49 protein-coding genes, 2 tRNA genes and 1 pseudogene (1 of these 52 cut by a window edge) are annotated in these 57,314 nt (G+C 68.6%); 26 read left to right on the forward strand and 26 right to left on the reverse strand.

Annotation, left to right across the window (positions count from 1 at the left end; translation table 11 throughout):
* The first annotated feature begins 67 nt into the window (after nt 1-67).
* Nucleotides 68-1,213 (forward strand): FKBP-type peptidyl-prolyl cis-trans isomerase, encoded by a 1,146-nt coding sequence (locus tag ACGFIS_RS04060; protein WP_392900805.1) that lies wholly within the window; start codon nt 68-70, stop codon nt 1,211-1,213.
* 224 nt (nt 1,214-1,437) lie between these two features.
* On the forward strand, nt 1,438-4,170 hold the full coding sequence (locus ACGFIS_RS04065) for a transglycosylase domain-containing protein (protein WP_392969408.1): 2,733 nt from the start codon (nt 1,438-1,440) through the stop codon (nt 4,168-4,170).
* A gap of 6 nt (nt 4,171-4,176) precedes the next feature.
* On the opposite strand, the gene ACGFIS_RS04070 is transcribed toward ACGFIS_RS04065, so the two are convergent.
* Nucleotides 4,177-4,557, reverse strand: a complete 381-nt coding sequence (locus ACGFIS_RS04070) for a hypothetical protein (protein WP_392900799.1) — start codon at nt 4,555-4,557, stop codon at nt 4,177-4,179.
* A 385-nt stretch (nt 4,558-4,942) separates the two neighbouring features.
* On the opposite strand from ACGFIS_RS04070, the gene ACGFIS_RS04075 reads away from it, so the two are divergent.
* The 3 genes from ACGFIS_RS04075 to ACGFIS_RS04085 all read left to right on the forward strand — a co-directional run bounded on the left by ACGFIS_RS04075 (nt 4,943) and on the right by ACGFIS_RS04085 (nt 9,747).
* Nucleotides 4,943-8,248, forward strand: coding sequence for an SseB family protein (locus tag ACGFIS_RS04075; RefSeq protein ID WP_392969411.1), 3,306 nt, complete (start codon nt 4,943-4,945; stop codon nt 8,246-8,248).
* Complete coding sequence (locus ACGFIS_RS04080; RefSeq protein WP_392900793.1) at nt 8,245-8,613, forward strand: hypothetical protein; 369 nt, start codon at nt 8,245-8,247, stop codon at nt 8,611-8,613. The genes ACGFIS_RS04075 and ACGFIS_RS04080 overlap by 4 nt, the downstream gene beginning before the upstream one ends.
* Before the next feature lie 267 nt (nt 8,614-8,880).
* On the forward strand, nt 8,881-9,747 hold the full coding sequence (locus ACGFIS_RS04085; RefSeq protein WP_392969414.1) for a hypothetical protein: 867 nt from the start codon (nt 8,881-8,883) through the stop codon (nt 9,745-9,747).
* On the opposite strand, the pseudogene ACGFIS_RS04090 reads toward ACGFIS_RS04085, so the two are convergent.
* A pseudogene (locus ACGFIS_RS04090) lies at nt 9,748-10,179 on the reverse strand (TrmH family RNA methyltransferase); the annotation flags it as partial.
* A 40-nt stretch (nt 10,180-10,219) separates the two neighbouring features.
* Here ACGFIS_RS04090 and ACGFIS_RS04095 point away from each other — a divergent pair.
* Entirely contained in the window at nt 10,220-11,707 is a 1,488-nt protein-coding gene (locus ACGFIS_RS04095; protein ID WP_392969417.1) for a recombinase family protein, read from the forward strand.
* 323 nt (nt 11,708-12,030) lie between these two features.
* Here ACGFIS_RS04095 and ACGFIS_RS04100 read toward each other — a convergent pair whose 3' ends face one another.
* The 6 genes from ACGFIS_RS04100 to ACGFIS_RS04125 all read right to left on the reverse strand — a co-directional run bounded on the left by ACGFIS_RS04100 (nt 12,031) and on the right by ACGFIS_RS04125 (nt 15,945).
* Entirely contained in the window at nt 12,031-13,866 is a 1,836-nt protein-coding gene (locus ACGFIS_RS04100; protein ID WP_392969420.1) for an FtsK/SpoIIIE domain-containing protein, read from the reverse strand.
* Nucleotides 13,863-14,198 (reverse strand): hypothetical protein, encoded by a 336-nt coding sequence (locus ACGFIS_RS04105; protein ID WP_392969423.1) that lies wholly within the window; start codon nt 14,196-14,198, stop codon nt 13,863-13,865. Before ACGFIS_RS04105 ends, ACGFIS_RS04100 begins: the two co-directional genes overlap by 4 nt.
* Before the next feature lie 48 nt (nt 14,199-14,246).
* Nucleotides 14,247-14,441: a hypothetical protein gene (locus ACGFIS_RS04110; RefSeq protein ID WP_392969425.1), complete on the reverse strand. Its 195-nt coding sequence runs from the start codon at nt 14,439-14,441 to the stop codon at nt 14,247-14,249.
* 8 nt (nt 14,442-14,449) lie between these two features.
* The gene (locus tag ACGFIS_RS04115; protein ID WP_392969428.1) at nt 14,450-15,220 is read right to left on the reverse strand and encodes a DUF2637 domain-containing protein; all 771 of its coding nucleotides are present in this window, start codon (nt 15,218-15,220) and stop codon (nt 14,450-14,452) included.
* Between the two features lie 148 nt (nt 15,221-15,368).
* The gene (locus ACGFIS_RS04120; RefSeq protein WP_392969431.1) at nt 15,369-15,593 is read right to left on the reverse strand and encodes a hypothetical protein; all 225 of its coding nucleotides are present in this window, start codon (nt 15,591-15,593) and stop codon (nt 15,369-15,371) included.
* A gap of 4 nt (nt 15,594-15,597) precedes the next feature.
* Nucleotides 15,598-15,945, reverse strand: a complete 348-nt coding sequence (locus ACGFIS_RS04125) for a hypothetical protein (RefSeq protein WP_392969433.1) — start codon at nt 15,943-15,945, stop codon at nt 15,598-15,600.
* 211 nt (nt 15,946-16,156) lie between these two features.
* Here ACGFIS_RS04125 and ACGFIS_RS04130 point away from each other — a divergent pair, with 211 nt between their 5' ends.
* Nucleotides 16,157-16,984 carry a GntR family transcriptional regulator gene (locus tag ACGFIS_RS04130; RefSeq protein WP_392969436.1) on the forward strand — a complete coding sequence of 276 codons (828 nt, stop codon included), beginning with the start codon at nt 16,157-16,159 and terminating at the stop codon, nt 16,982-16,984.
* A 172-nt stretch (nt 16,985-17,156) separates the two neighbouring features.
* Here the strand turns inward: ACGFIS_RS04130 and ACGFIS_RS04135 are convergent, their stop codons facing one another.
* From ACGFIS_RS04135 to ACGFIS_RS04145, 3 genes are all read right to left on the reverse strand, one after another.
* A complete protein-coding gene (locus ACGFIS_RS04135) occupies nt 17,157-17,915 on the reverse strand; it encodes a GntR family transcriptional regulator (RefSeq protein ID WP_392969440.1) in 759 nt (252 codons plus the stop codon).
* Between the two features lie 84 nt (nt 17,916-17,999).
* Nucleotides 18,000-18,212, reverse strand: a complete 213-nt coding sequence (locus ACGFIS_RS04140) for a DUF397 domain-containing protein (protein WP_392969443.1) — start codon at nt 18,210-18,212, stop codon at nt 18,000-18,002.
* Nucleotides 18,209-19,111 (reverse strand): helix-turn-helix transcriptional regulator, encoded by a 903-nt coding sequence (locus ACGFIS_RS04145; RefSeq protein ID WP_392969446.1) that lies wholly within the window; start codon nt 19,109-19,111, stop codon nt 18,209-18,211. Before ACGFIS_RS04145 ends, ACGFIS_RS04140 begins: the two co-directional genes overlap by 4 nt.
* 148 nt (nt 19,112-19,259) lie before the next feature.
* Here ACGFIS_RS04145 and ACGFIS_RS04150 point away from each other — a divergent pair, with 148 nt between their 5' ends.
* Entirely contained in the window at nt 19,260-19,655 is a 396-nt protein-coding gene (locus ACGFIS_RS04150; RefSeq protein WP_392969449.1) for an ATP-binding protein, read from the forward strand.
* Nucleotides 19,656-20,405: 750 nt separating this feature from the next.
* On the opposite strand, the gene ACGFIS_RS04155 is transcribed toward ACGFIS_RS04150, so the two are convergent.
* Nucleotides 20,406-20,945 carry a hypothetical protein gene (locus ACGFIS_RS04155; protein ID WP_392969452.1) on the reverse strand — a complete coding sequence of 180 codons (540 nt, stop codon included), beginning with the start codon at nt 20,943-20,945 and terminating at the stop codon, nt 20,406-20,408.
* 570 nt (nt 20,946-21,515) lie between these two features.
* Here ACGFIS_RS04155 and ACGFIS_RS04160 point away from each other — a divergent pair.
* From ACGFIS_RS04160 to ACGFIS_RS04170, 3 genes are read left to right on the forward strand one after another with little or no spacing between them, the layout of a single operon-like run.
* Nucleotides 21,516-24,680, forward strand: coding sequence for an ATP-binding protein (locus ACGFIS_RS04160; protein ID WP_392969455.1), 3,165 nt, complete (start codon nt 21,516-21,518; stop codon nt 24,678-24,680).
* 56 nt (nt 24,681-24,736) lie between these two features.
* Nucleotides 24,737-25,228 (forward strand): hypothetical protein, encoded by a 492-nt coding sequence (locus tag ACGFIS_RS04165; protein ID WP_392969458.1) that lies wholly within the window; start codon nt 24,737-24,739, stop codon nt 25,226-25,228.
* A 34-nt stretch (nt 25,229-25,262) separates the two neighbouring features.
* The gene (locus tag ACGFIS_RS04170; RefSeq protein WP_392969461.1) at nt 25,263-25,688 is read left to right on the forward strand and encodes an NUDIX domain-containing protein; all 426 of its coding nucleotides are present in this window, start codon (nt 25,263-25,265) and stop codon (nt 25,686-25,688) included.
* Nucleotides 25,689-25,964: 276 nt separating this feature from the next.
* On the opposite strand, the gene ACGFIS_RS04175 is transcribed toward ACGFIS_RS04170, so the two are convergent.
* Complete coding sequence (locus ACGFIS_RS04175; RefSeq protein ID WP_392969464.1) at nt 25,965-26,852, reverse strand: TrmH family RNA methyltransferase; 888 nt, start codon at nt 26,850-26,852, stop codon at nt 25,965-25,967.
* A 273-nt stretch (nt 26,853-27,125) separates the two neighbouring features.
* Between ACGFIS_RS04175 and ACGFIS_RS04180 the strand changes: the two genes are divergently transcribed.
* From ACGFIS_RS04180 to ACGFIS_RS04190, 3 genes are all read left to right on the forward strand, one after another.
* A complete protein-coding gene (locus tag ACGFIS_RS04180) occupies nt 27,126-29,408 on the forward strand; it encodes a substrate-binding domain-containing protein (protein ID WP_392900784.1) in 2,283 nt (760 codons plus the stop codon).
* Nucleotides 29,409-29,724: 316 nt separating this feature from the next.
* Nucleotides 29,725-31,245 carry an RNA polymerase sigma factor gene (locus ACGFIS_RS04185; protein WP_392900781.1) on the forward strand — a complete coding sequence of 507 codons (1,521 nt, stop codon included), beginning with the start codon at nt 29,725-29,727 and terminating at the stop codon, nt 31,243-31,245.
* A 216-nt stretch (nt 31,246-31,461) separates the two neighbouring features.
* Complete coding sequence (locus ACGFIS_RS04190) at nt 31,462-32,931, forward strand: RNA polymerase sigma factor (protein WP_392969467.1); 1,470 nt, start codon at nt 31,462-31,464, stop codon at nt 32,929-32,931.
* A 21-nt stretch (nt 32,932-32,952) separates the two neighbouring features.
* On the opposite strand, the gene ACGFIS_RS04195 is transcribed toward ACGFIS_RS04190, so the two are convergent.
* Complete coding sequence (locus ACGFIS_RS04195) at nt 32,953-34,035, reverse strand: phosphotransferase family protein (protein WP_392900773.1); 1,083 nt, start codon at nt 34,033-34,035, stop codon at nt 32,953-32,955.
* A 432-nt stretch (nt 34,036-34,467) separates the two neighbouring features.
* Here ACGFIS_RS04195 and ACGFIS_RS04200 point away from each other — a divergent pair, with 432 nt between their 5' ends.
* Nucleotides 34,468-35,163 (forward strand): hypothetical protein, encoded by a 696-nt coding sequence (locus tag ACGFIS_RS04200; protein WP_392900770.1) that lies wholly within the window; start codon nt 34,468-34,470, stop codon nt 35,161-35,163.
* 27 nt (nt 35,164-35,190) lie between these two features.
* Here ACGFIS_RS04200 and ACGFIS_RS04205 read toward each other — a convergent pair whose 3' ends face one another.
* Nucleotides 35,191-36,570 carry a PLP-dependent aminotransferase family protein gene (locus tag ACGFIS_RS04205; protein ID WP_392900767.1) on the reverse strand — a complete coding sequence of 460 codons (1,380 nt, stop codon included), beginning with the start codon at nt 36,568-36,570 and terminating at the stop codon, nt 35,191-35,193.
* A gap of 86 nt (nt 36,571-36,656) precedes the next feature.
* Here ACGFIS_RS04205 and ACGFIS_RS04210 point away from each other — a divergent pair, with 86 nt between their 5' ends.
* The 5 genes from ACGFIS_RS04210 to ACGFIS_RS04230 all read left to right on the forward strand — a co-directional run bounded on the left by ACGFIS_RS04210 (nt 36,657) and on the right by ACGFIS_RS04230 (nt 39,012).
* On the forward strand, nt 36,657-37,307 hold the full coding sequence (locus ACGFIS_RS04210) for a pyridoxamine 5'-phosphate oxidase family protein (protein WP_392900764.1): 651 nt from the start codon (nt 36,657-36,659) through the stop codon (nt 37,305-37,307).
* Between the two features lie 52 nt (nt 37,308-37,359).
* Entirely contained in the window at nt 37,360-37,956 is a 597-nt protein-coding gene (orn, locus tag ACGFIS_RS04215) for an oligoribonuclease (protein ID WP_392900762.1), read from the forward strand.
* Nucleotides 37,957-38,010: 54 nt separating this feature from the next.
* Nucleotides 38,011-38,086, forward strand: a tRNA-His gene (locus ACGFIS_RS04220).
* A gap of 199 nt (nt 38,087-38,285) precedes the next feature.
* A complete protein-coding gene (locus ACGFIS_RS04225; RefSeq protein WP_392900759.1) occupies nt 38,286-38,855 on the forward strand; it encodes a response regulator transcription factor in 570 nt (189 codons plus the stop codon).
* An 81-nt stretch (nt 38,856-38,936) separates the two neighbouring features.
* Nucleotides 38,937-39,012: transfer RNA gene (locus ACGFIS_RS04230), tRNA-Lys, on the forward strand.
* 117 nt (nt 39,013-39,129) lie between these two features.
* Here ACGFIS_RS04230 and ACGFIS_RS04235 read toward each other — a convergent pair.
* Genes ACGFIS_RS04235 through ACGFIS_RS04255 form a run of 5 tightly spaced genes read right to left on the reverse strand, consistent with a single transcriptional unit; the run spans nt 39,130 to nt 44,033 of the window.
* Complete coding sequence (locus tag ACGFIS_RS04235; RefSeq protein WP_392900756.1) at nt 39,130-39,375, reverse strand: hypothetical protein; 246 nt, start codon at nt 39,373-39,375, stop codon at nt 39,130-39,132.
* Between the two features lie 57 nt (nt 39,376-39,432).
* On the reverse strand, nt 39,433-40,608 hold the full coding sequence (locus ACGFIS_RS04240) for a cytochrome P450 (protein ID WP_392900753.1): 1,176 nt from the start codon (nt 40,606-40,608) through the stop codon (nt 39,433-39,435).
* Nucleotides 40,609-40,629: 21 nt separating this feature from the next.
* Nucleotides 40,630-42,270: a phosphonate ABC transporter, permease protein PhnE gene (gene phnE, locus ACGFIS_RS04245; RefSeq protein ID WP_392900750.1), complete on the reverse strand. Its 1,641-nt coding sequence runs from the start codon at nt 42,268-42,270 to the stop codon at nt 40,630-40,632.
* Nucleotides 42,263-43,036, reverse strand: a complete 774-nt coding sequence (gene phnC, locus ACGFIS_RS04250; protein WP_392900747.1) for a phosphonate ABC transporter ATP-binding protein — start codon at nt 43,034-43,036, stop codon at nt 42,263-42,265. The genes phnE and phnC overlap by 8 nt, the downstream gene beginning before the upstream one ends.
* A gap of 10 nt (nt 43,037-43,046) precedes the next feature.
* Nucleotides 43,047-44,033 carry a phosphate/phosphite/phosphonate ABC transporter substrate-binding protein gene (locus ACGFIS_RS04255; protein ID WP_392900744.1) on the reverse strand — a complete coding sequence of 329 codons (987 nt, stop codon included), beginning with the start codon at nt 44,031-44,033 and terminating at the stop codon, nt 43,047-43,049.
* A gap of 159 nt (nt 44,034-44,192) precedes the next feature.
* Between ACGFIS_RS04255 and ACGFIS_RS04260 the strand changes: the two genes are divergently transcribed.
* The 4 genes from ACGFIS_RS04260 to ACGFIS_RS04275 all read left to right on the forward strand — a co-directional run bounded on the left by ACGFIS_RS04260 (nt 44,193) and on the right by ACGFIS_RS04275 (nt 49,076).
* On the forward strand, nt 44,193-45,617 hold the full coding sequence (locus tag ACGFIS_RS04260) for a hypothetical protein (RefSeq protein WP_392900741.1): 1,425 nt from the start codon (nt 44,193-44,195) through the stop codon (nt 45,615-45,617).
* On the forward strand, nt 45,614-46,594 hold the full coding sequence (locus ACGFIS_RS04265) for a PaaX family transcriptional regulator C-terminal domain-containing protein (protein ID WP_392900738.1): 981 nt from the start codon (nt 45,614-45,616) through the stop codon (nt 46,592-46,594). Before ACGFIS_RS04260 ends, ACGFIS_RS04265 begins: the two co-directional genes overlap by 4 nt.
* Before the next feature lie 160 nt (nt 46,595-46,754).
* A complete protein-coding gene (locus ACGFIS_RS04270) occupies nt 46,755-48,191 on the forward strand; it encodes a hypothetical protein (protein WP_392900735.1) in 1,437 nt (478 codons plus the stop codon).
* Between the two features lie 24 nt (nt 48,192-48,215).
* Nucleotides 48,216-49,076, forward strand: coding sequence for a glutamate ABC transporter substrate-binding protein (locus ACGFIS_RS04275; protein WP_392900732.1), 861 nt, complete (start codon nt 48,216-48,218; stop codon nt 49,074-49,076).
* Between the two features lie 20 nt (nt 49,077-49,096).
* On the opposite strand, the gene ACGFIS_RS04280 is transcribed toward ACGFIS_RS04275, so the two are convergent.
* The 4 genes from ACGFIS_RS04280 to ACGFIS_RS04295 form a co-directional block, all read right to left on the reverse strand.
* The gene (locus ACGFIS_RS04280; RefSeq protein WP_392900729.1) at nt 49,097-50,812 is read right to left on the reverse strand and encodes a TerD family protein; all 1,716 of its coding nucleotides are present in this window, start codon (nt 50,810-50,812) and stop codon (nt 49,097-49,099) included.
* Between the two features lie 6 nt (nt 50,813-50,818).
* Complete coding sequence (locus ACGFIS_RS04285; RefSeq protein ID WP_392900726.1) at nt 50,819-51,388, reverse strand: TerD family protein; 570 nt, start codon at nt 51,386-51,388, stop codon at nt 50,819-50,821.
* 226 nt (nt 51,389-51,614) lie between these two features.
* The gene (locus tag ACGFIS_RS04290; protein WP_392900723.1) at nt 51,615-53,432 is read right to left on the reverse strand and encodes a rhamnogalacturonan lyase; all 1,818 of its coding nucleotides are present in this window, start codon (nt 53,430-53,432) and stop codon (nt 51,615-51,617) included.
* A gap of 332 nt (nt 53,433-53,764) precedes the next feature.
* Nucleotides 53,765-54,649 (reverse strand): SDR family oxidoreductase, encoded by an 885-nt coding sequence (locus tag ACGFIS_RS04295; protein ID WP_392900720.1) that lies wholly within the window; start codon nt 54,647-54,649, stop codon nt 53,765-53,767.
* A 117-nt stretch (nt 54,650-54,766) separates the two neighbouring features.
* On the opposite strand from ACGFIS_RS04295, the gene ACGFIS_RS04300 reads away from it, so the two are divergent.
* Both ACGFIS_RS04300 and ACGFIS_RS04305 read left to right on the forward strand, forming a co-directional pair.
* The gene (locus ACGFIS_RS04300) at nt 54,767-55,630 is read left to right on the forward strand and encodes an SAM-dependent methyltransferase (RefSeq protein WP_392969471.1); all 864 of its coding nucleotides are present in this window, start codon (nt 54,767-54,769) and stop codon (nt 55,628-55,630) included.
* Between the two features lie 157 nt (nt 55,631-55,787).
* Nucleotides 55,788-56,024 carry a hypothetical protein gene (locus tag ACGFIS_RS04305; protein WP_392900714.1) on the forward strand — a complete coding sequence of 79 codons (237 nt, stop codon included), beginning with the start codon at nt 55,788-55,790 and terminating at the stop codon, nt 56,022-56,024.
* A 34-nt stretch (nt 56,025-56,058) separates the two neighbouring features.
* Here the strand turns inward: ACGFIS_RS04305 and ACGFIS_RS04310 are convergent, their stop codons facing one another.
* On the reverse strand, nt 56,059-56,703 hold the full coding sequence (locus tag ACGFIS_RS04310; RefSeq protein ID WP_392900711.1) for a nitroreductase family protein: 645 nt from the start codon (nt 56,701-56,703) through the stop codon (nt 56,059-56,061).
* A 70-nt stretch (nt 56,704-56,773) separates the two neighbouring features.
* A protein-coding gene (locus ACGFIS_RS04315) for an SAM-dependent methyltransferase (protein WP_392900708.1) crosses the window boundary here: on the reverse strand, nt 56,774-57,314 show its 3' portion. The gene runs 263 nt beyond the window's last position; the window shows 541 of its 804 coding nt (coding positions 264-804); its start codon lies beyond the right edge, outside the window; it ends in the stop codon at nt 56,774-56,776.

Consider the following 57,314-nt stretch of genomic DNA (forward strand, 5'->3'; position numbering starts at 1 on the left):
GCTTAGCCCGGCCCTGGAAGGGTGGTCACGTTCGTGATGTCGTCAAACCCGGAGCAAGTGAGGAAACATGTCCGAGGATGACAAGCCCGGGGGCGAGCCGGCGATCAAGGCGAAGGCGAAGATCCCGAACGCCAAGAGCATCCGCAGCCCGGAATTCACCCCGCACGGCATCAGCGCCGGGCGCGGCAGCGGGCTCAACCGGCCGTCCGCGCTGACCGCCAAGCAGGCGCGCCGGCGGCGGATACTGGTGATCGTCACACTGGTCGTGGTCGGGGCGCTGCTCGGGGGCTTCATCTGGTGGTGGATCACCCGTCCGCCGCCCGAGATCGAGGTGACGGGCAAGTTCGCCTCCGAGCCCTCGGTGAAGATCCCCACCGATCTCGCGCCCGGCGGCAAGCGCAAGGTGACCACCCCGATGAAGGGCGATGGAACCAAGATCACCAAGGGCGACATCGTGTACGCCCAGTACGTCTTCTACCAGTGGTCCAAGGACAGCGACGAAGAGGACGGCTCCAAGAAGAGCAAGAGCAAGAAGCTCGCCTCCTCCTACGAGCAGGAGTCGCAGGGGCGGCCGACCCAGCCGCTCACCATCGGCGACAGCGGCATCAAGGGCTTCGACGAGGGCATGATCGGCCAGACGTCCGGCAGCCGTGTCGTGCTGCAGATCCCCCCGTCCCAGGGCTTCGGTCAACAGGGCTCGCAGCTCGGGCTCACCAAGTCCGACTGGGTGGTGTTCGTCGTGGACGTCCAGGCCGTCGTCCACAAGAACCAGGGACCGCAGGGCACGAAGAAGGAACTCGACGACGACAAACTGCCCAAGGTCGAGGACAAGGGCGCCGGCAAGGCGCCCGAGGTGAAGATCCCCGACACGAAGGCCCCGGAGAAGCTGCAGGTCAAGACCCTCGTGGAGGGCAACGGCCCGGCGCTGGCCAAGGGCGAGGACGCGGTCGTCAACTACCAGGGGACGATCTGGGACAGCGGCAAGGAGTTCGACTCCAGCTGGAAGTCCGGATCGCCGGCCAAGTTCCCGATCGGCACCGGCAAGACCGTCCCCGGCTTCGACAAGGGCCTCACCGGCGCGAAGGTCGGCAGCCGCGTGCTGCTCGTCCTGCCGCCGAAGGAGGGGTACGGCAAGGACGGCATGCCGCCGGACATCAAGGGCGACGACACCCTCGTGTTCGTCGTGGACATCCTCGCCAAGATCAAGAAGTGAGGCGGGCGCGGCACGGCGGCGCATGAGAGCGAGAGCGGCGGGGTACCCGGTCGGGGCCCTGCCGCTCGGCGTTTCACAAGTCCGCATTGCGACGTCCGTCACGACAACCGGACCGGCGCATTGCCCGTCCTCTTATCGGGAAGCCATGGGAGTGGCGCATTGGGCGTCCCACGGCACCGGATCCCCTCAGGTATCGTCGGTGACGCAATAATCACGGGGGGCTTGTGAGCAACGGCAGAAAGGGTCCGGAGGGCGAGGAGCCCACCGGTCCGGGCGAGGTGGACCAGCACGAGACCGAGACCGGGCCACCGGCCGGCGGAGACGGTCCCACGACCACCACACTGACCGTCGACGCCGAAGAATCCGCTCAGGACGCAGAATTCGGCCACGAGGAAGACATATCCGATAACGACGGAAAAGATCCCTCGGTCGCCGTCTCGGACGAGGACGAGAGCGAATCTCCCACCACCGATAAGCCCGCGAGCGGCACCTCTGACGAGCCCGAGAACGAAGCCCCGGACGAGCCCGCGAGTGACTCCGCGAATCAGTCCCCGGACGACTCCCCCAACGACTCCGCGGGCGACCCGCCTTCAGACGACTCTTCCGCGGACGACTCTCCGGCGGGCGACTCTCCGGCGGACGGCCCTCCTGTGGACGGCTCTGCCGGGGGCGAAGCCGACAAGGCGGCGTCCGAAAGTGTCGGAGGGGCGGTCGGCGGTGATACCAAGAGCATGCCGGCCACCTCGTCCACGCCCTCCTCGTCCAGCCGGGGAGGGCCGCCCGGACGCGGGTCCGGTGACGGAGACGGTGACGGAGACGGCAAGGGGGCGGGCAAGCCCCGGAGCCGCCGGTCGCGGTTCCTGCGCCGGACGCTGTTCCTGCTGCTCGGCTTCATCGGGTTCTGCGTCGCCGCGTTCGCCGTCGCCTACCTGTTCACTCCGGTGCCGTCGCCGCTGGAGAAGGCGGTCGCGCAAGGGCCGACGTTCTACTACTCCGACGGCAAGACGCAGATCGCGAAGACCGGCGTCAACCGGGACGCCGTCGACCTGGACCGCATCCCCGAGAGCACCCGCAACGCGGTGATCGCGGCGGAGAACGGCAGCTTCTACGACGACCCGGGCGTGTCGGTACAGGGCACGACGCGGGCCTTCTGGTCCACGGTGACCGGCCGGCAACTGCAGGGCGGCTCGACGATCACGCAGCAGATGGTCCGCAACTACTACGGCGGCATCGGCAAGGAACGTTCGATCACCCGCAAGCTCAAGGAGATCATGGTCGCCCTGAAGGTCGACCAAGAGAAGCCCAAGGACTGGATCCTCGAGCAGTACCTCAACACCATCTACTTCGGACGCAACGCCTACGGGGTGCAGTCGGCCGCCCAGGCCTACTACGACAAGGACGTCTCGGAGCTGACGCCCGCGGAGGGCGCCTACCTCGCCGCCGCGATCCAGCAGCCGAGCAACTTCGCCGACCCGACCGGTCCCGACCGCGCCATCGCCGAGCAGCGGTGGAACGCCGTCCTCGGCAACATGGTGCGGGACGGCCACCTGGCCTCCGGCGACGCGGCGTCGATGACGTTCCCCACCCCGGTCAAGCAGAAGATCACCGACGTCCTCAAAGGCCAGAAGGGCTACATGGTCAACGTGGCCAAGAAGGAGCTCACCGAGCGCCGCGGCTACAGCGAGGACGAGATCAACCGCAGCGGGCTGAAGATCACCACGACGTTCGACAAGCGGCTGATGGACGCGATAAAGCGGGCGGTGGAGCAGCACGAGCCGGAGGGGATGAGCAAGAAGATCCGGACGGGGGCCGTGTCGGTCGACCCGTCCACCGGGCAGGTCATGGCGTTCTACGGCGGCCGCGGCTACCTGGAGGAGGCGCTGAGCAGTTCCTTCGGCGACTGGGCGCAGGCCGGGTCCGGTTTCAAGCCGATCGCGCTGGCCGCCGCGCTGGAGAGCGGGGAGACGCTCAGTTCGACCTATGACGGCGGTTCACCGCAGTACTTCGACGGTTCGTCCATCAAGAACGACGGCGGCCGGAGCTTCGGGTCGGTGAACCTCGTCACCGCCACCCAGAACTCGATCAACACCGCGTACGTGAACCTCGGCCAGGACATCGGCAACGAGAAGATCGTCGAGATGGCCGAGAAGATGGGCATCCCGAAGTCGCAGATGAAGCCGGAGCAGCGCGCCGCCGCCACGTTCCCGCTCGGCATCGTGTCGCTGCATCCCGTCCAGCAGGCCGGCGTGTTCGCGACGTTCGCGTCGGAGGGCACGTACCGGGAGCCGTTCGTCGTCAAGTCCGTCACCGACAACGAGAACCACAAGCGCACGTTCACCGAGAAGGGCGAGCGGGCGCTCGGCAAGCAGAACGCGCGGGACGCCACGTACGCGATGGAGCAGGTCGTCCGGGGCGGCACCGGGACCGGCGCGCAGCTGCCCGACGGCCGCGACGTCGCCGGCAAGACCGGCACCACCGACAAGGGCCGCGCGATCTGGTTCAACGGCTTCATCCCGCAGATGGCCACGTCGGTCGCGATGTTCCGCAGCGACGGCAAGCCCCTGGAGATCCCCGGCTACGGCGCGTACGGCGGGGCGCTGCCCGCCCAGGTCTGGCGCTCGTACACGAGCGACGCCGTGGACATCAAGGACTTCGAGCCGAAGTCGTTCGGGTCTCCGTCGATCACGCCGGGCGGCGGCTGGAACGGCCCCTCGGACGGCGGTGGACCGGACGAGACGGCGCCGCCCACGACCCGCCCGGAGGAGCCGCCGTCGACCGAAGGACCCGACGAGCCGGAGATCCCGACACCGCCGACCGGGCTGCCGACGGTCATCCCGACCGAGCCCGGCGGGGGCGGCGGCGGTGACGACGGCGATCCCGGCGGAGGTGACGGCGGAGGCGGCGGTGACGGCGGAGGCGGTGACGGCGGCGGAACCGGTCCCGGCGGGGACGGCTGACCGGCGCTAGTCGCAGGCCTTGCCGATCCGGGCCGGTGTCTCCTTCATCACGGTGTTGAGCTGGGCCATGTCGCCGCCGCCGACGGCCGGCGCGGCGGCGCGGAGCCGGCCCGCCTCGGTCTTCAGTGCCTTCTTCAGGTCGTCGTCGTCGGCCTTCTCCGCCAGGGCGTCGAGGCGTCCGGCGAGCTTGTCGGTCGCCTGCCGCCACTGCGCCGGATCCGACGCCGGAACGCTCCTGACCTGGGTGATGTACTGCTGGAACGCCTTCTTCGTGTCGATGCACACCTCGCCGGGGCCGCCGCCCAGCGTCCCGCATCCGCCCAGCAGGCCGGACGCGCCGAGCGCCACCACGCCGCCGGCCAGCGCCCGAACCACCCCGTACCGCATCGCACCCTCCCACTCGTTCCCCCGGACCCGGGTCCGTTGATCCCGGACGGTTTCCGCACATACTTCCGCACCGGGTCATGAGCGCCTCAAGCCCCGCCTTGCCGCGGTGCTCGCCCGTTCCCCCATCACGCCTGCTGTGACGCCCGCCGACGGGGTCCGGGTTCGCGCGGTTCACGCATTATCGGCGCGGACGTCCCGGTGCCGCCGCGGAACGGCGGCCGCGTCCCCGCGCCGGCCTCGGCGACACGTCCGGCACCGCCCTCGCCGAGCTGACAGCGCGCTGACCTGCGGAGTCTCACGCGCGGTCAGGTGATTATGCTCTTTGGTCCTGTTCGCCCATGTAGCGTAGGCAGTCGCGCGGGGACGAGCACGGAAGAAACAGGGGGTGGCGACCGTGGCCGACGCGTGGCGACCCACGTCGGAACTGGAGCACCGACTGCAGGAGACCGTACGGGCCGGGGACCAGGAGAGCTATTTCCGCCTGATCGCGGACAGCGAGCTCGTCATCCCCGTCCCGCCCGACCTGGTAAACGGCATGCTCTCGGGCCGCACGCAGGCGTCCTGGCCGACCCAGGAAGAGGACGGCCGGGTCCATGTGCTGGTTTACACGTCGGCATCGGCGATGCGCGCCTGCCTCGGCCCGGCGTACCAGCACTTCATGACCGTCCGGTTCGGCGAGATCGCCGAGACGTGGCCCGACAACCGCTGGTGGCTGGCCATCGACGCGCCCGCCCACGGTGTCGGGACCGCGCTGCCCATCGAGGCGCGGCTGCCGTCCTGGTTCGTCCGCCAGGTGGCGCAGGGCGACGGCCGCCCGCCCCAGGTCGGCCGCGCGTCCGCCCCCTGGGAGGAACTCCGCGACCAGCACCGCGACCTCCCCCGCGAGTCGCCCCGGCAGGAGTTCCAGCCCGCCAACGACGTCGAACGCGAGCTGCTCCGGGCGGCCGCCAACAACGACCACGACCTCTTCCTGCAGACCCTCGCGGCCACCGACGTGCTGCTGCCCGTCCCGGACGACACCGACTACACGATGCGACCGGGCCGTCCGGGGTTCCCCTGGCAGACCAGGGACGTCGACGGCTCCACCGTCGTCCCGGTGTTCACCTCACCCGAACGTCTCATCGAGGCGGCCCGCGCCACCGGGGCCGGCACCGAGTACATCAAGCTGCCGTTCACCGTCGCGCTGCGCTACTGGCCGAACCACGACTGGCTGCTGGCCATCAACTCCGGCTCCCCCGCCGGCGGCACCGTCCTCGCCCAGCAGCTCCCCGGCCTCGCCACCTGGGCCGACCAGCGCGCCGCGCAGCGCATGACGGACGGTTTCGAGCCGCAGAACGACGTCGAGCAGCGCCTGTTCGACACCGCCCGCCGCCGCGACACCGACGGCTTCTTCAAGATTCTCCTCGGTGCCCAGGTCCTCGTCCCCGCCGACCCCGACACCCCCTGGGGCATCGCCCCCGGCGACCCCGGTTTCCCGTGGCGGCCCGTTCCCGTCCACGGCCGCACGGCCATCCAGATCTTCACGTCCCTCAAGTGGATGAACGAGGCCATCGGCTCCTCCCGCTTCATCATGCCGACCCTCCTGGACATGGTCGCCGCCTGGCCGGACACCGAGTGGACCCTCGCCATCAACCCGGGGACGCCCATCGACGCGGCCATGCCCGGCGACAAGGTCCGCTCCCTGGGCGACCTCCCGCGTCCGGAGGAGCCCGCGACACCGCCGGCCGCGTCCACGCCCTCGGACACGCCGCCGGACACGCCCGCCGTCCCCGCGACGCCGCCGGCCGCGTCCACGCCGCCTCCCCCGGACACGCCCGCCGTCCCCGTGGCGCCGCCGGTCCCCGTGGCGCCCGCCGTCCCGTCCGAGCCCGACACGCCTGCCCGGGACGCACCGGGCGCCCACGCCGGTCCGCCGACCCCGGCCCCGGCCGGCCGCGAGGACGACCGCCAACCATCGGCACCCGGCTCACCTCTGGAAGCCGCACAAGGGGGCGCCGGAGCATCGGCGTTCGACACCTCAGACCCACTCGGAGCCCCGGGCGGCCGCGCGGACATGAGCGCCCCCGGCGGACCTCATCCAGGACGCAGACCGACGTGGGAGGACGATGTAGCCGCGTCCGACACCCCGGGCGCACCGGCCGGACCTGGCGCGCAGGGGAATCCGGGCGTGTTCGGCGACCCCGGCGAGACGGCATCGGACGAGCACGCAGGCGGCCCCGCCGCCGGCGAGGCCGCCCCGGGCGAAACCGTCCCCGGCCAAACCGCGCGGCCTGGCGCGGGTGCACCGAGCTTCCCGGCCGACACGCCAGGGAGCGACACTGCCGAGGCCGGACGTGAGCCCACCCCGCCCGACTCCCCCGGTGAACCCGCAACGCCCGGCTTGAGCGCCGCCGGTGGCCCCGAACCCGCCGCACACCATCCCGGCCCGGCGCCCGACGCCGTCCGGCCTCCGCAGGGCGCACACGCGGCGCCCGGCATGCCGGACGCCCGCGACCCCCACAGCGCCTCACCGGAGACCGGCCCGCAGGGCGGCGACACCGCTGGGCCCGGACCGGCCGGCCAGGACGGCTTCGCCGCGTTCGACGCTCCCGGTCCGGCGGCCGGCCCCGGCCTGCCGGTCGCGGCCGGCACGGAAAGCGGCCAGGACGCGCCGGGTGAACGGCCGCTGCGGGCGTTGGACGAGCCGGAGCCGGCGTTCGAGCCGGGCAACCGGATCGACCAGGAGCTCCACGAGGCGGCCCTGAGCGGCGACTCGGACGCGTTCCTGCGCGTCCTGCTGAACGCGAACGTCCTCGTGCCGATTCCGGACGACGCGCCCCTTGAGGTGACGCCCGTCCAGCGGGAGTTCCGGTGGGACGCGGCGCTGCGGACGGAGTCGGCGGTGCAGGTGTTCACGTCGCTGGTCCGGTTGCGCGAGGTGCTGCCGGAGTCCCGGTTCGTGTACGCCGACTTCCGGGAGCTGATCGGCGCGTGGCCCCGCGAAGACTGGATGATGCTGCTCAACCCGGGAACGCGCATCGGAGCGTCGCTGCGCGGCGACCAGGTGCGGGCGCTCAGCGAATGGGCGGTTCGGGTCGGGCTCGTCCAGGCGCGGCCGGAGGTGCCGCTGCCGCCGCCGCGGCCCGAGCCGGCGCCGCAGATGCCGCCCGACCTCGACGACCGCGTGTCGTCGCCGTCCATCATGCAGAAGGTCGTGCCGCACGAGCATGTCGCGTGGTATCTGGAGCAGGGCTACGACCGGGTCGGCGGGTTCGTCCACTCGACGGGCGATGTGGCGGAGTTGCAGACACCGGTCCAGCTGTACGAGGCGCTGGGGCTTCTATACGAGGGCTCTTCGTTCTCACCCGGCGATGAGGGCGTCTACGTCATCCGGTGGCCCGCCTACTGCCCCGACCTGTACCGGATCCCTTTCGGCGGCCGGGACGAGGAGGAGAGGGCCACCTGGGGCGAGGCCGGCTGGGTGATCGAGCGGCCGCCGTTCACGGGAAGCGGCTTCGCGCCCGGAAGCGCCGGTTCCATCCGCGAGTACAAGGTGGACAGCGTCCGCCTGCCGTACGGGGCGGAGATGTACGTCCTCGGGCGCGACCGGTCCGAACGGTTCGTCGCCATGTACGACCCCGACCGGCTCGCCTGGCTGCGGCCGGACGCGAACGCCGACGCATGGGACGGGCGGACGGAGGCCACGCAGTGATCCGGGACGGGTACGTCGCGCGGTGGCTCGGCCGCGACTTCGAGGCCGCGCCGGGCGCCGACGGTGAGATCAGGCTGTACGCGCCGGGGCCGACGGACGGGTTCGAGGAACTGCGTCCCGGACGCTACCGCCGCATCGTCCCCGCGTCCGAAGTCGAGGACCTCCGCTACGTCCGGACGACGTGCCGCTGGCGCGGCGAACGGTTCGTCATCGTCGGCGAGCATGAAACATGGCTGCGGGTCGAATACACCGGCGGACGGGCCCCGGTCGCGGAGAACCTCGGGCTCGACCGCATCGACCAGGGCATCTGGCAGACATGGGCTCCCGGGTCGGAGGTCGAGGACGTCCGCGAGGAGTTGATCTGATGACTCACGGGGTTGATTTGGCTCGCGGATCCGTGTTGGCATGATTCCCGAGGGGACCCCTCGGGTAGTTGCGGGCACAGCGCTCAAAGGCGATGCGACGGAGGTGCTGCGGCAGTGATCTGCCGATCAGCGGTGAAACCGATCTTTGTCGGGCTCGGCACGGCCGCCGTCCTGGCCGCCGGCGGCGCATCCGCCATGGCCGACGACGCACCGTCCCCCACGCCATCAGAGTCGGGCACGGCGTCCCCCGCCCCGGGCGAGCTCGCCGTGAGCGTCACCACGGCTCCCTCCGCGCCGGCCGCCGGGGAGACCGTGACCGTCGAAACGACCGTCAAGGCCGTCGGCGGCGAGGTGGCAGGCGTCAAGATCAAGAGCATCGCGGCGAGCCCCGAGGGGGTGACCCTGGACGGTGAATGCGAGAAGCCGTTCACCATGGAGAAATGCACCGCGGGAGACCTCTCCAGCGAGAGCAACCGCGTCTTCTCCTGGAATCTGACGGCTCCGGAGAAGACGAAGGAGGTCGGGATCACCGTCACGGTCAGCGCGACGGAACTCACCGACATCGTCAAGACGACCACAGTGAACTTCATCATTCCGACGCCAACGCCAACGCCAACGCCGACCAAGACAACGACGCCGCCCACGTCGCCTAGTGCGACACCGTCGAAGACGACGTCGAAGCCGTCGCCCACGAAGTCGTCGTCCGGCGGGGGTGGCGGTGACGGCTCCAGTGGCGGCTCGAGTTCGAGCTCGGGTTCCGGATCCGGATCCGGTGATGGCGGACCGTCGGCTTCCATCAGCGGGGTCGAGCCGCCGAATCCGAACTCGTCGTTCGATCCGGAGAAGCCGGAGGTGGCGTTGCCGCCGATCCAGGCGCCGAGTCCGTCCGTCGCGCCCGGTCCGGGTGCGGTGACGCCGCAGAGCCGGTTGCAGGGGAACAAGGCGCCCGTCGCGCAGGACCTCACGTTCGAGCGGATGGCGAGCACCCAGATCGCGTGGCTGGCGGCGCTGCTGGTGGCGATCTCCCTGCTGCTGACGCAGCTGCGGCTGGGGCGGCGGCGGCTGCCTGCCGGTGCCGCGAAGCGGCTGAAGGGCACGCACCGCCGGCCCCGCAGGGGCATGTTCGGAAAGTGATCAGCGGGTGAGGCCGTAGCAGGCGATCGCTGCGGCGGCGACCACGTTCAGGGAGTCGACGCCGCGAGCGAGGGCCGTCTCGCTCATCGGGATGCGGACGCGGTGGTCGGCCTCGTGGAGCCATCGGGACGACAGGCCGTCCCCTTCGGAGCCGAGGAGCAGCGCCCGGCGGTCCGCCGTCCGCGCGTCGTCGATGGGTGTCGCGTCGGGCGCGGGGGTCAGGGCGAGGAGTTGGAAGCCGCGTTCGCGAAGCGCGGCCAGGCCGGTGCGCCAGTCGGTCATCCGGGCGTACGGCAGCGCGAACACCGCGCCCATGGAGACCTTGACCGAGCGCCGGTAGAGCGGGTCGGCGCAGCGGGGTGCCAGCACGGCGGCGTCCACGCCGAGAGCCGCCGCACACCGGAAGATGGCCCCGATGTTCGTAGACTGCACTGTACGACACACACCGCCTAGTTGAGCAGGTGAGCGGACGATGCCTCCCTCCAAGCGTGACGACCAGTCCCCCGTTCTCGCAGTCGCCTACACGCGCGTGTCCACCAAGCGCGAAGAGATGGTCAGCCCCGAACTTCAGGCGCACGAACAGGACACCTACGCGGCGCGCCATGGGTTCCCGATCGTGGAACGCGTCGAAGATCTCGACCTGTCCGGCCGTGACTTCGCTCGCCGGTCCGTCGACTACATCGTCGAAGGGATCAAGGCCGGACGGTGGAACACCGTCCTCCTGTGGAAGTGGTCGCGTTGGGGCCGCAACCTCCTTCAGTCACGTCTCTACCTCTCGGAGGTGGAGCAGGCAGGCGGACAGGTCATCGCCGTCACGGAGGACTTCGACACGACGACGAGCGTCGGCAAGTTCACCCGTGACCAAATGCTCGCCATCGCGGAACTCCAGTCGAACCAGATGGCGGAAAGCTGGCGAGAGGCACATGCCCGCCGTCGCCGTCTCGGCTTGCCGCACACAACCGCTCCCCGCTTCGGCTACACGTACGTGAAGGGAGAGGGCTACGTCATCGACCCCAAGACGGCGCCCGCCCTGAAGTCGTGTTACGAGCGGTTCGTCAACGGCGAGTCCATGCGGTCGCTAGCGTTCGAACTCAACGCGAACGGCTACCGGACGACGCGCGGCAACGCTTTCACGCCGACCGCTCTCGGCCGGACCATGGACACGGGTTTCGCTGCCGGACTCATCCGTGAACGCTCAGAACCTCCGGACGCTGGGAACAACCGGCGCAAGATCGCGGCCTTCGACGTCTGGCGCGAAGGTGCCCATGAAGCGATCATCTCCACGGACCTGTGGGAGAGCTACCGAGACAAGCGACTGGCCAACGCTCTCAAGACTCCACGTCTCCGCACCGTGGCGCACACCTTTTCCGGGCTCGTCGTCTGCGCGGAGTGCGAGACGACGATGATCAGCGCACGCAACGGAACAAGGCAGTACCACGTGTGGCGATGCCGGAAGCGGCAGGAGTCCAAGTCGTGTCCGGGCGCGGTGGCCAGCAACTCGAAGCTTGAAAAGAAGGTCCGCGAGTGGGTTCTCAAGAACGCCCAGGGTGGGGAGACGATCGAAGCGGACGCACGCCGTGAGACCGCGGCGCGTGCCGCAACGACCAATCTCGAAGCGTCGCGCGCCGAGATCAAGCGCCTGAAGGCCAAGCGCAAGCGCCTCGTCGACCTGCACACGGACGGAGCGATAGACCGCGACGACTACGACGAGAAGAAGGCGGAGATCGACGAGGCGCTCACGGAGGCGGAGGCAGCCGAACGCACAGCCAAAGCGGAGGCCAAGGAACTCGACGCGGATTACCGGTCCGTCTTCACGACCCTTGCCGACCTCTGGGACGAGGCAACCCCGCAGGAGCGGCACGAGATGCTCACGAGGGTCGTCAAGAGGATCAAGATCCAACCGGGCACCTGGGCGAACCCGAAGAAGGCTGACATCGTCCCGCGTTGGGCTGCGGAGTGACCCGTCCGTCAACGCAAGAGCCCCCTGCCGGTGGTCATCGGCAGGGGGCTGTCTCATCGCTTGTGGCTGTCTCGTGACCGTGCCGTTTGGGCGCGCCGTCGGCGTTCGACGTTGGCGAGCACATGAGCGGCTACCTTCCAGAACTCATCCCAGCATTCGCGTTGTGTCGGTGCGCGTTCCGTCGTCCGTCTGCTCGTGTGGCCTCACCTCCCTCACTGTGCGTGGCGAGAACGAGGGCGGGAGCGTGCACGTGCAATGTGCAACCGCGTCCCCTTACGTGCAGACGCGCGCAGAGATGCACCTGCACAAGTCTCGCTGCACGATCACGGAGAGTCGCCAGTCTCCGAGTGGACGGCGCGCCAGCGTCCCCGAGTGACCTGGACGGCGCGTCCCGAGTTAGCCAGCCCGTTGAGTTGGTAGTAGACCCACCGGCGGCTCTTGCCGCTGGCCTGGATGAGAAGGGGCACAGGTACGCCCTCGTGCGGTGCGGCAACCAGCATGGCCCAGAGAGCCGTTTCCGGGGTCTTCCGAGACTCAGGGACGTCAATGGGTCCGGCTTCGTCGGGCGGAAGCTCTGAGCGCCTCTCAGAGCCGTCCGCGGGCACGAGAGTCTCGGCTTCCTCCGGTGCGCGTCGGGATACCTCGTCGAGCGTCGGTCGCGTATCCGCGTGCCTCTGCGCGGTCTCACTCACGGCCTGGTCGCTCAGGAGGAACGCGCGGGCGCGACGAGGGATGTCGTGTTCCGGTGCGGACAGGAGGAACTTGCCAGGGGCGTTGAGGGTGTGAGCATGCCAGCCGGCGCCAAGCATCCCTTGCCCGAGGATGAGATCGACGTCCTTGCGCTCCCGGACGCGGAAGCTCATGCGGACGTCCATCTGTGAGCGAACCGCGCCCTTGCCCATGGCCTTCTGAGTGGGCCGCTGTGTTGCAGCGACGAGGGTCACGGCGACGGCTCGTCCTCGTCGCGCAATCGAGTCGGTGAACGTGGTCGCTTCCGGAGCGTCATCAGCAAGTTCGGCGTACTCGTCGATGATGATCACGAGCGCGGGCATTTGACGCGACGGTTCCCATACCCGCTTTCCCGTTGAAGCGAGGTGATCAGCACGCGCCTCCAGGATCGCGACCGCGTCACGCAGAAGCCGACGCGCTTCCTCCGGACTGGTCGCGAGACGATCGATGCACCGTGCCCACGGCTGTAGTTCCATGCCTCGTTTGAGGTCGATGGCCCATATGACCACGTCTCGACAGGAGGACAGATTGCCCATGAGGACGTTGATGCCGCCGCTCTTGCCCGATCCCGCGATGCCTCCGATGAGGGCGTGACGGCGCAGGAGAAGGACGCGTGCGGGCGCTGCGTCCTCGAAGGGGCCGAGGTCGATCGGCTCCGTGATCGTCGTGACGGACGGTCCAGGCCATGCGATGGCGTTGGCGTGCGGGTCGATGTTGAGCACCCGCAACTCGAAGCGGTTGGCCCTGTCGTCGCGCGTGGGGTAGACCCGAACGGCTCCCCGGAACGTCCCAAGTGCGGATTCGAGCGCGGGAATCTTCCCGATCGCGTCCTGGATCGTCTGACCGCGCGCAAGGCCGAATCGGGCGCGCCATCCCCACACGTCCACTACGGCGGACATCACGCGGGAGCCTGCCAAGCCCACCGATTGCGAGATCTCCGGCCATGCGGCGAGCGTGCGCTCGACGCGAACGCGGGCGCGCCGGCGTCGATGCGCCCACCAGGGCACGGCGAGAACAGGTGTACCGACGAGGAGGATTTGCGGAAGCGGCCGGTTGGTGATGCCGAGTGCCGTTGCTGCGGCAAGCCATCCCCCGGCGCTCATCGCGACGGTTGCGGCATACAGACGCTCGATTCGGCGCGAGAGGCCGATGCGGTCACCGACGATGGCGAGCGCCGACGCGATCACGGACGCCGTGAGGAGGATGCCGACCCACCATCCAGGGTGAGTCAGGTGGAGCACAACGGCCGTGACGACGAGGACGAGGGCAAGCCCGATCGGTCCAAGTTCGGAACGGTAACGCCAGAGTCCGCGGGCCACGGCCACGGCGACGAGGTCAGGCAGCTGCCCGTTGGAGTCGATAACCACCATCGGTTGTAGGCCGTTGCGGCGCATTCGGCGCGCGTGCCGCTTCATCTGCTGGTTCCTCATGCGCGCCCCTCGGGGTCGTATCCCTGGGCGTCGAGTTCATCTCGCAGGTAGGAGAGCGGGTCGCGTTCCCCGTCATGGTGTGCGGTGAGGGTGGCGCGTGCGGCGGCTGCGAGGTTGGCGCGGTGTATGCGGAAGTCGCGCAGTTCGGTGCTGAGGCGGGCGACCTCGTCGGCGAGAGCGGGGATGGTGTCGAGCGCGGTGTCGAGATTCGTGCGGAGGATGGCAGGGAGCGTTTCGTCAGGCCACGTGTTGGCGACGATGCGGCGTGCGGTACGGCTCCGGTTGATGGCCTCCTGAAGGTCGATCCTGGGGTGGTACGGCGTGTTGGGCACTAGGCATCCCCTCCTTGGGTCGGGGCTGTGGGACGTCCGGGACGGTGGTCAGGGCTGGCCAGCGCTGAACCACTCGACGATTGCGGCGACCAAGCGGCGAATCTCGGGCGCGGCACTGGTGGCGCCCAGGAAGAAGCCGAACAGAAGGCAGATGACCGCGTGCCAGACGCGCAAGCCCATGTAGCGCCAAGCCACGTAGGCGACCGCGCCGAGGATGACGACGAGCGGAATTGAGACCTCCATGGAGTGCATCACCTCTCTTCACTGAGGGCGGAAGCGTGATCGCTGCCCTGTCGGGAGTCGGGGGCGGACTGGTCGGGGGCGTTGAGTTGCCGTCGAAGTTCGGTCGCCCTGGGCGTACTGATCCGCAGCGACGTCCTGAGAGCGTCACGCGTGATGGGACGACCGTGCATCTGTCGGTACTGCGCATCTGCGAACCGGGCCGCTTCCATCAGTTCGTCATCGGTACGGCGCGGTGGACGCCGTCCCCGCCGCTTCGGACGAGGGGAAGGATCGTCCTCCCCGCTGCCCGCCGGTTCGTCCTCTGGCTCGTCCTCCACTGCGGGTGGCTCGTCAATCCGGCTGCGGAGCGCGTGAAGGTGTGCGGTGAGTCCGAGTACGGCAGCCGGTACGGCACCGACGAGGACGACGATCGGCCATGAGAGGTCGATCAATCCGGCCTCTATCGCGTGGTACGCCGCGTTACCGGTGATGCTCATCCCGATAGCGCCGATGGCGTTCATCCGGGCGAAGCGGCGTGCGGCGGCTGATCGGGTGGTGGTGGCCAGCCAAACGCGCGCCGAGGTCATGGCGTGCGCGTCGATGGTGATCGGCAAGAGCCACGCCAGCCGTACGGGCCAGCCGGCGGCGGTGGCCAGCCCGTACAGGCCGGTGAAGCTCGCGACCGCAGCGGAGACGGCTGCGATGGTCATGCCAACCATGACCCACCAGTCCCGTACCGGAACGTCCTCGTCCGGTACGGATTCCGGTACGGCGGTCGCGTGTGCATCGGTCGCGGACATGGACCGTCCTTTCAGATTCCGTCGTGACGGGACTTGCGGCGACGCCAGCGGGAGCGGGACCGGCACTTGTGGCACCGCCACGTGCCGATCTCGGTACGGGCTCCGCAGGGGCAGGAACGTCCTCGGACGTCATTGGGGATTCGCACGGTCACCTCTTGAGGCCGGTGGTCTTGGGCGTGGTCTCGTGGGTCTGGCATCGGACCGTGACGCCGAGGAATCGGCGCGTTGAGGCCGTCATTCGGGACTTGGGGGTGCCGGTCAGGCTCATGCGGCGTTCCTCGGCGTGGATGCCGATGAGGAGGAGCAGGAAGACGCCGAGAGCGCCACCGGACAGGAACACGGCGAGCAGGAGCATGAGGGTTGCGGAAGTCATCGGGTCACTTCTCCTCAGAGGCGTCCGCGATGACGGCGCCGTCGTAGGACATCAGGGCGTTGTGGCGGGCACGGGCGGCGCTCAGGATCGCGATCGCGCTGTAGGTCACGGGACCGAAGTCCCGCATCACGCGGTAGTGGCTGCGGTCCGAGTCCGCGGTGTAGATCTCCGACCCCACGAGGGCCGCTATGCGCTCGATTTCGGTGCGCATGACGTGGTCAGCGCCACGGGCGAAGACCATGAGTTCCGCTCCCGTGGGAGCCGGCACCTCGGAGTGCGTTTCGAGGTAGGCGGCAAGGCCGCGAAGACCGGCAATGAGCCGGGTTCGCTGGGTCGCGTCCGCGTAGGTCATGTGGATCACTCCTCTCGACCTGTCGCGCTCTCCGGTAGCGCGATCGACTACATCTTGTGCGCACACAGCTGTGCGCGTCAAGACGTTAGCGCACACCTTTGCGTCATCAAGTACACGTCAAACTGTGCGCGAACAGATAGACGCACACAGGCGTGCGCGTTACAGTTGCGAGGAACCAGGCGTTGACGCAGGTGAGAGGAACCGATCGATCATGGCTGGCACGGCATCGCCCTCAGCGGGCGCGCGTGCAGGAGGCTCAAAACCGAATCTCTACGAGGTGATTCGGGACCAACTCATAGGCGAGATCGAGTCAGGCCGTTACCCGTCCGGCGCTCTCCTGCCATCGGTGCGAGAACTCACGGCACGGATGGCCATCAGCACCACAACGGCCCGCAAGGCGCTCGCGGAAGTGGTTGCCGCCGGCTACGCGCGCCCTGAAGGCACTCGCGGACACGTCTCAGCTGGCCCCCGCGCACAGCAGGTAGACGAGGAGACTCCTCAACCGACTGAAGCGCCCGCCGCTGCTCGTCCTAGTGGGCTGGCCATCCGGACGCCCGTGACCGTCACGTCAGACGGATATGCGGAATCGGAGACGGAGCACACCACGCTCGACGTGCGCTCCGAACCCGTGCCCCCCGCTGTTGCTCTCGCCCTGGGTATCGACGAGCCGACCGCTCCCGTAGTAGTCCGCAGAAGACTCGTAGCCGACGAGCACGGGATGCCTACGGAGCTTCGCACGAGCTACCTAGAGCCGGGTTTCGCCCAGGCCACCCCACTCGCCGAACCGGAGCAGGTGAGGGGTTCATGGGGTGACGCGCTCCTGGCCTCCGCAGGGGGCAAGTCGTTGGGGACCACTCAGCGCCACGTCTCGGCGCGGCACCCGTCCGACTCGGAATCGGCCATGTTGGGACTCAAGCCCACGGCCTGTGTGCTCACACGTACAGAGACCACGCACGACCAGAGCGGACGTCCGATCGACCACACGGTCACGGTCTGGCCAGCCGAAAGCACACGCCTCAACTTGAGTGATGAGCGATGACCACGGAGAACAGCGAAGCTGAGACTTGCCCGCGGTGCGGCTCAGAAGACGTCGAGGTCAGGACACAAATAGACCTCGCGTTCGGCGAGGAAGTCCCTTACCGAGCCTGCCCCGCCTGCGGCAACGAATACGACCACGGGTTGCCGAAGGTCAGCCGAGAGCCCAACGACTCTTAGGTGATGGTCGTCCGGTACTGGAACTCATACCGGTCAGCCCGGTAGATGATTTTCGCGACCTCAACCGGGGTGTCTCCGGACCAGAACGTTTGCCAGATCTGAATCACCGGGACACCCGCAGGCATGTCGAGCTGCGCCTCTTCGTGCGGTTCGGGCATCCGGACTTGCAGCACCTCTTCTTCCGCATCGACGGCGTAACCGATCGCGTCGAACCGCGGAACGATGCCCTTTCCGCCATACGGGCCTTCGTGCGGCATCTCGATGTCGGTACCGCCCGTGATGGCGAGCGGCTCCCAAGCCACGCTGAACGAGACAGGGCTTCCGCCCATGTTGATCAAATACGAGGTCTCGGAGACAGGGTCGCCCTCCTCGATGCCGAGACGTTCCGCTACTCCGGCAGGAGCCTCAGCGCGTTCGGTGGAGTGCTCAACCTGGAGTTCCATGCCAGCCCGCTCGGACTCCTGCCGGTAGGCCGGCTGAGAGTGTGGGCGCTGGAACCGGTCCCAATGGGTCCTGACCAGGGGCGGACTCTTGGCTACGAACGCCCCCTGACCTTGCAGGAAGTAGATTGCGCCGACGTTCCGTAGCGCGATGAGCGCCCGACGAGCCGCGCCCAACTCACATTCCCACTGCTCAGCCAGCTCTTGCGGACTCGGCAACGGTGAGTCCGCACCCAAGTCTCCGCTCTTGATCCTCTTCTGAAGGTCGTCGGCGATGGCCTGATGCGGGGAGAGGTGTTGATCACGGTCGACCATGGATGGATTCTCTCACAGACGGTGGCCGCTACAGGGGGCTAAACGCTGGCCGGTTCCGAACCACACGGTTCCGAGAAGACCAGGTCAGCGCAAGTCGTACTCGCGTGCCGTGACTCGTCCGACGAACGACTTCCATTCGGCTGCGGTAACGATCAGCTTGGGGCCGTCCGCGTCCTTCGAGTCGCGGACACCGATCACGTCGGCCAGCCTCGCCACCTCGACGCATGCGCCGCCCTGGTGGTCGCTACGGCTGGCCTTACGCCAGCGGGCACCTTCCATGCCACCCATGTCCCTCATGCAACTTCCTCCATCAACCTTGTGATCAAGCGCCGGGACTCATCGACTCGGAGCGCGTCACCTCGCAATGCGTTGTACCGCACTGCACACTCTCCAACGGCGCTTTTCTCCTGAAGAAGCATCCCTTGCCCGCCTGCTTCGATGTACGCCACGTCAGGCGCGTCCACAAAGCTCAGCAGAATGAAACTGCCACCCAAGCCAGGGTAGTAGCCCGCATCTTGCGGTACGACGTCGATCCAAACATTAGGCAACTCACCAATCGTGAGCAAGTGCTGAAGTTGCTCACGCATCACGGTTGATCCGCCGACAGTACGCCGCAAAGCGAACTCGTCCACGGTAAACCAAGCTTGGGGAGCATCCTCAGCCGCAAACATCTCTTGCCGCTTCAAACGGTCCTTCACGAGCTGGTCCACGAGATCCGGCCGCTGATTCCAGCCGACCACAGTACGGATGTAGCTCTCGGTCTGCAACAGACCATTAATCATGGCTACGTCGAAGGCACGTATCGTAGTCGCCTCTACCTCGACTTCGAGATACCGATCAAAGCCAGGCGGGCGGACCGTTCGGTGACGTGTGTCGACGACACGCTTCCATAGCCGCTGGAACAGCCCATTGGTCTTGAAGAAAGTATCGAGGTCCTGAGCGAACTTCTCCGAAGGGATGTTCTTCCCGGCCTCGATCTGCCCGAGCCACTGCGGCGTGTACCCAAGTTTCTCAGCCAACTCCTGCTTGCTCAACTGAGCTTCCGACCGCCAAGCGGTCACCTCCGCCGCGAATGTCTGGATTGCAGGGTCTTCATATGCTTCGCGTCGTGATCCCACTGCCGTCTCCTCTGCGAAACCCAGGGCGGGGTTTCGTGGACTAGAGCCGAGGTTTACCTGACCCGTCTCGGGGTTCATGGCGAGAGTAACTCACCCTTGCGAGTCTGGTCACGGCATTTCAACCGGAAACCAGAGGCGATGGTTCCCCATGGTGAACACCCGCCCGCCGCCACATGGCCCTCATAGGTGCCATCCGGCAACCGCGAACACTCCAAAGGTCGTATCGATGCACGCAACCGTTCTCGCACCCGAAACCCCGACTCTGATCCTCGACCCCACCGACAGGGCACCGGCGGAAGCACGACGCTTCCTCGCGGCGTGCTTCTGCGAGTGGGGGATCAAAGACGACTCTGACGGCCGTCTCGTCGTCTCGGAACTCGTCACCAACGCCCTCCGACACGGCTCCGGAGAGATCATCGTCCGCATCTTCCGGGACGAGAACGACGGCGCACTCACCATCGAGGTATGGGACCAGGGAACCGGTGAACCCCTTGCGAAACCGGAGAGCGAAACCGAAATCCACGGCCGGGGACTGCTGACGGTCGAAGGCATCGCGATCAAGTGGGGAACGCGACCCATCAGCGAAGGAGGAAAAATCGTATGGGCAAGACTCGCAGCCTAGCCATTCAGATGGCCAAGCGCTTACGCAGTGCCGTCCAGGCGTACGCCCTCCGGTGCCGCACCCGTATCGGGCACCACACTGCGGCGCATTATCTCGATTGCCTGGCCATAACGATCGCGCCTGCCGGCTGGCGATGCCTCCGGCTCTACCGTCCCGACGACTTCCCGCTCTTCCGTCCAACGCTCCGCGTCTACGCCCCCGGGGCAGATGACGTCGAAATCTGGATACACGTACGAGCGGAACCTCAGGGCCGTTGGAGCTACTACGAGGCTGGACAAGATGGAACAGCTGGTCACCTGTTCCACTGTGGAGACGCCAAAGGAGCGGCCGAACAGGTCGGACGCATCCTCCAAGAACGCATGTACCCCTTCTAGGGGAACGCTTCCCCAACACGCCCCCGGCTTCCGTCTAAACGAGCTTGGCAGAAGCCGGGGGTCTATACGTAGGAGTTCAAGTGCACAGCATTCGGTACACCTTGCTTCGTCCGATCAGCCCCCTGGTTCGTTCCTACCTGAAGAGCCAAAAGAGAAGGCATATGGACTACTCATTCCGCTTCATACTGACCGAAGAACCGGAACAGGCAAACGCCCATTGGCAGACTGCGGAACTGTTCCGAATGGCAGCCGACTCCCTAGCCGCGAACAAGACACGGCAGCCACCACCGAGCCACCAGACTCCCGCCAGAATTCTCATCAGAGAAGGCAGAATCATCAAGCTATAGCTTGCACCGAGTTTGGCGCGTGAAAGCACTCACCCTAGAACCGAAGCTTCGGCGGCCATGTTGAACTCGGGATCGATCTGAGTAGTGAGATCGACCCCTACAGCCTTGTTCACCCAACTTTCGGCGTTCCTGACATGGAACTCCGCACCCTGCCGGGAGAACTTCTCCCACTCCTTCGGCTGAGCATCGACCTCCGCCTGAAGCTTGCGGAGCACTTCCCTCCCATGGTCGTCGAGCGCGCCGAGATCGAAGGGGCGTCCCTGTTCCATCGGCCGAACGGCCGGCTGGTGCCCCATGCACACAAGCAGGTCATCCCCCACCTGCGCACGCAGGAACGACTCGTCGTCGTTCGTCTGGACCTTGTTGCCTACTACCGCGATCTTCACCCCGAAGTCCCGCGCGTACTCGATGTACTGCCGGTAGACGGCGACGCCCTTCCTCGTCGGCTCAACCACCAAGAACATGACATCGAACCGTGTGAACAGACCAGAGGCGAACGTGTCCGCCCCCGCCAGCATGTCCACTACGACGTACTTTCCATGACCGTCCACCAAGTGGTTGAGGTACATCTCACCCCCCGTCTGCCCTGGTGCACGACACCAAGGTCCTCGTCGTCGAGCTGGCTGGCTGTGCGGAAGGCCACTCGACTGATGCAACACGAAAGATGCGTGAATAAGTTCGTTGCCCCGACCCGCAGGAGTTTCGAGCCGCTCCGTTGGCCCACTCTTCACCGGTCTCAGCCGTGGACGCGGATACGAGCGTTGGCCCCTCCGAGGTACTCCTTGATCGCGTAGAGGTAGGTCCCAACGCTGGGACCCCGCTACCTCCTCGTCGCTACCTCCTCGTCACCAGACCCCCAGAGCAGCGCGCAGGCGCTGGCTGACGGCTGATTCAAACCGCAACCGCCACGACCCCTCCGCATGTAGATGCCGGATGCAGAGGCGACGTAATTACTTACCGGTGCCACCGTTACTTACGAAGATCGCTGGCAGTCATGCACCATGACACTCGCCAGCCAGCTAGATCATTTGACCCATGTGGCCAACTCCGGCCAAAGGCATCCCTTGCATCGGGATCGACTGACATGCGCAAATCCATGACGCTAGCGTATGTGAAACCGCACACAGGAAGGGGCTGTGATGGAGATACGGTTCGTTAGCGAGGCCGAGAAGCTTGCAGCTGGCGCTGGAGATCTAGAGGCTTTTAGCGGGTTGAACCTGCTGCACATAAAGAAACAGGTCGCCGAACTGTTGCGACACGTCGGAGAGCGGGGCATATTCGATCAGTACACAAGGCACGACATACAACACGTTGATTCCATGCTAGAAATGCTTGGATGGTTAATTCCAGAGTCGACTCGTCCAATTATGACCAAGGCTGACTGGCTCCTCATAGTGCTATCAGTCTACTTCCATGACCTCGGCATGCTGGTAACAAAGGAGGAATACGACAGTCGAGAGTTGAGCACTTTCAAGGAATATACGGGACATAGACTCGTAAGCAATGATGGCGAAGGGCGAGATTATCGAGAACGTCTGTCTGGCCTTTCCGAAGACGAGAGAGAGCGTTTCCTCTATCAGGAATTTGTTAGGGCCCACCACGCTACAAGGATACGCCGGTGGATCGAAGCTCCGGACGACAGCAGGCTAGGAGATTGTCGCAAGCTGGCACTGGAAATAAAATCTCTGCTTCGGGATCTCGATCCCACATTCCTGAGGGATCTCGGACTGGTATGCGAGAGTCATCATAAAGATGACCTTGATAACACCACCATCTATCCCGTCGAACAGCCATACGGCAATTCCAATGACGAAGTTGCAAACCTTCAGTACGCGGCCGTTTTGCTCCGAACTGCCGACCTCCTGCAAATAACACGTGATCGCACCCCTTCGATAGCGTTCCGAGTACTTGCACCATCCGACCCGCTTAGCCAGTATGAATGGGCGAAACATCGCTCAGTCCGCTCCATAAGAGCACAGTCCCCTCGGGACGCTGACGGTGCCGTAAGCAAAGAGAAGGAAGCATCCGTCATTGATGTATATGCGGATTTTGAACAGGAGGATGGTTTTTTCGGCCTCACTTCGTACTTGGCCTACGCCAGCAAGCAGCTGGAACAGAGCCACAAATGGATTTCCAACACACAACGACAGCACGACAAAGCGCATTCCTTTCCATGGCGAGCTATCAATACAGACCGCATAAAAACGATAGGTTTCTTGCCAAGTCAATACGAGTTTAGTATTGACCAGGCGAAGATCCTCAACTTGTTGACGGGGCACACCCTTTACAACGACACTACTGTCGTGATTAGGGAACTCGCCCAGAACGCTATAGATGCCGTCCGTTTGCAGCGCGTCGAATCTAGCACTCAAGGAAATACCAGCGACGGCTTTGTTAAGATTTCTTGGAATCCAAGTGAGCGTATCCTTGAGGTCCGAGACAACGGTACCGGTATGACGCAGGAGATTATCGAAAACAACTTTCTTCGGGTGGGAGCAAGCCGGTATCAGGATCCGAAGTTTAGGGAAAAGTTTCCCGCGTTTAACCCGATCAGCAGATTTGGCATCGGCGTTCTTTCGGCATTTATGATCGCCGATCAAATTGAAGTCTACACCTGCCACCCAGAAGAAGAGGAAGTTCGACAGATCTCTCTACGGTCTGTTCACGGTCGATATCTGATACGATTGCTAGACAAGGGAGTAGAGGAAGAAGCAAAGGCCCTTGTACCTCATGGCACCGTGGTGCGACTAAGGGTACGCGCGAGTGCTCAAGTTGATGACATTTTGGCGGTTACGCGAAAGTGGTTCGTTCTTCCAAGCTGCCGGCTAACTGTCCAAGTGAATGATGAACCAGAGCACACGGTCGGCTACGAATCGGTAGAACAAGCGCTCACGCATACTCTGGTCGATGCTGGCGTTGTGAGGGAAGAACTTCTTCGCAAGCCTGGAGCCACAGTAGAGGTGAGGAGTGCTCAGCGGGGCGCTGTTGAAATGGCTTACGCTGTTGTTTGGAGTAAGTGGAACCGTGCCTGGGAACTGCTTCACCCGAATAATCTGTGGGCCTGCGCTACGTCAACGTTCAGAGGCAATCTCGCACGTCACACGCGGCAGTCTCTCCCGCAGCTCGGCATATGTGTCGAAGGAGTGCGAGTAGAGTTTGATAGCCCTGGCTATAAAGACCGGTACATATTCGCGATCGCAAACACATCGGGTCCCGACTCCCCAAAGACGAATGTAGCCAGGTCCGGTCTCGAAGAGACGCCAGAACTCGAAGCGACGATCGATGATATCTATTCGATCTACCTTCAGCACATCGAGAAAGAGTTCACAGAGCTAAGCGGGGCTCGCGGCTATTCGATCACTGGTGCGAATGCAGAGTGCGAGTTCCAAATAAATGATCTCAATCCTCGTGGGGGGTACGAAGGCGAAGCAGCGCTGCGTTCTCGTGTTCGCATGCGAGAGATGATGCGCAATCTGAAGATTCTGGTTGTGGAGGAGGGGCGAAACCGTCGACCGGTATCCCTCGCAGAACTAGAGGAGTTGGATGGTTCTCTCTTCACTATTGAAGATAACTTCATAAGAAGTGCTGAGATGTTCTTGAGGGAGTTGCCTAAGGATGCTTCGCTGAGCGGTCTTATGGAGCAAGTTGATATACCTGAAGCCTTCCCGCAAGGCGTCCTCTTGGTACGCCTTCCCTCCAGGGGGGATATTCACGATCTACTTACCAGTGAATGGGAAGCATCTCAGTTGATATGTGACGAAGGGAGATTCCGCATTACAGTCCGTTGGAGCCGACGCGGGGCGCTGGCACGGTGGATAGACGTATCCGCAAGGCTTCATGCCTTCAATGAACGCATCTTCGAAAGACTTATGGAGTACCGTTTTGCAAGGGCTTTCGGACATCATCTTTACGTGCCTGCGAACGAGGTAGAGACAATCGGCCTTGAATCGTATGACTGTGTTGTCTCTCAGGGTTATACGTACTTTACTCGCGAATCGCCGTTCTTGATCGCTCTTGGCGACGTCTCCCAGTTCGATGTAGCTGACCTCATCGTAATCTACATTTCGAGTTCGCTAATGGGGAAGGGAACAGACCCATATAAGGATGAATTCGAATTTGCACTCCTCGGAGACCCAGTGAGTCGGTATTCGCAGGGCGTGGAATGGAATAACGTCGTTGAAAGCATTGTCCGCCAGCTCGGCCTGCCTGGGGCACTGGCGGATCAGGTACTCGAGAAGCTTGCGCGCGTTCCACAGATTCGACGGTTTGATATCCACGCAGGAAATCGGAGAAGGCAGGGCTGACAAGGCAGGGCTGACGAGGAAATCAAAGCTAGTCAAGTAAGATTCCAACCCAATGGATGGCCTTTGTGGACCTCAATCGAGAAAACGGACGAGACATAACCATCGCCGACTCTCTGGCGTATGAAAGATATAAATTCATCCTTCAACAAATCCATGCCCTTAATGAGAATGTATACAGGTTCTTAGCAATCTATCAATCACTGACTACAGTCCTCGCGGGTGCCGGCCTCAGCATCTTCGTAGGTTACCGAAAGTGGGGAGTTCAGCCCGACGTTGCCCGTACTGGGTTGCTAGCTGCGGTGGCATTGGCCACACTTATTGCTCTTTTTGCAGTTTTGCTAATTGTTGTTGGCATCCTGTCATGGGTAGACTACCGACGTGAAGAGTGCGAACTAGCGGATCAATTCGTCCGTCCCGGTTTCCGCAAACCGCCTAAAGTGGCCAATTTTTTCCGATGGTATGAGACCTATATAATTGCTTTTATTTTGGCTTCAGTCGTGTTCTTGTGGATATCTGTCATCGTGATATTTTTACCCAAGATTGAGTGACCACCCTCTACGAGTAAGTTTAGGAAGAGCGAAGTTGGTTGTACCTGGTAGAGATTGTATCGGAATTGGTGTTGGTGCAGTCGTCTTCGATGGCGGTGGCTGTGTGTTTTTGGCTCGCAGAGGTCATGCCGCGCGAAATGAAATCGGCGCATGGGAGTTTCCTGGTGGGTCCGTAAGATTGGGTGAACGGCTAGAGGACGCCGTGAGGCGGGAGTTTCGCGAGGAGTATGGCCTCGAGATTTCACTTACCTCACTTCTGGGCGTATTTGACCATATCCTTGTATCCGAATCCCAACATTGGGTATCAGTAACTTACCTTGCCAGAAGCCTGCCCGGCGTTCCTGCGATTAGGGAGCCGGGAAAATGCAGCGAGATTGGATGGTTTTCCCTATCCTCTCTTCCGGTTCCCCTATCTAAGATTACTTGCGCGAACGTCTTCGCATTGAAGGGTGCCCACTAATAGCTAGGCACGCATGCGGTCCGAATGCATGAGCGATGGCCCGTCGAAGTGTAGACTGTACTATTGAATAGATTGCCATCGCTCTCGTCGGCGTAGCCTACGCTATGCTGCATCGAACCTCGATTAAAGAGACAGTTGTGTTCATCCAGAAATTTACTTCCCAACCGGGATTCCCAGCCCAGTCGCACTGCTGTTCTTTGATCAGCGGTCGCACGTCATATCGCTGTGGGTATCTCATGGAACGGTGGAGGAATCGAGGCTGATCATCAGGCGCTGCTACCGAATGAGGGTGTGGCAGGCGATGGCGGCGGCTGCGGTTACGTTCAAGGAGTCGACGCCGGCGGACATGGCGTCCGGGCTCATCGGGATGCAGACCGGCTCGTCGGCCTCGTCCAGCCAGTGGGATGACAGGCCGTCGCCCTCTGAGCCTAGGAGGAGGGCCACGCGGTCGCCGGTTGATGCCTTATCTATAGGTGTGGCCGTCTGGTCGGGGGTCAGGGCCAGGAGGGTGAAGCCCGCGGCGCGCAGCTTGCCCAGGTCGTCGTGCCAGTTGGTCATGCGGGCGTACGGGATCGCGAACACCGCGCCCATGGAGACCTTGACCGCACGGCGGTAGAGGGGATCGGCGCACCTCGGGGACAGGATGATCGCGTCTACGCCCAGGGCTGCGGCACACCTATATATAGAGCCCACGTTCGCGTGATCCACCAAGTCCTCTAGGACCAGGATGCGGCGGGGTGGCTCTGTGTGTTGCACAGGGACGTCGACATTGGTGTGGTCGACGATGTCTTCGCAGACTATGACGCGGCGGGCGGTGCTGAGGACGGTGTCCACGGTGGGGAGGGGGAGGCGTTCGAGGGACGCCAGGGCGCCGCGGTGGACCTGGAAGCCGGTGATCGACTCCATGGTGGCGTCGTCGGCGACGTAGGCGGGGGCGTCGAGGGCGTCCAGGACGTCGGCGAGGGGTTCGGCCCAGCGGCGGGCCATCAGCAGGGAGCGGACGGGGTGGCCGGCGCCGATCGCACGGCGGATCACTTTCTCGCCCTCGGCGACGAACAGGCCGTGCTCGGCTTCCAGGCTCTTGCGGAGATTCACATCGCGGAGTCGCACGTAGTCTGCGATGCGGGGGTCTGCGGGGTCGGTGACGGAAACCAGGCTGGCCATGCCCCAAGTCTGCCGGTGGGCGGAGCGTGGAGCGTCCCGGATGCGAACGGGATCCAGGCGCGGCCACCGCAACGTACACCACGGTTCGCGCGAGGGGGGCCGTCGCGTAGCGCCGCCGTCGCGGAGCGTGCCGACCGGGGGCAATGCCAGGATCGTTGAGACATACGCTCATGACCTGCGTCATTATCACTTTTGAGTTCTTTGTAACCTCTAGTTCGTACTACTACAGTGCCGTGGAACATCGGCGGGTTTCTGGTGAATCGAGGGCAGGCCATGAGCGGACGTCATCGCAATGACATCCCCGAGGGGATGGGCGAGGGCGGGTACGACCCGTCTCGGCCCGTCTTCGGTCCGGCCAACGACGGGTCATCCGACTGGTTCGGCGCACGGGACGCCCAGGGCCAGCCGCTCGCCCAGCCGCAGGCCGGTCCGCAGGGGGCTCCGCCCGGCGCGGCCGGCCCCGGGGCGTCAGGCGAGACTCCCGAGTGGTTCACGCCGCGGCAGACGGGTGAGCAGCCCGTCTACGGCTCCGGCGGGCATGGCGGTGGACGCCCCGGCGGGCCCCGTCCGGGAGACCCGATGAGAGGCCGCCAGGGGCCGCCGCCCGGGAGTTCCTCATCGCCGCTGGCCGGAACCGGCTACAGCGAGTATGACTCCATCCGCAGTTCCGACGGCGGTCCGTCGGGGTTCTTCGGCGGTGCCTCGGGGCCGGGTGACTCCGGCGGCTACGGCGGCGGTTCCGGTGGATCCGGCGGTTCAGGCGGGTCCGGGGGCTCGGGCGGGTCCGGTGGTTACGGCAGCGAGTCCGGCGGCTACGAGTACGGGCGCCGCAAGCGCAAGCGCAGTGCGACCGCGCTGATCGGGCCGATGGCCGGCGCCGTGGGCCTCGCGCTGCTGCTGGGCGTCGGCGTCTACGCGTTCGCCGAGAGCGGCGGCTGCACGGGCGACAACGCGATGAACCTGTCGGTGTCGGTCGCGCCCGACATCGCGCCGGTGGTCGAGAAGGCCGCCGAACGCTTCAACGACGGCAAGCACGAGACCGACGGCAAGTGCGTCAAGGCCACGGTGACGAAGGCCGAGCCGGCGTCGGTGTCGACGCTGCTGTCCGGGCAGGGCGTCGCGAACCCCGCCAACGAACGCCCGGACGTGTGGATCCCCGACTCCTCGCTGTGGATTTCGCTGGCCCAGGCGAGCAAGGACACCAAGGACGCCGTCCTGGCCACCAAGACGTCGGTGGCCAAGAGCCCGATCGTGGTGGGCCTGCCGCAGTCGCTCGCGGCGCAGCTGAAGAAGCAGGGCATCACCGCCAGCCCGTCCTGGGACAACCTCCTCAAGGCCGCCGGCGGTACCGCGGGCGGCGCGGTGACCAAGAACCAGATGATCCCGCCCGGCACGGTGCGGCTCGTGGTGCCCGACCCGATGCGGAACGCGGCCGGCATGGGCTCGCTGATGGTCACGAGCACGCTGCTGGCGAACGACCCCAACCGCGACTCGATCTTCACCGGCATCGTCCGGACCGTCCGGGAGAGCACCGTCCCGACGGTCGACGCGGAGTTCGAGGCCTTCCGCAAGAACAGCGGCGGCAAGCAGCCGATCTCCCTGTCGTCCGAGCAGGCTCTGTGGAGCTACAACCGGACCAAGCCGGAGGAGCCGGCGGTCGCGCTGTACCCGCTCGAGGGCACGCTGTCGATGGACTACCCGTTCACCGTCACCACCAAGGACGCCGGCAAGCAGAAGGCCGCCCGCCTGCTGGAGAAGGCGTTGGGCACCGAGGCGACCCGCAACGACGTCCACGCGGCGGGGTTCAGGACGCCGGACGGCAAGGCGCCCAAGGGCTTCGACCAGAAGACCGGCGTCAGCCCGGCCCGCCCGCGGCAGCTGCCCACGCCGAAGAGCGAGGACGTCGCGAAGGTCATGCAGGCGTGGTCGAAGCTGTCGCTCGGACTGCGGATCCTCTCTCTGCTGGACGTGTCCGGTTCGATGCTCGAGAAGGTCGGCCCGAACACCAACCGGCTGCAGGCCCTCGCGCAGGTGTCGCAGGGCGGCCTCAGCATGATGTCGGACGACACCGAGCTCGGCCAGTGGCTGTTCTCGACCAACATGGACGGGGATCTCCCCTACAAGAAGTCGGTGGAGATCGGCCCGCTCGGTGAGCGGATCGGGTCCACCACCCGGCGCGGTCTCGTCCTGTCGACGCTCAACCAGATGCGGCCGAAGCCGAACGGCGACACCGGGCTGTACCGGACGATGCTCGCCGCATACAAGATGATGAACGAGACCTACAAGCCGGAGTTCGGCAACTCCATCCTGCTGCTGACCGACGGGAAGAACGACGACGCCGGCGGCCCGTCGCTGAAGGAGACGCTGGAGCAGCTCAAGGGCATGCAGGACCCGAACAAGCCGATCCAGGTCAACATGATCGGGTTCGGCAAGGGCGTGGACCGCAACGAGCTGGAGCAGATCGCCGAGGCGACGAACGGCACGGTCCAGGTCGCGATGACGCCGCAGGAGATCAAGAAGATCTTCCTCAAGGCGCTGTCCCGGCGCATCCAGTGACCGGCATCCAGTGACCGGCACCCGGTGACCGGCATCCGGATGATCACCGGTCGGTGATCATCCGGATGCGGCAGGTAGTTCTTGATTTTTCCTGGCGATCGGTGTCAACCGGGCGCCGCAGCCGATCGTCAATCTAGGTGGAGGCCCGACGGGGAGCGGGGCCGTCGGGCCTCCGATCTACTTTCCCTCCCTGGCCCGCGAGGGAGCCGGTCGGGAGACCGGGGCCGGGAGAGTACGTCGGCTCCCCAGTGAATCTTCCAAGCCCGTTCCCGTCGACGCGGACGAGGATTCCGAACACAGCCCGCGGGAGGACCTCGTGTCCGGTTGGCCCAGTCTCGATCGCGCCGATGACGAGCGCCTGGCGCGGTCCCTGGCCGCGGGCGATCCCAGCGCCCTCATCCAGGTCATGGATCGCTACGCGGCCCGCCTGTACGACTACTGCCACGCACTGCTGCGCGACCAGGACCAGGCGGCCGGCGCGCTGCACGACGCGCTCATCGCCGCGTACGCGCACGTGTCCATCATGCGCGAGCCCGACCTGTTCCGCGGCTGGCTGTACGCGCTCGTCCGCAACGAGTGCATGCGGCGGCTCCGCGACCCGGACCGTCCGGCCGAGCGCCACGAGGCCCCAGAGGCCGAGGACGGCTTCCTGGACGCCGCGGAACTGGCGCAGCGGCTGGAGGCCCGCCAGCTCGCCCACAGCGCACTGGCGGGGCTGCGCGGGCGTGAACGTGAGGCGCTGGACCTCATGCTGCGGCACGGCCTGGACGCCGCGGAGGTCGGCGGCGTCCTCGGGATGGACGCGCGGGAGGCCGCCGGCATGACCGCCGGCGCGCAGGCCCGCCTGGACGACGCGCTCGCCGCCGCCCACATCGCGCGGAACGGGCCCGGCTGCCCCAGCGTCGCCGCGCTCACCGACGACGGAGGATGGCCGCTGCCGCCACCCGTCGTCCGCAAGCTCGTCCACCACATCGAGACCTGCCCGACCTGTGCCTCCCGGCGTGACCGGCCGGTGTCCGCGGCGCGGCTTCTGCAAGTGATGCCCGTCGCGATGACGCCGACGGACCTGCGCGGCCTGGTCATGGCCACCGCCACCGACCCGGCCCTGGCACCCGACCTGTCCGAGATCGCCTACCGGGCCGAGCCTTTCGACGACTGGGGCTGGCCTGTCCACGTCGACCGGAGGGCGAACGAACGGGTTTCTTCGGAACGGGGCGCCCCGCGCGCGCTGTGGCCGATACTCGCCGCCGTCGCCGCCGTGGTGCTGATCGTGGCGGGCGCGTTCTTCATCATGCCCGACTCGTCCGGTGGACGGACGGACGCCCAGGGCTCCCCAGGGCCGTCCACATCCGTTCCCGACTCGTCCCTGCCGAGCGAGGCCGAAGAGCCGTCAGAATCGCCCACGCCCACGGAGAGCGCCACTCCGACGCCCTCAGCCACACCGACCACGTCCACACCGGCGCCGACCCGGACGCGCCGCCAGTCCTCCGAGCCGAGACCGAGCCTCACCCAGCCGAGGAAGGGCACCCTGTCGGTGGGCGGCGGCTCATGCAATCTCAGTGGCACCGGGGACGTCTGCTCGTTCCCGGTGCATGCGGACGGCGGGTCGGTCACGTGGTCGGCATCGGCCGGGTCGCCTCTGAGCGCCAGCGGGGGCGGCACACTGTCCCACGGACAGTCGAGCGCTGCCACAGTCAGGCTCGCGAGTTGCGAAGTACCGGGTTCCGGGGCCGGTGCCGTCGTCTTCTCTCCGGGAGGCGCCAGCAGATCCGTCTCGTGGACGTGCCCCCCGAACGGCGAAGGTGGCGGTGGCGGTGGCGGCGGCCCACAGGGCTGATCACGAAACGTGACATAGATCACATTTTTTGGCATAAGGGCTGATCGACTAGGTCGGATGGCCACGGCGCGTACCGATTCCGTCACGGAGATTCGAGCACCGGGGAGAAATCTCAGCAACTTGGTGGCAAGATCGGGCAACCAGAGCGGGCCGACAGGCGTCGGGCGCTCACCGGGGGCACGATCGACAACACCGAATTCGACTGGGAGGGTTCCCGTGGCCGGTGAGCCAGGGCCCGAGCAGAACGATGACCTCAGGCTGGCGAACTCGCTGCGAGCCGGGGACGTCATCGCGCTGACCGAGGTTTACGACACCTATGCACCGTTCCTCTACGACTACTGTCACGGGCTGCTCCGTGACCGGGTGGAGGCGGCCGGTGCGCTGCGCAACTGCGTCGTCGCGGCCCGCGAGCACATCGACCGGCTCACCGAGCCGGACCGGCTGCGCGGCTGGCTGTACTCGATCGCCCGCAAGGAGTGCATGCGGCGCCGTGACAGCCCCAACCGGCACACCGGGCAGGAGGCGCCGGAGGCCGACGACGACCTGACCGACGAGCAGCTCGCCCGGCGTGAGGAACGCCGCCTGCTCGCGCACAGCGCGCTCGCCGCGCTCAACGGCCGGCAGCGCGAGGCGATCGACCTGTCGGTGCGGCACGAGCTGGACGAGGTCGATCTGTCCGGCATCTTCGGGATGCCGCTGGAGGAGACCCTCGCGCTCGTGGAGCGGGCCCGCGAGGACCTCGCCGCCGCGCTGCACGCCGCCCTCATCGCGCAGAACCACTGGAAGGACTGCCCCAGCGTCTCGGCGCTGACCGAGTCGTGGCCGCTGTCCCCGCAGACGGCGGCGTCGCTCGTCCGGCATGTGGCGAGCTGCCCGGTGTGCGGGGAGCGCGAGACGCCGCCGCTGCCGGCCGACCGGCTGCTGTCGGTGCTGCCGATCGCGGCGATCCCCGCGGAGCTGCGGCTGGACGTGCTGACCGCGACGACCGCCGAGGACCGCGCCGGGAACCGCCGCGCCATCGCCGCCTGGACCGAGCCGTTCGACGAGTACGGCTGGCCGCTCCCCTACGAGCCGACGCCCACCCGCGTCCGCGAGCGGTCGCCCCGGCGCCGCGGCCCCCTCATCGGGGCCGTCGCCGTGGCCGTGGGAGTCGTGGTGCTGTCCGTGGGAGCGATGTCGGCGCTCGGCGGCGGGGACGGTGAGAACACGTCGGCGACCGGACCGGCGGTCCCCGGTGACAGCGGCGGGCCGGTGGATTCGGGCCGGCCCGAGGCCACGCCGACCGATCCGTCCCCGACGGTCATGTCACCGTCCCCGACCGAGTCGAAGACGCCGTCGAAGAGCCCCTCGCCGTCCAAGACGCCGTCGAAGACTCCGACGACGCAGCCCCCGCCTCCGCAGAACACCGTGGAGCCCGACCCTCCGAGGAGCGGCCGCCTCAGTGTGGACGGGTGCCGGATGGGCAACGACGAGTCGTGCACCATCCGCATCACCGCGGTGGGCGGGGCGGTGACCTGGCGGGTGACCGGCGCGTCCGGCGAGCTGAGCGCGGGCGGGAGCGGCCGCCTGTCGTCGGGCGAGTCCGCCGGCGTGACCGTCCGCCGGACGAACGTCATCTGCTGGGGGGACAAGACCGGGTCGGTCTCGTTCTCGCCGGGTGGCTCCGCCCGGGTCTCGTACTGCTGATCCCGGGTCGAGTACCGCTGATCAGAGGGTGCCGGTGTCCAGGGTGCGGTGTGCGCGGTCCAGCAGGATCGGCACACCGTCACCGATCTGGTCGAAGCCCTCGCCGACGGTCGCCTTCTGCAGATAGCGGGCGTGGATGCCCTCCAGGATGACGGCGAGCTTGAAGCACGCGAACGCGACGTAGAAGTCGAGGTCGGCGAGGTCGAATCCGGTGAGCGCCGCGTACCGCTCGGTGAACTCGCGCCGGGTGAAGAAACCGGGCGCCGAGGTGATCGTGGCGCCGACGGGGAGGCGGTCGGCGTCGGCGGCCTCGGCCCAGTAGACGAGCGTCAGCCCGAGGTCGGACAGCGGGTCACCGAGCGTCGACATCTCCCAGTCGACGACGGCGGCGATTTCGGGACGCGGCTCCAGCCGGGCGAGCGCGTTGTCGAGACGGAAGTCGCCGTGGACGAGGCGGGCGGGGGCATCGGCGGGCATCCGGTCCGCGAGCCTGGCCACAAGCCGGTCGTATTCGGGCAGGTCACGGGTGGCGCCGGTGGCGCGAACGGCTTCCTGGGAGCCGTCCCACTGCTTGCCCCACCGCTTCAGCTGACGCGCCATGTAGCCGCTCGGGCGCCCGAAGTCCTCCAGGCCGACGGCCTTCACGTCGACGGTGTGGATCGCGGCGAGCGCCCCGGCCAGTGCCTCGCTGAGGCCGTTCGCCTGCTCGGGGGTGAGGTCCTCGGCGTCCTCGCGGCTGCGCAGGACACGTCCCTCGACGTAGTCCATGAGGTAGAAGTTCGCGCCGATGACGTCGACGTCGTCGCAGAACGCGAGCGTCCTCGGCACCGGCACCGCCGTGCCGACGCCGAGCGCGGTCAGCACCCGGTATTCGCGGCCCATGTCGTGGGCCGTCGGCTGGACGTGCCCGAGCGGCGGCCTGCGCAGCACGATGCGGCGGCCGCCGTCCAGGGTGATCCCGTAGGTGAGGTTGGAGCGCCCGCCCGCGATCAGGTCGATCGCGCCGATGCGGCCCGATCCGGGCAGCTCGCGGTCCAGCCACTCCGCCAGGCGGGGGGCGTCGATGCCGGGGACCCCGGACGGAAGCTCTGCGTCAACGGTCATGACGACCTATTAGAACGTGGCTCGGTCTGGGCTGTGAACCCCACCCCGGTACCTTGTCGCTGCGGCCGGTGACGCGTCGGCCACTTCCGGCCGACTTGCAGCTCAGGTGCACCTGACGTTCAGCATCGTCCTGATCTGCGGAAACACGTCGGCGTTCGGGGCCGGGCGGCCGATTCGGCGCGACCTCCGGAGGAAAAATGCAACGCCAGGTGGATTAGGCGAAACCCCGGGGTACGCATCTGCGACGACACCCGAGCAGCATGGTCTCTACCCGGCGCGAAGGGTCATAGCCGTCATACCCGGCCCATGACGGCAGGCTGGACTTTATGGGTCCCGCTGGGCTATGAGAGTAGGACTAGACCATTCGGGACTAGACCGCCCGATTGGGGGGGACACACCGTGGCAGACGCATGGCTGCCGGGAGCCGGCCGCATGCCGGCGCGACAGGACGGCGGAGCTCTGCGAGGAGGTGCTCCCCGGGTCGTCTGGTGCGCCGGCGAACACGATCCACGCACCGTCTCCGCCCGCTCGGTGGCCGCCGACCTCATCAAGGACGACCGGCCGCCGCATCTGGTCTGGCATCCCGGCACCGGCGAGATCGTCCAGCTCCTGCCCGCCACCCGCGCCGCCCGGCACCTCGGCGGGCGCGTCGGCCATGAGGGACGCGTCTGCGTGCAGATCATGGTGATCGGCCAGTCCAGGACGCCGTTCACCGGCACGCCGCTCAGCGGCATCGACGCGATCGTCCAGTGGCTGGACTCGTGGGGAGTCCCGCGCCACTGGCCCGCCGGGCCGCCGCTGCCGTCGCCGCAGTCGTACCACGCGAACCGCGACCGCAAGGACTGGGCGCGCGGCGGACACTACGGGGCATCGCAGGTACCGCTCGTCGACCGTCCCGACCCGGGCGCCATCGACATCCGCCGCATCACCGGGCCCGACACCCCCGTCGCCCCCATCCCGAAGCCGCGCGCACCCCTCCCCGACGCCGCGACCGCGCCCCGCCTCCTCCCCAGGCCCCCGCGCAAGCCCGACCCCGTCCGCCCGCCACAGAAGGAGCCGCCGCCGGGACGTCCCCTTCAACCCGCCCCGGAGCCCGTGCCGGTCGCGCAGTCCGCCATGTCCAACTGACCCCCTCCGGCACGGCTCACCTCCCCCTCACCCCGCCCGCGTCCCCACCAGCTCATGGACGACCTCGCAGCCCTTGCGGAGTTCCGCGAGGTTCGCCGCCGAGCCGTAACCGATCACCAGCCCGGACGCCCGCCGCGCGCCCCCGTGGCAGTGGTCGAGCGTCTCCACCAGAACGCCCCGGTCCGCCGCCTCGCGGACGACCCGACCCGCCACCTGCGCCGGGACGTCCACCACCAGGTGCAGACCGGCCGTGTCGCCGCGCAGGGGCAGCCCGTCCAGCGCCCGGACGACCACGTCCCGCCGCCGCGCGTACTCCCCCCGCATCCGGCGGACGTGCCGGTCCAGGTCGCCGCGTTCCAGGAGCAGCCGCAGCGCGTCCTGCGGCACGACGGCCGTGCGGTCGTTCAGCTCCTCGCGGCGCAGCGCGATCCGTCCCACCAGGTCGGGACGGCCCACGAGCCAGCCGACCCCCATGTCCGCCGTGAGGATCTTGGCGGTCGTGCCGAGGTAGACCACCACGTCCGGGTCCAGCCCGTAGAGCGCGGGGAGCGGCGCGACGTCGTACCGGAACTCGCCGTCGTAGTCGTCCTCCGCGACGAGCGCCCCGTTGCGCCGCGCCCACGCCAGCAGGGCCTGGCGGCGCGGAACGGGCAGCACGCCGCCCATCGGGAACTGATGCGACGGCGTCGTGTAGACGAGGCGCAGATCGTCCGGGAGGCCGTCGACGACGAGGCCGTGCTCATCGACCGGGCAGGGCACCGGCTCGGCGCCGCGCCCCTCCAGCACCGCGCGTGCCCGCCGGTAGCCGGGCTCCTCCACCCCGACCCGGTCACCCGGACACAGCACGGTCGCCGCCAGCAGATCCAGCCCGTTCGTCGCGCCCCGCGTCACCAGCAGCCCGTCCACAGGACACCCCACGCCGCGGCTGCGCCTGATGTAGTCGGCCAAGGCGATGCGCAGGTCCGGCAGGCCGTGCGGGTCCTGGCGCTGCTGGGGCGGCATCCCGGACGCGAGGCGCCACGCACGCCGCCACGCGGGAGTGTCCAGCGCCCCGATCCAGGCGAGACCCGGTCGCAGATCGATCTCGTGAGGGGCCGCCGTCCTCCGCACGGTCTCGGTCCTCACCGGCCGTGTTCTCGGCACGGGCGGCGCGGCGACACCGTCGGTCACGTACGTCCCCGACCCGTGCCGGCCTTCCAGCCAGCCCTCCGCGTACAGCTGCTCGTACGCCTCGGTCACGACCGTGCGGCTCACACCCAGCAGCCCCGCCAGCGCCCTGCTCGCGGGAAGCCGCTCCCCGGCCGCCAGCCGCCCCTCCCCCATCGCCGCACGCAACTGGCCGACGAGCTGGGCGCTCATGGGCTCACCGGCATCCCGGTCGATGCCGAGAGGCAGGTCTATCGACAAAGTGGTCTCCGTCTAAAAGTGGTCTCCGTCTATACGCATCGATTGGCCCTACCGGCCAGGCCACTCGCTCCATAGCGTAAACGTCCATGACCGCACTCTCATCGACCGCCCGCACCCGGCTCGGCAGATACTCCGAACGGTCCAGCGCCGACCGCTCCGTCCTCTACGAAATCCTCGACGACGGCATGATCTGCCACTTCGGCGTCACCATGAACGGCTCACCGCGCGTCCTGCCCACCGCCTACGGGCGCCTGGACGACACCCTCTACCTGCACGGCTCCACGGGGGCGAGCAGCCTCATGGCGGGACCGTCCCAGGACATCTGCGTCACCGTCACCCACCTGGACGGAATCGTCCTCGCCCGGTCCCTGTTCCACCACTCCATCAACTACCGCAGCGCCGTCATCTACGGGACGCCCCGCCTCGTCACCGACGCCGACGAACAACTGGCCGGCCTCCGGGTCATCACCGAGCAACTGGCCCCCGGCCAATGGGACGTGGCACGCCGGCCCACCCGCAAGGAACTCGCCGCCGTCTCCGTACTGGCACTCCCCCTGGACGAGGCGTCCGTCAAGATCCGGCAGGCTCCCCCAAGCGACGACGACGAGGATTACGCACTCGACGTCTGGGCGGGCGTCCTCCCCGTCCACCAGACGTTCGGAGTCCCCTCCCCCGACCCCGCCCTGCGCCCCGGCATCCCCGTACCCGCCCATATCGCCCACCGCGTGACCTCCTAATCCGATCCGGCTCAGTGCCCCGCGCAGTCGCCCATGGCCGTAGGGTGAATCCATGAACGAGCGGCTGGTCTGGATTGACTGCGAGATGACTGGACTCGACCTGCGCAACGACGCGCTGATCGAGATAGCCGCGCTGGTCACCGACAGCGAGCTGAACATCCTCGACGACGGCGTCGACGTGATCATCAAGCCTCCCCAGGAGTCGGTCACGCAGATGACCCAGGTCGTCCGGGACATGCACACCACGTCCGGCCTCCTTGAGGCGCTTCCCGGTGGCGTCACCCTCGCCGAGGCCGAGGACGTCGTCCTCACCTACATCAAGCGCCACGTCAAGGAGGCCAAGAAGGCCCCCCTGTGCGGCAACTCCATCGCCACCGACCGCTCGTTCCTCGCCCGCGACATGCCGACCCTCGACGGCCACCTCCACTACCGCATGGTGGACGTCTCGTCCATCAAGGAGCTGGCCCGCCGCTGGTACCCGCGCGTCTACTTCGCCAGCCCCGAGAAGAAGGGCGGCCACCGGGCCCTCGCCGACATCACCGAGAGCATCCAGGAACTGCGCTACTACCGTGCCGCCGTCTTCGTCCCCCAGCCCGGCCCCGACTCCGAGACCGCCCGCGCCGTCGCCGCCAAGGTCGCCTCCGGCTGACCCACGCCCGCGGAGCCGCTACACTACTGGGAGCCGGGAGCGATCTCGGCCACGGTGGGTGTAGCTCAGTTGGCAGAGCACTTGGTTGTGGTCCAAGATGTCGGGGGTTCAAGTCCCCTCACTCACCCCACGCAAAGGGCTTGGTCGCCATGCGGCGACCAGGCCCTTTAGTCGTTGGTCGTCAGCTCGTCCGGTGTTGCCGGGAGCAGGACGCGGGTCATGCGGCGGCACGGGCACCCCGAGCCTGACCGGCGCGGTCCATCGACTCCCGAAGACCGGGCCGTTATGCTCCGACCCTATAAATGTCAACAACCCCCCAAGGGCGACGGATGAGTGTCGACGAGACGGCCCCCCTGCGCGTACTCGTGGTGGACGGTGACCCGCAGGTCCGAGCGGCCGTGACCTCCCTGCTCGACGCCAGCGACGAACTCCAGGTCGTCGCCGAGAGCCCCGATCCCGCCGCGGCGCTCTCCCTGGCCGAGCGCCTGCGTCCCGACATCGTCCTGCTGGACGCGGCCTCCGCCGAGCACGCCGCCCCCTTCAGCCACTCCGCCCGCGTCTTCGTCCTCGCCGCCGCCGGTCACCCGGCCGTGGAGGACGCCCTCCATGCCGGCGCCAGCGGCCACCTGGTCCCCGGCTCCTTCACCGTCCCGGACCTCATCCGCGGTGTCCGCCACGCCTCCCGCACCTCTCTCGGCCTGTCCGCCCGCGAGTCGGAGGTCATGGACCTCATCGCCACCGGCCGGTCCAACGGCGAGATCGCCCGCCAACTCTTCCTCAGCGAGAAGACCGTCAAGAACCACGTCAACCGCATTTACGCCAAGCTCGGCGTCAGCTCCCGGGCCACCGCCATCGCCCTCTGGCGCGGCATGATGAGCGTCCTCCCCGTCCGGGACTAAACCGGTTCGCACTGGTCCACCGCTCCTGATACTGTTCTTCCTGTCGCCAGGGACCCCCGGCCAGGGCCGGTCCCCCGACATGCGCCGTTAGCTCAATTGGCAGAGCAGCAGACTCTTAATCTGCGGGTTCGGGGTTCAAGTCCCTGACGGCGCACCACAACCACCAGGGCGTACACCGATCATCGGCGTACGCCCTGTTCGTGTTCGTTGCAGTCGCCGTTGGGGTCAGTCCTTCGGAGACCCCCAGAGGTGTCTCGTTGCGCATCGCCCGTGGTCAGCGGGCCTGCACCTTGTTGGCGACCGATGCCGATTCCGCCGGGGTCTCCGTGTTCTGCTCGGCTCGGGGCAGGAGGCCGATCCACACGAGCGCGACGCTGGCGAGGGTGAAGGCCACGTTCACGGTAAGGGCCAGGTGGATACCGTTCAGGTCGGACGTCTGGGTGGCGGCGACGGCGCTCAGGATCGGGATGCCGATCGTGATGAGAACCACTAGGTCCGAGCGGCGCCCAACGAGATTCATGTCCGGCCGGCGTGCCCCGTGCGTTGGCCGGACATGCGTATCAAGGGCGGTACCCCGTCATCGCCTGGTGAGGCGGAGGGGGGCCGACTCGGGGCCGAACTCCAGCCAGTTGAACATCTTCACGGGCCCGTCCAGGGTGATCTCGGCGGCGCCGTCGAGCAGTGTCCGCAGGGCGGCGGCCATCTCCATGCGCGCCAGGGCGGTGCCGGGGCAGCGGTGGGCGCCGCGGCCGAACGCGAGGTGGCGGTTCGGGTGCCGGTCCAGGACGAGCTGGTCGGGGTCGGTGAAGACCTCTTCGTCGCGGTTGGCCGAGGGGTACAGCATCGTGACCGGTTCCCCGGCACGGATGGTACGGTCGCCGATCTCCACATCGCGGGTGGCGGTACGGGCGAACACCCGGTACGGGGCGTAGAGCCGCAGCAGTTCCTCGATGGCGTTCGCCAGCAGGTCGGGCCGGTCTCGCAGTCGTTCCTGAAGGTCGGGGTCGCGTGCCAGGTGGACGGCGGCACTGCCGAGGACGGCTTGGGGGGCGCCGATGCCCGCGACGATGGTCTGCCGCACGGTCCCGACCACCAGGTCATCGGGGATGGCGGGGTCCGCCTCCAGGAGGCTGGTGACCATATCGGTGTCCGGGTCGCGCGGGTGGCGGCGGCGCTCGTCGACGAGGGCGCGGGCGATGCCGTACAGCTCGTCGCTGGCGGCCATGATCCGCGGCTTGTCCATGTCCTGGATGGCGAAGCTGTACTCCACGCCGATGCGGCGGATGTCCAGCATCTGGGCCAGCGGCAGGTCGAGGAACAGGGCGAAGCACTGCGCGGCGAACGGCAGGGCGAACTCCTTGGAGAAGTCGCCGCCGCCGCGTGCCAGCAGCGGCCGGAGCAGTTCCTCCGCGGCCTCGGCGAACGCCGGCTCCAGGCGGCGTACCGCCGCGCGGCTCATCACCCGGTCCAGCGGGGCGCGGTAGATCCCGTGCTCGGGCGGGTCGAAGTGCAGCGGCGGCCGGCGGCGGGTGCGCGGTACGTGCGGGACGACGTTCTGCACGGCGGTGCTGAACGTTTCGCTGTCGCGGGCGATCCGTACGACGTCGTCGTAGCGGGTCGCGGCCCAGAAGCCGCCGAAGGCGTCGCTCCAGGGCACCGGGCAGCGCCGCCGCAGGTCGGCGTAGACGGCGTGGGAGCTGTCGAAGGTCTCCGGCTGGAGCGGGTCCCAGTCGGATGGGCGTTCGGTGGTCATGGTCTCCCCGATCATCGGTGGTCAGAGCAGATGGCGGCGAGCGAGGCGGGCGAGCGCCTCGATGCCGTAGACGACGACGGCGATCGCGATGACGATGGCGCTGGTGACGTCGTAGCGGAGGGTGGCGATGGACTCCTGCATCAGGTAGCCGATGCCGCCCGCGCCGACGATTCCCAGCACGATCGACTCGCGCAGCGCCAGGTCGGCGACGAACAGGCCGTTGCCGGTGAAGGACGGCACGAACTGCGGCCAGATTCCGCCCGCGAAGGACTGCGGCCGGGTGGCGCCGACGGAGGTCAGCGCCTCGTGCGGGACGGGGTCGAGCACTTCGAGGGAGTCGGTGAAGAACTTGGCGGCCAGCGCGGTGCAGGAGATCCACAGGGCCAGGAACCCCGCGAACGGGCCGAGCCCCAGGGCCGCGACGAACAGCAGCGCGTAGACCAGGTCGGGGATGCCGCGGATCACCACGACCAGCACGCGGACGGCCGCCGACAGCGGCCGCCAGGGTGCGACGTTCGTGGCGGTGAGCAGGGCCAGCACGAGCCCGCCGAAGGTGCCGGCCGACGCGGCGCCCAGGGCCATGAGCAGGCTCTCCAGTACGCCCATGAGGATCTCGGTCGAGAAGGCGGGCGGCCACATTCCGGTGAGGATGCCTCGCACGTTCGGCCAGGCGTCGGCGAGCCTGCCGAGGCTGAGGTCCAGCGACCACAGCGACGCCAGGAACACGGCGGCGACCGCGGCCGTGCCGCCGAACCGCAGCACGCGTTCGCGGTCCCAGCCGACGTCGGACGCGCGCTTCCCGGCGGGCAGCGCGGCGGCCGCGGCCGTCCGGTCGTTCCCGGAGCGGCGGCGGATCGCCACCGACAGCAGTTCCAGCAGGAGGATCAGGACGATGATCACGCAGATGATGCCGGCCGCGCGCGTGTAGTCCAGGCTGCCGAGGGCGGTCTGGAGCGCCACCCCGATGCCGCCGGCGCCGACGACGCCGAGCACCGCCGATGCCCGGATGTTGATGTCGAGCCGGTACAGGACGATCGCGACGAGCGCGGGCAGCACCCGCGGCAGGACGTTGGACACCGCGATCTGCGTCTCGCGGGCGCCGCAGGCGCGGGCGGCCTCGGCCGGAACCGGGTCGGCCTCCTCGATCGCGTCGGCCAGCAGCTTGGCGATCATGCCGACCGAGTGGACGGCGACGGCGAGCGCGCCCGCGAGCGGCCCGAGGCCGAACGCCCGCACGAACAGGATCGCGAAGACCAGCGTCGGCACCGCCCGGGTCAGCACGATGACCAGCCGGGCCACCGGGCCCGTCCAGCGGCGGACCGGGCGGGTGCGGGCGGCGATGAAGGCCAGCGGCACCGAGGCCAGCACCGACAGGCCGGTGCCCGCCACGGCGATCAGCAGTGTCTCCAGGACGAGGGAGGCGGTGTCACCGGCCGCGGGGAAGTCCGGCGGGAGCATCCGTTCCAGGAGCCGCAGCGTGTCGCCGAGCCCGGCGGCCAGCGAGAGCGGCGACAGGCCGATCCACCAGAACGTCGCCCAGGTGACCCCCACGGCGCCGAGGAGGAGTACGGCCGCGACGGCGGTCCGGGCCTCCAGCGGCGGGCGCAGCGGCCCGGGGTCGGGCTCGGGCTCGGTGCGCACGGCCGGTTCGGTGCTAGTCACGGTGCGCGCCCGCGGTCTGGTAGACGGCGCGCAGCCGGTCCTCCTTCAACGTGGCGGCGGGCTCGTCCAGCACGATCCGGCCCGAGCGCAGCGCCACCACCCGGTCGGCGGTGGACAGCGCCAGGTCGATCTGGTGCAGGCTGCACAGGACCGAGATGCCGTCCTCGGCGCTGATCCGTTTGAGGGTGTCGAGCACCAGGACGCTGGCGGCCGGGTCGAGCGAGGCGACCGGCTCGTCGGCCAGGACGAGCCGCGGCCGCTGCACCAGGGTGCGGGCGACGGCGACCCGCTGCTGCTGGCCGCCCGAAAGCGTGTCGCAGCGCTGGAACCGCTGGTCGGCCAGGCCGACGCGGTCGAGCTGCTCGACGGCCCGCTCACGCAGGGCGCGCGGGTAGGCCATCACGCCGTACCGCGGCCAGCGCAGCGTGGCGAGCGCGCCCATCAGCACGTTCTCCAGCGCCGACAACCGGCCGACCAGGCCGAACTGCTGGAACACGAACCCCACCCCGGCGCGCAGGTCGCGCAGCTCGCGGCGGGAGCAGGCGGCGGGGTCGGCGCCGAGCGTGCGGACGGTGCCCCGGTCCGGCCGGTGCATCCCGTTCACCAGCCGCAGCAGGGTGGACTTCCCCGCGCCGGACGGGCCGACCAGCGCGACGAACTCACCCTGCGGAACGGTCAGGTCGATCCCGTCGAGCACGGTCTTGCCGGCGAACCCCTTGGTCGTTCCGGCGAGGTCCAGCACGGCGCCCTCGCGGGTGTCCCTCATGGCGGGCTCCTCAGTCACCGGACGTGCACACCTCGGCCTTGGTGATGTCGCAGATTCGTGCGATCGGCTGGTAGGTCTTGTCGTCGGCGGCGGTGAACGTCCAGGCGTTCGACGACCCCAGCGGGCAGGCCGTCGCCTCGGCGTGCTCCTTCCACGTCGGCGGGCCCTTGATCTCCTTGCCCTTGCACAGTCCGGCCGATGCCGCCGCGGTGGCGGTCAGCCGGGTCACCGACCGGGTGATCTTGTCTTTGACGTCCTTGGGCAGCCAGGCCCCGACCACGATGGGCGGGCCGGGGATGAGCGGCGAGGTCCACACCTTGCGGACCTGGCCGGGCTTGAGCTGGCCGCGGGCGGGCAGCAGCTGGTCGATGAAGACGTCGCCGACGAACGCGATGTCGCAGTCCCCCGCCAGCAGCGAGGCCACCGCGGTGTCGTGGCCCTTGGTGAACACGATCTCGGCGTCCTTGGCGGCGTCCACCCCGGCCTCCTTGAGGGAGGCGAGCGGCTGGAGGTAGCCGGTGGTGGAGCCGGGGTCGGTGAAGCAGATGTCCTTCCCCTTGACGTCGGCGAGCGATGTGACGGAGGTGTCGTCGCCGCGCGTGACCCCGTAGCCGTAGGCGCCGGGGTCGCCCCCGGGCGCCTGCAGCGGGACGGCGACCGGCTCGACCTTGGCGCGGCTGCGCGCCAGGTAGTAGCTGAACGCCCCGTAGACGGCGACGTCCACGCGCTTGGCGACCTGCGCCTCGACGACGGCGGCGTTGCTGGCGACGGCCTGGAACTTGACCGGGATGCCCACGTCCTTCTCCAGCGCGGCGACGATCGGGGCGAACGCAGCCTGGAGGTTGTCGGTCTGCTCGGACGGGACGGCGGCGAAGACGAGCTGGTCGGGGCGGTCCCCGTCGGCCGCACCACGCGCTCCGGGACCGGAACCGCAGGCGGATACGAGGGCGGCCGCGGTGGCGACCGCGAGCACGCTGGTGGCTGTCTTCCGGAACATCGGCGACTCCCTTGACGCAGGGTGGTCGGCTCAAAGTAAGCAGGTGAATAGATATTGTCAACACTTCTGTGACGACCGTAGGATTCGTGCCTAGCATTATCAACGGCTCTACCAGGACGACCGTCCATCTACTGTCTCCTTTCTTCCGGGAGTCGGATCATGCACCTCCCCCACGTCCCCCTCCGGCGAGTGGCCACGGCCGCCGCGGCCGCCACGGCGCTCGCCCTCACCACGGCCTCACCCGCGAACGCGGCACCGGCCGCGGGTCACACCACGACCCGGCACGAGCCGCTCAGCCTCCGCGGCGTCCACCCCACCGGAGCGACCTACGCCATCGAGGTCCCCGCGGCCTGGAACGGCACGGTGCTGTCCTTCAGCCCGGGCTACGGCCAGGGCGCCGGCGACGATCAGCGGCCCGCCGGGCTCGCCGGCGACGCCGACGCCCAGCGCTGGCTGCTGGAGCGCGGCTACGCCCTGGCCGGGACCCGGCCGTACGGGGACGGCTGGGCCGTCGAGGAGACGCTGCGGGACTCCGCCGCGACCCTCGCCGTCCTCGCCCGCCAGGCCGGAAAGCCCAAGGCCACGCTGGCGTGGGGCCCCTCGATGGGCGGCAACATCGCGGCGGGCCTGGCCGAGCGCCGGGCCGACCTCGTGGACGGCGCGCTCCCCTACTGCGCCTCGGTCGCCGGTCCCGTGGCCATGCTCAACCAGTCGCTCGACGCCGCGTTCGCGTTCACCACCCTGCTGGCGCCCGGCGACCACGGCATCACGCTGGTGCGGCGCGGCTCGCCCGAGGCGGAGGCGCACGCCAACGCCGCCGCCAGGACCGTCCTGGACACGGCCCAGCAGACCCCCCGGGGCCGGGCGCGGATCGCACTGGCCGCCGCGTTCGCGCAGGTCTCGACCTGGTCGGTGCCCGGCACGCCCGAGCCCGCCGACGACGACTGGGAAGGGCAGCAGGAGCAGCAGTACGCGGCGTTCATGCCCACCGTCTTCTCGCCGCGGTTCCCCCTGGAGCAGCGGGCGGGCGGCAACATGTCCTGGAACACCGGCGTGGACTACCGCCGCCTGCTCCGGCGCTCCGAACGCGTACCGCAGGTAAGCGCCCTCTACAAGGCGGCCGGGCTCGACCTCGACGCCGACCTCGCGCGTCTCGCCGGGGCACCGCGCATCTCCGCCGACCGGGACGCGGTCGCCTACATGGAGCGCAACTTCACCCCCGGCGGCGAACTGAACGTCCCCGTTCTCACGCTGCACGAGCGCGGCGACAACTTCCCCACCGTCACGCAGGCCCGCGCGTACTCCGACGTCGTCCGCCGGGCGGGGGACGCGCGGATGCTGCGGCAGGCGTTCGTCGACCGCCCCGGGCACTGCCGCTACACCGGCGCCGAACTGGTCGCCACCGTCCTGACCCTGGAACGCCGCGTCAAGACCGGCCGCTGGGGCGACACCGCCACCGCGCCGGAACTGCGGCGGCTCGCCGGACGCCTCACCGCCGGGGACTCCGGGCTGGGCACCGCGCAGTTCGTCCGCTTCACCCCCGATCGGTTCCTGCGGCCGCACGTCCCCGGAGGCGCCGGATGACCTCGCCCGTGACCGGCTCCCTGCCCCGCGGCAGGCAGGGAGCCGAGCCGCAGCGCCTGCTGACGACGCTGCTGGGCGACTACTGGTTCTGGCGCGAGGAGCACATTTCGTCCGCCGCGCTGGTCCGGCTGCTGGAGGAGTTCGGCATAAGCGAGACCGGCGCCCGCGCCGCGCTCCGCCGGGTCGCCTCGCGGGGGCTGCTCACCAGCTGCCGTTCCGGCCGTACGACGGCGTACGGGCTGCCGCCCCGCGCCCACGACGTCATCGTGGCGCACATGCTGCGGCTGCTGACGTTCGGCGCGTCCGTCCCGTCCTGGGACGGCGAGTGGACCGTGGTGATGTTCTCGGTGCCCGAGGACCGGCGCGACACCCGGCGGACCCTGCGCGACAACCTGCGGCTGCTGCACTTCGGCATGCTCTTCGACGCCGTCTGGGTCAGCCCCCACGACCGGACCGCCGACGTGGCCGCGCTCGTCCGCAGGCTGGAGGTCTCCGGGGTCACCGTCGTCCGCGCCCGCGAGATCGCCGAGGACGGCCTGGACGGCGTCCTGAACCGCGCGTTCGACATCACCTCCCTTCGCGAACGGTACGACCGGTTCATCGCCGCCTACCGTGAGCAGGGCGAACGCGTCACCGGTCCCGGCATCTCCCCCGCCGAGGCGCTGCGGGTGCGCACCGCGGTCATGACGGACTGGCGCGCGTTCCCCAACCTCGATCCCGACCTGCCCGCCGAGCTGCTGCCGCCGGACTGGCCCCGCGACGAGGCGCGGCGGCTGTGCGTGCACATCTACGACTCGCTGGGCACGCCCGCCGAGCAGCGGTTCCGGGAGATCCTGGCCGAGTACGATCCCGGCCTCGCCGAGCTGGCGTCCCACCACACGTTCGCCCAGGCGTCCACCCTGCGCGCCAGTCACGTGCGGCGGCGCACCGATTTCGACGAGAGCACCGAGCGCGACCGCCTGACGATGCTCACCTGAAACGTGCCGCCGGTGCGGCTGTGCGGCGACGAACGCGAACGGTCGGTGCCGGAGCGCAAGCTCGACGCCGTCGGCCGATCGCGCCGCGATCTTGCCGGGACCGCTGCGGGGGCCCGAGACTGGGACGTCCGAGGCGCCCCCCGAAGGAGAAGGACCGAGCGTGCCCTCCAAGCTCTTGGGTCTCCGTACCGTCGCGGGCCGTGTCCGCGCCCTGACCGCCCTGGCGCTGCTGGCGCTCGCCGTGCTGTTCACCGTCACGCAGACGGCCGCCGGTGACGCACGCGAGGGCATGCGGGCGCTGGGGCACCGCGAGGGTCCCATGGTGGTGGCCACCGCCGACATGTACCTCGCGCTCAGCGACATGGACGCGCAGGTCACCAACGTGCTGCTGACCGGGGCCGAGGAGGGCTGGCTGTGCGACCCCGACGCGGAGGCCTCGGACTGCGAGCGCAGCGGCTCCCGGTACACCTACGACATCCGCCGGGAGGACGCGCAGCAGGCCGCGTTGCAGGCCGCGCGGCTGGCGCAGGGCGACCCGGTGCGGCTGCGGAGCGTCCGGGCGGTCCTGGCCGGCCTGCACGCCTACGACCAGCGCGTGCAGGCGGCCATGGAGGCCGGGCGGCCGCAGGCCGGTCCCGCGGCGGAGCCGACGCCGGAGGCGGTCCGGCAGTACCGCGCCGCGACCGCCCTGATGGCGCGGGACCTGCTGCCGAAGGCGTACAACGTGACGCTGGACGGCGCGGCCGATGTCGACACCGCCTACCGCGAGGAGCGCTCGGCCGTGCAGGCGGGACGGCTCCGGGTGCTGGGGGCCGGGCTGGCGCTGGTGGCCGGGCTGGCGAGCCTGCAGGTCTACCTGGCGCGGCGGTTCCGGCGCCTGCTCAGCGTGCCGCTGGCCGCCGCGCTCGCGGGCACGGTGGCGCTGACGGCGGCCGGGGCGTCGCTGCTGGCCACCGAGGCGGACCACCTGCGGGCCGCCAAGACCGCGGGGTTCGACCCCGTCCTCCGGCTCACCCGCGCAAGGGCGATCAGCCACGGCCTGAACACCGACCGGACCCGCCTGATCCTCGACCCGGCGGACGCCGACCGCTACGACCAGATGTACCTGGAGAAGTCGCAGACGCTCCTCTACATACCGGGAGTGACCAATCTGGACGCCTACATGGAGGAACTGACGGAGCGGGTGGGCCCGGGTCAGGACGCGCGCGCTGCGGACATCGGCGGGTTCTATGGCTGGTGGGTGCACCAGGCCGCCACGCAGGGGCGAGCGGACGCCGCCGGCCCCCTGCTGCACCGGTACCGCGGCTACCAGGGCCACCAGTTCGCCGTCCGGGCGCTGGCCGCGGACGGTGACCGGAGCCGCGCCGTCCGCGCCCACCTGGACCCGCGCTGGCCGCACCTGCCCAGCCTGTCCTTCAGGCACTACGACCGGGAGTTCGACGGCCGGATCAGCCGCCACGAGTTCATCGGGGCCCGCGCCGTCGCGCGCGGCGACCGGGCCCTGGAGCCGTGGTCGTGGCTGCCTCCCGCCGCGGCACTGGCCATCGCGGGCCTCATCGTGGCCGGGGTCTGGCCGCGCCTGTCGGAATACCGCTGAGACACCGAGAACGGGGAGCCGACCGTGCACGCCGCCCGCAGCAACCGCACCCTCATCGCCACGGCCGCCCTGGCCGCCCTGTCCGTTGTGATCCTGGTGACGTCCCTGGCGGTGGCCCCGCTGCTCTACGGCGCCGACGACGGGCCGTCGTCGATCACGGACCTGGACGCTCTCGTGATCGGGGTCAAGGACGATCAGCCGGGCCTGTCCCTGCGGACAGGGGACGGCGAGCTGGAGGGCTTCGACATCGACGTCGCCACCTACGTCGGGGGCCGGCTCGGGATCTCGCCGGAGAAGCTGACCTTCCGGCCACTGTCGTCGGACGAACGGGAGAGCGCGCTGAGCCGCGGCACGGTCGACCTGGTGGTGGCGACGTACTCCATCACCCCGGAGCGCAAGCAGCGCGTCACCTTCGCCGGGCCGTACTACGTCGCGCATCAGGACATCCTCGTCCGGCCGCGGGAGACGTCCATCAAGACCGTGCGCGACCTGCGCGGCAAGCGGCTCTGCCAGGTGCCGGGATCGAACTCCTGGCGCCGTGTCACCGAGGAGCGCGGGGTGGCCGCCGAACTCGTGCCGGCGGGCTCCTACAGCGAGTGCGTGAAGGCGCTGGCCGGTGGACGCCTCGACGCCGTCTCCACCGACGACCTGATCCTCGCCGGGTTCGCCGCGGGCTCCGGCACCACACTGGTCAACGCGCCGTTCTCCGACGAGCGGTACGGGATCGGCCTGCGCAAGGGAGACCTCGGCGGCTGCCAGGCCGTCAACCGCATCCTGACCGGCATGTACCAGAACGGAACCGCGGAGACCCTGCTCGGCCAGTGGTTCACCGCGTCGGGCCTCGAAGTCACCACCACCGTCCCGGAGTTCGAAGGCTGCGCCTGAGCCACCGGGACGGCCGGGGCCTAGTCGTACGAGGCGATGGTGCGGGCGTGGGCGCCGAGAACGTGGGCGAACAGGGCAGGGGCGCGGGCGCCGCCGGCGGCGTCGGGGAGAACCTCCGGGGTGAGCGTCCAGTCCGCGCCCACCCACGCGTCGCCGATGGCGCCCTCGCTGGAGGAGAGGTTGTTGCAGGACTGCCGGATCCGCATGGCCCGCACCGACTCGGCCGCCGGGGTGTCGGTCTCCACCAGCACCACCGGGATCCCGACCAGCGGCCCGTCCTCCACCAGCCGCAGGAGCCGGTCCGCCTGCTCCCCGGCGACCGCGGCGCCGGCGTCGAGGATCACCACGAGCCGCACCGGGGGGCCGCCGGCACCGGACGGCAGGTCGTCGTCCTGGCCGCCGATCCTGCGCAGGTCCACCAGGTCGAGCAGGTACCGGAGCCGCTCGGCCGCCGCCGGCCCGGTGGCCACCCCGCCTCCCAGCAGCCGGGCGCTGGTGACCGGGTCGAACCCCTGCAGCCAGCCGGCGCCCGACAGTCCCGCCGCGTCGATCACCTCCAGCCCCGCCACACCGGGCGGGACGGCGGCCAGGAACCGGGTCGCCAGCGACCAGGCGAACGCGGCCGAGTCGCCGGGCATGATGCCGGTCGAGATCCACACGCCGCGCCGCCACGGCACCCGCAGGACGAGCGGTATCCGCAGGTCCGGTAGTTCGGCGGTGGACAGCCGGCCCACCAGCACCCCCTCGGCCAGGTCGGCGCGCGGCTGCCAGGTCAGCCAGGACGGCGCGTCGAACGGCGCGACCTCCGCGGTGACCTGCGGCTCCACCCGGGCCAGCTCGTCGCGGAGCTGCCCGGCGTCGGCCCGCAGGCGGTCGTTGGCCGCCGCCATGAGCTGCTCGAAGCGCCCGCCGGGCGCCCGCCCGGCGATCTCCTCGTTGCGGAGCGTGAGCGCGTGCTCGGTGGCGGCGCGGAACGAGGCCAGCGAGCGGCTGGCGTCCTCCCAGACCAGCCAGCACCGTTCCAGGTAGCCGACCTCCGTGCCGGACGGCGCCTGCTGAGGCGACGGCGTCTGCGGAGGCGGAGGGCTCTGCGGAGGCGGCGGCGTCCGTGGAGGAGGCGTCCGTGGAGGAGGCGGTGCCTGCGGGCCGGGAATCCCTGTCGGCGGGGGCGGCGCCCCGACGGCGGGGCCGGGCGGTGACGCGCCCACGACCCGCTGCGCGGCCTCGCCGGCCGGTTCGCCGGGGTCGTCCACCTCGACGCCGTGCGCCTCCAGCAGCTCGGCCAGCCCGCCGGCATAGCCCTGCCCGACGGCGCGCACCTTCCACCGGTCGTCCCGCCGGTAGATCTCCAGCCCGATGATCGCCTTCTCCGGTCCCAGCCCCGGGACGGTGAACAGGGCCGCGAGGCCGTCACCGTCCCCGGTGAGCCGGACCTGCGGCGGCGGCATCGACCCGAACGAACCGGTCCCCGACAGGCTGGCCGCGATCAGGACCGCCTGCGCGCCGGCGGGGACCGCGTCGAGGTCGAGTTCCACGCGCTGGCGTCCCCCGCCGTCGACCCAGCGCACGCCGGGCGCCTCCGGGGCGTTGAAGAACACCAGGTCGGCGTCGGAGCGCACCCGCAGGTCCGGGCCCACGAGCAGGGCGCTGACGTCCACGGGAACGGCGCAGGACACGGTGGCGGTCACCCGCCGGGCGGGCAGCGGGGCGTTGGCGCCGGGCGAGAGTTCGGTCATCGGCGGTCAGGCGAGCCCGGCGATCGTCGGCAGCATGTCCTGGAACGTGCGGCCATGGCACGGCTCACCGATCGCGTTCATCTTCCATGCGTCGCCGTGCCGGTAGATCCGGGCCATCACCATGGCGGTGTGGGTGCCGCCACCGGTCAGCGTGTACCGGGCCATCTCACCGCCGTCCATCTCGTTGACCAGCCGGCAGAAGGCGTTCTCCACCTCGTTGAACGTCTGCCCGTTGAAGGAGCTGACCGTGAACACCAGCGAGGTGACGTGCACCGGAAGCCTGCTCAGATCGACGATCACCGACTCGTCGTCGCCGTCGCCGGCCCCGGTCAGGTTGTCGCCGGTGTGCCGGACGGAGCCGTCGTCGCTGACCAGCTTGCCGAAGTAGACCACGTCGGCGATGGCGCCGTCGGCGAAGAGCACGCAGGACGCGTCGAGGTCGATGTCCCGCTCCCGGGAACCGAAGAAGCCCTTCTTCTTCACCGCGTCCCAGCCGAGCCCCATCCGGACCATGCTCAGCACACCGCCGGGCTTCTCCAGCGAGATCCGCTGGCCCTTCACCATCGAGACGGTCACAGCCGTCGCCTCCTTGATCTCCCCTGTGCCGTGCCGCACCCCAAAAGCGCACCGGCCTGAAGGCACCCGGTCACCGAGAAGAGGCGGCCCGGGTGCGAGGAAAGCCTTGCAGCCGATCCGCCCGTTGTCACCCCATTCGCAACCGAACGACGCCGCCCCGGCGCACCCGGCGCCCCCGGCCCGCCCCGGCGGGATGTTTCGGAGGCCGGTTACCGCGTCCCCCTCGTCACCGTACGTAGATCCGCGGCTGCGGCGGGGTGGGCATGCCGTCTCCCAGGAAGAAGCTCGGGTGCGGCGGCTGGTTGTAGGCGGTGTTCTGCCAGGCCAGCGCGGTCCGGTACTGGGTGTCGTGCAGGAGCGTGTACAGCTTGCGGCCGGTAACCTGCCGGGCGGTGTGGATGCGGAGGCGGGTGTTGTCGGTGGTGGGCCAGACGACCTCCTCCCGCCAGTCGCCGAGCAGGTCTCCGCTCAGTGACGGGACCGCCTTGGTGCCGTTGTTGGAGTGCACGCCCGAGGCCGTCAGCAGCCGGGTGTCGCCGGACGGGCCGTACTTGTCGATGTGGGTGCCGTCCAGCAGCTCGCGGACCGGGTCGGCGTCCCACCACACCAGGAAGTTGGCGGAGGACGGCTTGCGGCCGGCGTTGTTGCCGGTGACGCTGCGCAGTTCGGGGACCGACGCCGACCAGAACTCGGATGCGATCCGCCCCGTCCAGATGTCGCCGGCGACACCGCGGCCGTTGTCGCAGCAGGCGGACGTGGACCACAGGATCCGCCCGTCGCGGGCGTCGATGTACAGCGAGGACGGCCGGTTCGAGGACTCGCTGACCTTGAAGTACTCCAGCCCCGGCCGGGCGGGGTCGAAGTCGCCGAGGTGCTGGGCGTCGCCGTGGCCGGTGCGGGTCGTCCACAGGCCGCGGCCGTCGTCGTCCACGGTCATGGCGCCGTAGACGATCTCGTCGCGGCCGTCCTGGTCGACGTCGCCGACCGACAGGCTGTGCGAGCCCTGGCCGTCGTAGCCGCGGCCGGTGTTGGTGGAGCTCTTGGTGTCGAACGTCCAGCGGCGGGTGAAGCGGCCGTCCCGCCAGTCCCATGCGGCGATCACGCTGCGGGTGTAGTAGCCGCGGGCCATGATCAGGCTGGGGCGGACGCCGTCCAGGTAGGCGGTGCCGGCCAGGAAGCGGTCCACGCGGTTGCCGTACGAGTCGCCCCAGTCCGAGACGTCGCCGCGCGGCGGCACGTAGTCGACGGTCTGGAGCGCGGCGCCGGTACGGCCGTCGAACATGGTGAGGTACTCGGGGCCGTCGAGGATGTACCCGCCGGAGTTGCGGTGGTCGGCGGCGGCGTCGCCGATGACGCGGCCGGTGCCGTCGACGGTGGCGTCGGCGGTCTTCATGGCGACCTCGGCCCGGCCGTCGCCGTCGTAGTCGTACACCTGGAACTGGGTGTAGTGCTGCCCCGCGCGGATGTTGCGGCCCAGGTCGACGCGCCACAGCCGCGTGCCGTTCAGCCGGTAGGCGTCGATGTGGACGTTGCTCGTGAAGCCGCTCTGTGAGTTGTCCTTGGAGTTGGACGGGTCCCACTTGAGGACGATCTCCAGCCGCCCGTCGCCGTCGAGGTCGCCCACGCTCGCGTCGTTGGCGCTGTAGCCGGAGCCGGGTGACTGGATCGGCACGTCCAGGTATCCGTCGCCGAACCGGAGGGACGGCTCGGAGGACTGCCCCTCGGTGCCGTTCACGATCGGGCGGACGGTGTAGGAGGCGCCGGCCTGGGCGCCCTCGTCCCAGTGGTTGGTCGAGCCGGTGACGGTCGCGATGCGGTCCGTCCCGCGGTAGAGGGCGAAGACGGTGCCGGGCGGGTCGGTGCCGAGCAGCCGCCACCCGATGTAGTTGCCGCCGCCGGACCGGACGCTGATCAGGCCGCGGTCGAGCCGTTCGGCCTGGCGGGCCGCGGCGGCCCGGTGCGCCTCCGCGGGCACGGTGGTGAGCGAGGCGAGCAGGGTCGTCAGGACGATGATCGAGAGTGGCCGGCGCAGTTCGGGAGCCATGCGCTGTCCCCTATTCGAGGTAGAAGGTGGCGTCTATGCGAGGTAGAAGGTGGCGTCGCCGCGGGCGGTTCTGGATGGCCGTGGAACGGCGCAGGATGATCCGGTCGTACTCCGGCACGGTCGCCGTGTAGTAGTAGCGGCCGTCGGTGTGCCTGACGATGTGGGGGTCGGCGCTCCCGGCCTCGCCTGGAAAGCGCTTTCATGGGGAAGGTTCGGTGCTCACGGTGTGCTCATTGAGGGGGCTTGCTTCCTACTCGATGCAGCGAATGTTTGCGCTAACAACCCGCTGCTGTCAATACCCCTGTCACATCGTTCATGACCGGAGGGGCGGGTCAGCCGCTCGTCCCGCCGGTGAGCAGGGCGCGGTGCCGTTCCATCAGATCGGTGATGGGGCGGGCGGGACGGCCGGTGAGGCGCTGGACGGTGTCGGTCAGCGGCTCCCCGAAGCCGGCGCGGAGGGACACGCCGAAGGAGACGATCATGCCGCGCACCTCGTCGGGCACGCCCGCCGCGCGGAGCTGCCCGTCGAACTCCGCGTCGTCCACGCTGAGGTAGCCGACCGGGCGGCCGGACACCTTGGCGGCGAGCGCGGTGATGTCGGCGAAGCTGAGCAGCTCGGGACCCGTGACGTCGTAGGTCCTGCCCTCGTGACCGGACGACGTCAGCACCGCGGCGGCGACGGCGGCGCAGTCGTCGCGGTGCACGAAGGCCCCCCGGGCGTGATCGGTGTTGTCCACCAGCATGCCGCGGGCGATCGCCGGCGGCAGGATCTGGGTGACCGGGGTCTCGGCGAACAGGCCGTTGCGCAGGTACGTCACGTCGAGCCCGGAGGCGTCCAGCAGCTCGTGGGTGCGCAGGTGGTCGGGGACGACCGTGGACGGGCAGGCCGGATCGACCATGATGTAGGAGGTGTACACGAGGTGCCGCACCCCGGCGGCCGCGGCCGCGTCGACGGCGTTGCGGTGCTGGGTGACGCGGTGGCCGAGTTCGTGCAGGCTGACCAGGTAGAGCCGGTCGGCGCCCTCGAACGCCGCGGGCAGCGTCTCCGGCCGGTCGTAGTCGCCGTGCCGTACGGCCACCCCGCGATCCGCGAACTCGGCGAGCGCTTCCACATTCCTGCTGACCAGGATGACGTCATCGGGAGAGACCTTTTCCAGCACGTATTCCGCGGTGCGGCGTGCGAGCTGCCCGGATGCACTGGCTATGGCGATTCTCATCACGGTCCCCGATCGGCCGATTACGGGAGGCGACGTTCTTCCGGGACTTCTCTCCGGCAATGCCCGTCACGTTAAACTACCGCCCTCTGCCGCCGACAGAGTGGGAGTGACCGGAACGTGCCGACCCCGCGAGAAGAGAGAGCGCCGCTCCCCGGGAGCCCGGCGGAGTCCACGGCCGCGCGTCCGCTCGTCGATGCCGCCCATCCCTCCTCCGCGCGGGTATATGACTATCTACTGGGCGGTAAGGACAACTTCGCCACCGACAGGACCGCCGCGGCCAGAATCGCGGAGGCATTTCCGTCCATTCGGGTCGGCGCTCAGGAGAACCGCAGATTCCTGCTCCGCGGCGTCCGCTACCTCGCCGCCGAGGCCGGGATCCGGCAATTCCTCGACGTCGGCACCGGCATTCCGACGTCACCGAACGTGCACGAGGTCGCGCAGGAGGTCACGCCCGGCGCACGGATCGCCTATGTCGACAACGACCCCATCGTGCTGGTGCACGCCCGCGCCCTGCTGGTCTCCGATCCCCTCGGGCAGGTGGGCTACCTGGACGCCGACATCCGCGAGCCCCGGTCGATCGTCGACAGCGACCTCGTCCGCAGGATCCTGGATTTCGACGAGCCCATCGCGCTGATCTTGAGCGCGATTCTGCATTTCATCCCCGACGAGCAGCGGCCCGCCGAGATCGTCCGGACCTTCGTCGACGCCCTGCCGCCGGGCAGCCATGTGCTCGCCAGCCACGTCACGGCCGAGCACGAGCCGGCGCTGCGGTCGGCGTCGGCCGGATACCGTGACGACGGCGTGCGCACCCAGCCCCGGACCGCCCGCGAGTTCGAACGGCTCGTCTTCACCGACCAGGCGCTCGAACTCGTCCGGCCCGGCGTGGTCCTGGTGTCGCAGTGGCGCCGCGATCCCGGCGAGCCGCCCGCCCCCACACCGGCCCAGGTCTCCGCCTACGGCGGCCTCGCCAAGCTCTCCTGACCGGCGCGTCCCCTGACCGGCGTGGCCCTAACGGGGGGTGGTGAGGAGCGCGGCGAGGGCGGCCGTGAACCGGTCGGGGTCGATGTCGGCGGGGGACGGCCGAAGAACTCGCGGGACAGGTGGTATCCGGTCAGCGCGGAGACCACGACCGCGAGGAGTGCGTGCGGGTCCTCATGGCCGGGCAGGGCCGGCAGGTCCGGTCAAGGCCACGCGCGAGCCCGGCTCGTCGTCGGCGCACCGGCTGCAGCTGACACCGGCCGGCGGCTCCGGGGCGGAGGTGCATTTCGCCCTCATCGTCGACACCACGGCCGGTTCACCGGTGACGCCCGCTCAGCTGGCCGCGGCCCGCGCCGAACTCTCCACCTGGGCGGCCGGCCGGTTCCCCGCCGGCTGACCCCCGGGAACGGCACGCCGAGCAGGCGGAGCCTTCAGCGCGCGTCGGTGAAGGGGGTGCCGTAGGTCTCGTCATAGACGATCTCGCCGGCGGGGGCGCGGGTCAGGCGGGTGGGGAATCCGTGCTCGGGGTAGCCGACCGCGATGTGGGCGGCGGTGAGGACGCCGTCCGGGATGCCCAGCAGTTCCTTGACCCGCGGCTCGGCGTGGACGAGGAGGGTGGTCAGGGCGCTGGCGACGCCCTGGTCGCGCAGCGCGAGGCAGAAGTTCTGCGCGGTGGGGTAGATGGAGCCGCCGCCGACGACGCTGAACCGGTCGAGCTCCAGGTCGGTGGGGTGCAGGCCGTCGATCTCGGCGCACAGGACGACGATGGCCGGGACCTCGTGCAGGTGCTCGGCGAAGTGGTCGGCGTCGGTGACGGCCTTCGGGAGGGCGCCGACGCCGATGTCTCCGGTGCCGATGCCGCCGAGGTAGGCCTTCCAGGGCGCGAGGTACCACTCGGCGAGCTGCCGCTTGCGGTCCTTGTCGCGGACGACGACCCAGCGGACGGGTTGGCGGTTGCCGCCCTGCGGGGCGAACCGCGCGGCCTCGAACGCCGACATCAGGACCTCGTCCGGTACCGGGTCGCTGCGGAAGTAGCGGCACGTTCCCGTTGTCTTCATGGCCTCGATGACGTCCATGTCACCTCTCCGGGGGTCAGGTCGGGTCGGGCTGCGGATCTGCGTTAGCGGGCGGGCGGGCCTGGCCGGCTCAGGGTTTCCGGCCCACGGCGCCATACATCCAGATGAGATCGAGGTCTGGGGTGACCGGGCCGTCGGGGCGCCACAGGGGCGTCTGGACGATGCCGGGCTCCAGCACGTCGAAGCCGTCGAAGACGCGCTCGATCTCGGCTTTGCGGCGCGGCACGGCGGGGGCCTTGGCGCGGTTGTAGGTGCTGGCGACCTGGGTCGCCTGGCCGGCGCGGAAGTCCTGCGTGGGGTGCGACACGGCCAGGTAGCCGCCGGCCGGCATCACGTCCCGCAGCGGGGCGACGATGTCATGCGGCTCACGGTCGGGGACGAACTGGAGCACCGAGACGAGCATGACCGCGAGCGGCTCGTCGAAGTCGATCAGCGAGCGGACCTGGTCGTCGGCGATGATCGCCCCGGGGTCGCGGACATCGGCCTGGACGACGGCCGTCCGGCCCAGCCGGTGGGATCTCAGCAGCGCCCGCGCGTGCACGAGGACGATCGGGTCGTTGTCCACGTAGACGACGCGTGTCTCGGGCGCGATCTCCTGGGCGACCTCGTGG

It is taken from the genome of Spirillospora sp. NPDC048824 (assembly GCF_043198455.1).
Classification (GTDB): domain Bacteria; phylum Actinomycetota; class Actinomycetes; order Streptosporangiales; family Streptosporangiaceae; genus Spirillospora.

Bases quoted from the DNA above. Each gene is read 5' to 3' on its own strand.
- ACGFIS_RS04200 (WP_392900770.1), top strand. From the start codon at position 34,468: ATGCCGGCGCGACAGGACGGCGGAGCTCTGCGAGGAGGTGCTCCCCGG.
- ACGFIS_RS04120 (WP_392969431.1), bottom strand. From the start codon at position 15,593: ATGACTTCCGCAACCCTCATGCTCCTGCTCGCCGTGTTCCTGTCCGGT.
- ACGFIS_RS04125 (WP_392969433.1), bottom strand. From the start codon at position 15,945: ATGACCTACGCGGACGCGACCCAGCGAACCCGGCTCATTGCCGGTCTT.
- ACGFIS_RS04130 (WP_392969436.1), top strand. From the start codon at position 16,157: ATGGCTGGCACGGCATCGCCCTCAGCGGGCGCGCGTGCAGGAGGCTCA.
- ACGFIS_RS04195 (WP_392900773.1), bottom strand. From the start codon at position 34,035: ATGACCGTTGACGCAGAGCTTCCGTCCGGGGTCCCCGGCATCGACGCC.
- ACGFIS_RS04295 (WP_392900720.1), bottom strand. From the start codon at position 54,649: ATGAGAATCGCCATAGCCAGTGCATCCGGGCAGCTCGCACGCCGCACC.
- ACGFIS_RS04240 (WP_392900753.1), bottom strand. From the start codon at position 40,608: ATGACCACCGAACGCCCATCCGACTGGGACCCGCTCCAGCCGGAGACC.
- ACGFIS_RS04210 (WP_392900764.1), top strand. From the start codon at position 36,657: ATGACCGCACTCTCATCGACCGCCCGCACCCGGCTCGGCAGATACTCC.
- ACGFIS_RS04095 (WP_392969417.1), top strand. From the start codon at position 10,220: ATGCCTCCCTCCAAGCGTGACGACCAGTCCCCCGTTCTCGCAGTCGCC.
- ACGFIS_RS04060 (WP_392900805.1), top strand. From the start codon at position 68: ATGTCCGAGGATGACAAGCCCGGGGGCGAGCCGGCGATCAAGGCGAAG.
- phnC (WP_392900747.1), bottom strand. From the start codon at position 43,036: ATGAGGGACACCCGCGAGGGCGCCGTGCTGGACCTCGCCGGAACGACC.
- ACGFIS_RS04140 (WP_392969443.1), bottom strand. From the start codon at position 18,212: ATGAGGGACATGGGTGGCATGGAAGGTGCCCGCTGGCGTAAGGCCAGC.
- ACGFIS_RS04115 (WP_392969428.1), bottom strand. From the start codon at position 15,220: ATGTCCGCGACCGATGCACACGCGACCGCCGTACCGGAATCCGTACCG.
- ACGFIS_RS04145 (WP_392969446.1), bottom strand. From the start codon at position 19,111: ATGAACCCCGAGACGGGTCAGGTAAACCTCGGCTCTAGTCCACGAAAC.
- ACGFIS_RS04160 (WP_392969455.1), top strand. From the start codon at position 21,516: ATGGAGATACGGTTCGTTAGCGAGGCCGAGAAGCTTGCAGCTGGCGCT.
- ACGFIS_RS04100 (WP_392969420.1), bottom strand. From the start codon at position 13,866: ATGAGGAACCAGCAGATGAAGCGGCACGCGCGCCGAATGCGCCGCAAC.
- ACGFIS_RS04310 (WP_392900711.1), bottom strand. From the start codon at position 56,703: ATGGACGTCATCGAGGCCATGAAGACAACGGGAACGTGCCGCTACTTC.
- ACGFIS_RS04265 (WP_392900738.1), top strand. From the start codon at position 45,614: ATGACCTCGCCCGTGACCGGCTCCCTGCCCCGCGGCAGGCAGGGAGCC.
- orn (WP_392900762.1), top strand. From the start codon at position 37,360: ATGAACGAGCGGCTGGTCTGGATTGACTGCGAGATGACTGGACTCGAC.
- ACGFIS_RS04235 (WP_392900756.1), bottom strand. From the start codon at position 39,375: ATGAATCTCGTTGGGCGCCGCTCGGACCTAGTGGTTCTCATCACGATC.
- ACGFIS_RS04150 (WP_392969449.1), top strand. From the start codon at position 19,260: ATGCACGCAACCGTTCTCGCACCCGAAACCCCGACTCTGATCCTCGAC.
- ACGFIS_RS04165 (WP_392969458.1), top strand. From the start codon at position 24,737: ATGGCCTTTGTGGACCTCAATCGAGAAAACGGACGAGACATAACCATC.
- ACGFIS_RS04155 (WP_392969452.1), bottom strand. From the start codon at position 20,945: ATGTACCTCAACCACTTGGTGGACGGTCATGGAAAGTACGTCGTAGTG.
- ACGFIS_RS04175 (WP_392969464.1), bottom strand. From the start codon at position 26,852: ATGGCCAGCCTGGTTTCCGTCACCGACCCCGCAGACCCCCGCATCGCA.
- ACGFIS_RS04110 (WP_392969425.1), bottom strand. From the start codon at position 14,441: ATGGAGGTCTCAATTCCGCTCGTCGTCATCCTCGGCGCGGTCGCCTAC.
- ACGFIS_RS04280 (WP_392900729.1), bottom strand. From the start codon at position 50,812: ATGACCGAACTCTCGCCCGGCGCCAACGCCCCGCTGCCCGCCCGGCGG.
- ACGFIS_RS04225 (WP_392900759.1), top strand. From the start codon at position 38,286: ATGAGTGTCGACGAGACGGCCCCCCTGCGCGTACTCGTGGTGGACGGT.
- ACGFIS_RS04180 (WP_392900784.1), top strand. From the start codon at position 27,126: ATGAGCGGACGTCATCGCAATGACATCCCCGAGGGGATGGGCGAGGGC.
- ACGFIS_RS04255 (WP_392900744.1), bottom strand. From the start codon at position 44,033: ATGTTCCGGAAGACAGCCACCAGCGTGCTCGCGGTCGCCACCGCGGCC.
- ACGFIS_RS04260 (WP_392900741.1), top strand. From the start codon at position 44,193: ATGCACCTCCCCCACGTCCCCCTCCGGCGAGTGGCCACGGCCGCCGCG.
- ACGFIS_RS04070 (WP_392900799.1), bottom strand. From the start codon at position 4,557: ATGCGGTACGGGGTGGTTCGGGCGCTGGCCGGCGGCGTGGTGGCGCTC.
- ACGFIS_RS04135 (WP_392969440.1), bottom strand. From the start codon at position 17,915: ATGGTCGACCGTGATCAACACCTCTCCCCGCATCAGGCCATCGCCGAC.
- ACGFIS_RS04290 (WP_392900723.1), bottom strand. From the start codon at position 53,432: ATGGCTCCCGAACTGCGCCGGCCACTCTCGATCATCGTCCTGACGACC.